53 protein-coding genes and 5 tRNA genes (2 of these 58 cut by a window edge) are annotated in these 56,118 nt (G+C 72.7%); 28 read left to right on the top strand and 30 right to left on the bottom strand.

Features of this window, described 5'->3' with window-relative positions; all coding sequences use genetic code 11:
* Together ACVKXF_RS08900 and ACVKXF_RS08895 are read right to left on the bottom strand one after the other, a co-directional pair.
* Positions 1-1,573, bottom strand: the 5' portion of a protein-coding gene (locus ACVKXF_RS08900; protein WP_456795507.1) for a carboxypeptidase regulatory-like domain-containing protein. It extends 500 nt beyond the left edge of the window; 1,573 of the gene's 2,073 nt are visible here — the first part of the coding sequence; the start codon lies at positions 1,571-1,573; its stop codon lies beyond the left edge, outside the window.
* A gap of 115 nt (positions 1,574-1,688) precedes the next feature.
* Positions 1,689-2,165, bottom strand: a complete 477-nt coding sequence (locus tag ACVKXF_RS08895) for an NUDIX domain-containing protein (protein WP_456795506.1) — start codon at positions 2,163-2,165, stop codon at positions 1,689-1,691.
* Between the two features lie 170 nt (positions 2,166-2,335).
* On the opposite strand from ACVKXF_RS08895, the gene ACVKXF_RS08890 reads away from it, so the two are divergent.
* Positions 2,336-3,232 carry a universal stress protein gene (locus ACVKXF_RS08890; RefSeq protein ID WP_456795505.1) on the top strand — a complete coding sequence of 299 codons (897 nt, stop codon included), beginning with the start codon at positions 2,336-2,338 and terminating at the stop codon, positions 3,230-3,232.
* On the opposite strand, the gene ACVKXF_RS08885 is transcribed toward ACVKXF_RS08890, so the two are convergent.
* The 3 genes from ACVKXF_RS08885 to ACVKXF_RS08875 form a co-directional block, all read right to left on the bottom strand.
* Positions 3,180-4,187: an SGNH/GDSL hydrolase family protein gene (locus ACVKXF_RS08885; RefSeq protein ID WP_148061756.1), complete on the bottom strand. Its 1,008-nt coding sequence runs from the start codon at positions 4,185-4,187 to the stop codon at positions 3,180-3,182. The genes ACVKXF_RS08890 and ACVKXF_RS08885 overlap by 53 nt on opposite strands.
* Before the next feature lie 71 nt (positions 4,188-4,258).
* Positions 4,259-4,615 (bottom strand): PRC-barrel domain-containing protein, encoded by a 357-nt coding sequence (locus ACVKXF_RS08880; RefSeq protein WP_123312652.1) that lies wholly within the window; start codon positions 4,613-4,615, stop codon positions 4,259-4,261.
* A 50-nt stretch (positions 4,616-4,665) separates the two neighbouring features.
* Positions 4,666-5,658, bottom strand: a complete 993-nt coding sequence (locus ACVKXF_RS08875) for a glycosyltransferase family 9 protein (protein WP_456795504.1) — start codon at positions 5,656-5,658, stop codon at positions 4,666-4,668.
* Positions 5,659-5,759: 101 nt separating this feature from the next.
* Between ACVKXF_RS08875 and ACVKXF_RS08870 the strand changes: the two genes are divergently transcribed.
* Genes ACVKXF_RS08870 through ACVKXF_RS08840 form a run of 7 tightly spaced genes read left to right on the top strand, consistent with a single transcriptional unit; the run spans position 5,760 to position 12,562 of the window.
* Entirely contained in the window at positions 5,760-6,326 is a 567-nt protein-coding gene (locus ACVKXF_RS08870; protein ID WP_456795503.1) for a D-glycero-alpha-D-manno-heptose-1,7-bisphosphate 7-phosphatase, read from the top strand.
* Positions 6,323-7,399 carry a glycosyltransferase family 9 protein gene (locus ACVKXF_RS08865; RefSeq protein WP_456795502.1) on the top strand — a complete coding sequence of 359 codons (1,077 nt, stop codon included), beginning with the start codon at positions 6,323-6,325 and terminating at the stop codon, positions 7,397-7,399. Before ACVKXF_RS08870 ends, ACVKXF_RS08865 begins: the two co-directional genes overlap by 4 nt.
* Positions 7,400-7,453: 54 nt before the next feature.
* Positions 7,454-8,455, top strand: a complete 1,002-nt coding sequence (locus ACVKXF_RS08860) for a glycosyltransferase (RefSeq protein WP_456795501.1) — start codon at positions 7,454-7,456, stop codon at positions 8,453-8,455.
* Positions 8,452-9,783 carry a glycosyltransferase gene (locus ACVKXF_RS08855; RefSeq protein ID WP_456795500.1) on the top strand — a complete coding sequence of 444 codons (1,332 nt, stop codon included), beginning with the start codon at positions 8,452-8,454 and terminating at the stop codon, positions 9,781-9,783. The genes ACVKXF_RS08860 and ACVKXF_RS08855 overlap by 4 nt, the downstream gene beginning before the upstream one ends.
* Positions 9,780-10,400 carry a D-sedoheptulose-7-phosphate isomerase gene (locus tag ACVKXF_RS08850; protein ID WP_123312657.1) on the top strand — a complete coding sequence of 207 codons (621 nt, stop codon included), beginning with the start codon at positions 9,780-9,782 and terminating at the stop codon, positions 10,398-10,400. The genes ACVKXF_RS08855 and ACVKXF_RS08850 overlap by 4 nt, the downstream gene beginning before the upstream one ends.
* A 53-nt stretch (positions 10,401-10,453) precedes the next feature.
* The gene (locus ACVKXF_RS08845; RefSeq protein WP_456795554.1) at positions 10,454-11,821 is read left to right on the top strand and encodes a PfkB family carbohydrate kinase; all 1,368 of its coding nucleotides are present in this window, start codon (positions 10,454-10,456) and stop codon (positions 11,819-11,821) included.
* Between the two features lie 36 nt (positions 11,822-11,857).
* Positions 11,858-12,562, top strand: a complete 705-nt coding sequence (locus ACVKXF_RS08840) for an SDR family oxidoreductase (RefSeq protein ID WP_456795499.1) — start codon at positions 11,858-11,860, stop codon at positions 12,560-12,562.
* Between the two features lie 254 nt (positions 12,563-12,816).
* On the opposite strand, the gene ACVKXF_RS08835 is transcribed toward ACVKXF_RS08840, so the two are convergent.
* Positions 12,817-13,914 carry a glycosyltransferase family 9 protein gene (locus ACVKXF_RS08835; RefSeq protein WP_456795498.1) on the bottom strand — a complete coding sequence of 366 codons (1,098 nt, stop codon included), beginning with the start codon at positions 13,912-13,914 and terminating at the stop codon, positions 12,817-12,819.
* Positions 13,915-14,058: 144 nt separating this feature from the next.
* On the opposite strand from ACVKXF_RS08835, the gene ACVKXF_RS08830 reads away from it, so the two are divergent.
* The 5 genes from ACVKXF_RS08830 (at position 14,059) to ACVKXF_RS08810 (ending at position 19,773) form a co-directional block, all read left to right on the top strand.
* Positions 14,059-15,474: an aldehyde dehydrogenase family protein gene (locus ACVKXF_RS08830; RefSeq protein WP_456795497.1), complete on the top strand. Its 1,416-nt coding sequence runs from the start codon at positions 14,059-14,061 to the stop codon at positions 15,472-15,474.
* Positions 15,471-17,042: a D-glycero-beta-D-manno-heptose 1-phosphate adenylyltransferase gene (gene rfaE2 / locus ACVKXF_RS08825; protein WP_456795496.1), complete on the top strand. Its 1,572-nt coding sequence runs from the start codon at positions 15,471-15,473 to the stop codon at positions 17,040-17,042. Before ACVKXF_RS08830 ends, rfaE2 begins: the two co-directional genes overlap by 4 nt.
* A 93-nt stretch (positions 17,043-17,135) precedes the next feature.
* Positions 17,136-17,894, top strand: a complete 759-nt coding sequence (locus ACVKXF_RS08820) for a DedA family protein (RefSeq protein ID WP_456795495.1) — start codon at positions 17,136-17,138, stop codon at positions 17,892-17,894.
* Entirely contained in the window at positions 17,891-19,114 is a 1,224-nt protein-coding gene (locus ACVKXF_RS08815) for a sensor histidine kinase (protein ID WP_456795494.1), read from the top strand. Before ACVKXF_RS08820 ends, ACVKXF_RS08815 begins: the two co-directional genes overlap by 4 nt.
* A complete protein-coding gene (locus ACVKXF_RS08810) occupies positions 19,111-19,773 on the top strand; it encodes a response regulator (RefSeq protein WP_456795493.1) in 663 nt (220 codons plus the stop codon). The genes ACVKXF_RS08815 and ACVKXF_RS08810 overlap by 4 nt, the downstream gene beginning before the upstream one ends.
* Positions 19,774-20,150: 377 nt before the next feature.
* Here ACVKXF_RS08810 and ACVKXF_RS08805 read toward each other — a convergent pair whose 3' ends face one another.
* From ACVKXF_RS08805 to ACVKXF_RS08770, 8 genes are all read right to left on the bottom strand, one after another.
* Positions 20,151-20,651 (bottom strand): Dps family protein, encoded by a 501-nt coding sequence (locus ACVKXF_RS08805; protein WP_456795492.1) that lies wholly within the window; start codon positions 20,649-20,651, stop codon positions 20,151-20,153.
* Positions 20,652-20,786: 135 nt separating this feature from the next.
* The gene (locus ACVKXF_RS08800; RefSeq protein ID WP_123312665.1) at positions 20,787-21,200 is read right to left on the bottom strand and encodes an SIP domain-containing protein; all 414 of its coding nucleotides are present in this window, start codon (positions 21,198-21,200) and stop codon (positions 20,787-20,789) included.
* A gap of 29 nt (positions 21,201-21,229) precedes the next feature.
* Positions 21,230-21,931: a TetR/AcrR family transcriptional regulator gene (locus tag ACVKXF_RS08795; protein WP_456795491.1), complete on the bottom strand. Its 702-nt coding sequence runs from the start codon at positions 21,929-21,931 to the stop codon at positions 21,230-21,232.
* Positions 21,928-23,985, bottom strand: a complete 2,058-nt coding sequence (locus ACVKXF_RS08790) for a CocE/NonD family hydrolase (RefSeq protein ID WP_456795490.1) — start codon at positions 23,983-23,985, stop codon at positions 21,928-21,930. The genes ACVKXF_RS08795 and ACVKXF_RS08790 overlap by 4 nt, the downstream gene beginning before the upstream one ends.
* On the bottom strand, positions 23,982-25,769 hold the full coding sequence (locus ACVKXF_RS08785; RefSeq protein ID WP_456795489.1) for a dipeptide ABC transporter ATP-binding protein: 1,788 nt from the start codon (positions 25,767-25,769) through the stop codon (positions 23,982-23,984). The genes ACVKXF_RS08790 and ACVKXF_RS08785 overlap by 4 nt, the downstream gene beginning before the upstream one ends.
* Positions 25,766-26,650 (bottom strand): ABC transporter permease, encoded by an 885-nt coding sequence (locus ACVKXF_RS08780; protein ID WP_123312668.1) that lies wholly within the window; start codon positions 26,648-26,650, stop codon positions 25,766-25,768. The genes ACVKXF_RS08785 and ACVKXF_RS08780 overlap by 4 nt, the downstream gene beginning before the upstream one ends.
* Entirely contained in the window at positions 26,647-27,675 is a 1,029-nt protein-coding gene (locus ACVKXF_RS08775) for an ABC transporter permease (protein WP_456795488.1), read from the bottom strand. The genes ACVKXF_RS08780 and ACVKXF_RS08775 overlap by 4 nt, the downstream gene beginning before the upstream one ends.
* Positions 27,672-29,273: an ABC transporter substrate-binding protein gene (locus tag ACVKXF_RS08770; RefSeq protein ID WP_123312670.1), complete on the bottom strand. Its 1,602-nt coding sequence runs from the start codon at positions 29,271-29,273 to the stop codon at positions 27,672-27,674. The genes ACVKXF_RS08775 and ACVKXF_RS08770 overlap by 4 nt, the downstream gene beginning before the upstream one ends.
* A 155-nt stretch (positions 29,274-29,428) precedes the next feature.
* Between ACVKXF_RS08770 and ACVKXF_RS08765 the strand changes: the two genes are divergently transcribed.
* From ACVKXF_RS08765 to ACVKXF_RS08755, 3 genes are read left to right on the top strand one after another with little or no spacing between them, the layout of a single operon-like run.
* Positions 29,429-30,022 carry a molybdopterin-dependent oxidoreductase gene (locus ACVKXF_RS08765; RefSeq protein ID WP_123312671.1) on the top strand — a complete coding sequence of 198 codons (594 nt, stop codon included), beginning with the start codon at positions 29,429-29,431 and terminating at the stop codon, positions 30,020-30,022.
* A complete protein-coding gene (locus tag ACVKXF_RS08760) occupies positions 30,019-30,810 on the top strand; it encodes a ferredoxin reductase (protein WP_456795487.1) in 792 nt (263 codons plus the stop codon). Before ACVKXF_RS08765 ends, ACVKXF_RS08760 begins: the two co-directional genes overlap by 4 nt.
* Entirely contained in the window at positions 30,810-31,079 is a 270-nt protein-coding gene (locus ACVKXF_RS08755) for a DUF6510 family protein (RefSeq protein ID WP_456795486.1), read from the top strand. Before ACVKXF_RS08760 ends, ACVKXF_RS08755 begins: the two co-directional genes overlap by 1 nt.
* Before the next feature lie 274 nt (positions 31,080-31,353).
* On the opposite strand, the gene ACVKXF_RS08750 is transcribed toward ACVKXF_RS08755, so the two are convergent.
* Positions 31,354-31,425 (bottom strand) — tRNA-Gly (locus ACVKXF_RS08750).
* A 153-nt stretch (positions 31,426-31,578) separates the two neighbouring features.
* Between ACVKXF_RS08750 and ACVKXF_RS08745 the strand changes: the two genes are divergently transcribed.
* Positions 31,579-31,785, top strand: coding sequence for a hypothetical protein (locus tag ACVKXF_RS08745; RefSeq protein WP_123312674.1), 207 nt, complete (start codon positions 31,579-31,581; stop codon positions 31,783-31,785).
* Here ACVKXF_RS08745 and ACVKXF_RS08740 read toward each other — a convergent pair.
* Positions 31,770-33,527, bottom strand: a complete 1,758-nt coding sequence (locus ACVKXF_RS08740) for a 2-isopropylmalate synthase (RefSeq protein WP_456795485.1) — start codon at positions 33,525-33,527, stop codon at positions 31,770-31,772. The genes ACVKXF_RS08745 and ACVKXF_RS08740 overlap by 16 nt on opposite strands.
* A gap of 87 nt (positions 33,528-33,614) precedes the next feature.
* Between ACVKXF_RS08740 and ACVKXF_RS08735 the strand changes: the two genes are divergently transcribed.
* Positions 33,615-34,283 (top strand): FadR/GntR family transcriptional regulator, encoded by a 669-nt coding sequence (locus ACVKXF_RS08735; RefSeq protein ID WP_456795484.1) that lies wholly within the window; start codon positions 33,615-33,617, stop codon positions 34,281-34,283.
* A gap of 39 nt (positions 34,284-34,322) precedes the next feature.
* On the opposite strand, the gene ACVKXF_RS08730 is transcribed toward ACVKXF_RS08735, so the two are convergent.
* From ACVKXF_RS08730 to ACVKXF_RS08720, 3 genes are all read right to left on the bottom strand, one after another.
* Entirely contained in the window at positions 34,323-35,702 is a 1,380-nt protein-coding gene (locus tag ACVKXF_RS08730; RefSeq protein ID WP_456795483.1) for a hypothetical protein, read from the bottom strand.
* A 36-nt stretch (positions 35,703-35,738) separates the two neighbouring features.
* A complete protein-coding gene (locus tag ACVKXF_RS08725) occupies positions 35,739-37,808 on the bottom strand; it encodes a GMC oxidoreductase (protein ID WP_456795482.1) in 2,070 nt (689 codons plus the stop codon).
* A gap of 73 nt (positions 37,809-37,881) precedes the next feature.
* Positions 37,882-38,754: an oxidoreductase gene (locus ACVKXF_RS08720; protein WP_456795481.1), complete on the bottom strand. Its 873-nt coding sequence runs from the start codon at positions 38,752-38,754 to the stop codon at positions 37,882-37,884.
* A 109-nt stretch (positions 38,755-38,863) separates the two neighbouring features.
* Here ACVKXF_RS08720 and ACVKXF_RS08715 point away from each other — a divergent pair, with 109 nt between their 5' ends.
* Both ACVKXF_RS08715 and ACVKXF_RS08710 read left to right on the top strand, forming a co-directional pair.
* A complete protein-coding gene (locus ACVKXF_RS08715) occupies positions 38,864-39,286 on the top strand; it encodes a winged helix-turn-helix transcriptional regulator (protein ID WP_340196116.1) in 423 nt (140 codons plus the stop codon).
* A 148-nt stretch (positions 39,287-39,434) separates the two neighbouring features.
* The gene (locus ACVKXF_RS08710) at positions 39,435-40,886 is read left to right on the top strand and encodes an MFS transporter (RefSeq protein WP_456795480.1); all 1,452 of its coding nucleotides are present in this window, start codon (positions 39,435-39,437) and stop codon (positions 40,884-40,886) included.
* Here ACVKXF_RS08710 and ACVKXF_RS08705 read toward each other — a convergent pair.
* From ACVKXF_RS08705 to ACVKXF_RS08695, 3 genes are all read right to left on the bottom strand, one after another.
* Complete coding sequence (locus ACVKXF_RS08705; protein WP_456795479.1) at positions 40,871-41,632, bottom strand: SDR family NAD(P)-dependent oxidoreductase; 762 nt, start codon at positions 41,630-41,632, stop codon at positions 40,871-40,873. The genes ACVKXF_RS08710 and ACVKXF_RS08705 overlap by 16 nt on opposite strands.
* A gap of 168 nt (positions 41,633-41,800) precedes the next feature.
* Positions 41,801-42,781 carry a hypothetical protein gene (locus ACVKXF_RS08700; protein WP_456795478.1) on the bottom strand — a complete coding sequence of 327 codons (981 nt, stop codon included), beginning with the start codon at positions 42,779-42,781 and terminating at the stop codon, positions 41,801-41,803.
* Complete coding sequence (locus ACVKXF_RS08695) at positions 42,778-43,656, bottom strand: SDR family NAD(P)-dependent oxidoreductase (RefSeq protein WP_456795477.1); 879 nt, start codon at positions 43,654-43,656, stop codon at positions 42,778-42,780. The genes ACVKXF_RS08700 and ACVKXF_RS08695 overlap by 4 nt, the downstream gene beginning before the upstream one ends.
* Before the next feature lie 51 nt (positions 43,657-43,707).
* Between ACVKXF_RS08695 and ACVKXF_RS08690 the strand changes: the two genes are divergently transcribed.
* Positions 43,708-44,334 (top strand): TetR/AcrR family transcriptional regulator, encoded by a 627-nt coding sequence (locus tag ACVKXF_RS08690; protein ID WP_456795476.1) that lies wholly within the window; start codon positions 43,708-43,710, stop codon positions 44,332-44,334.
* A 134-nt stretch (positions 44,335-44,468) separates the two neighbouring features.
* Here the strand turns inward: ACVKXF_RS08690 and ACVKXF_RS08685 are convergent, their stop codons facing one another.
* The 3 genes from ACVKXF_RS08685 to ACVKXF_RS08675 are packed head-to-tail and all read right to left on the bottom strand — an operon-like array spanning position 44,469 to position 46,355.
* Positions 44,469-44,675: a tautomerase family protein gene (locus ACVKXF_RS08685; RefSeq protein WP_456795475.1), complete on the bottom strand. Its 207-nt coding sequence runs from the start codon at positions 44,673-44,675 to the stop codon at positions 44,469-44,471.
* A 37-nt stretch (positions 44,676-44,712) separates the two neighbouring features.
* Positions 44,713-45,615 (bottom strand): SDR family oxidoreductase, encoded by a 903-nt coding sequence (locus ACVKXF_RS08680; protein WP_340196122.1) that lies wholly within the window; start codon positions 45,613-45,615, stop codon positions 44,713-44,715.
* The gene (locus ACVKXF_RS08675) at positions 45,615-46,355 is read right to left on the bottom strand and encodes an SDR family oxidoreductase (RefSeq protein WP_340196123.1); all 741 of its coding nucleotides are present in this window, start codon (positions 46,353-46,355) and stop codon (positions 45,615-45,617) included. Before ACVKXF_RS08675 ends, ACVKXF_RS08680 begins: the two co-directional genes overlap by 1 nt.
* Positions 46,356-46,452: 97 nt before the next feature.
* Between ACVKXF_RS08675 and ACVKXF_RS08670 the strand changes: the two genes are divergently transcribed.
* The gene (locus ACVKXF_RS08670; RefSeq protein ID WP_456795474.1) at positions 46,453-47,178 is read left to right on the top strand and encodes a TetR/AcrR family transcriptional regulator; all 726 of its coding nucleotides are present in this window, start codon (positions 46,453-46,455) and stop codon (positions 47,176-47,178) included.
* Positions 47,175-47,675 (top strand): VanZ family protein, encoded by a 501-nt coding sequence (locus ACVKXF_RS08665; protein WP_456795473.1) that lies wholly within the window; start codon positions 47,175-47,177, stop codon positions 47,673-47,675. The genes ACVKXF_RS08670 and ACVKXF_RS08665 overlap by 4 nt, the downstream gene beginning before the upstream one ends.
* A gap of 77 nt (positions 47,676-47,752) precedes the next feature.
* On the opposite strand, the gene ACVKXF_RS08660 is transcribed toward ACVKXF_RS08665, so the two are convergent.
* From ACVKXF_RS08660 to ACVKXF_RS08645, 4 genes are all read right to left on the bottom strand, one after another.
* The gene (locus ACVKXF_RS08660) at positions 47,753-48,289 is read right to left on the bottom strand and encodes a hypothetical protein (protein WP_456795472.1); all 537 of its coding nucleotides are present in this window, start codon (positions 48,287-48,289) and stop codon (positions 47,753-47,755) included.
* An 87-nt stretch (positions 48,290-48,376) separates the two neighbouring features.
* Positions 48,377-48,451 (bottom strand) — tRNA-Val (locus ACVKXF_RS08655).
* Between the two features lie 48 nt (positions 48,452-48,499).
* A tRNA-Cys gene (locus ACVKXF_RS08650) sits at positions 48,500-48,573 on the bottom strand.
* A gap of 82 nt (positions 48,574-48,655) precedes the next feature.
* Positions 48,656-48,727, bottom strand: a tRNA-Gly gene (locus ACVKXF_RS08645).
* A gap of 374 nt (positions 48,728-49,101) precedes the next feature.
* Between ACVKXF_RS08645 and ACVKXF_RS08640 the strand changes: the two genes are divergently transcribed.
* The 5 genes from ACVKXF_RS08640 to ACVKXF_RS08620 all read left to right on the top strand — a co-directional run bounded on the left by ACVKXF_RS08640 (position 49,102) and on the right by ACVKXF_RS08620 (position 55,482).
* A tRNA-Val gene (locus ACVKXF_RS08640) sits at positions 49,102-49,174 on the top strand.
* Positions 49,175-49,274: 100 nt separating this feature from the next.
* Positions 49,275-50,810 carry a DUF3375 family protein gene (locus ACVKXF_RS08635; protein ID WP_456795471.1) on the top strand — a complete coding sequence of 512 codons (1,536 nt, stop codon included), beginning with the start codon at positions 49,275-49,277 and terminating at the stop codon, positions 50,808-50,810.
* Complete coding sequence (locus tag ACVKXF_RS08630) at positions 50,807-51,586, top strand: DUF4194 domain-containing protein (protein ID WP_456795470.1); 780 nt, start codon at positions 50,807-50,809, stop codon at positions 51,584-51,586. Before ACVKXF_RS08635 ends, ACVKXF_RS08630 begins: the two co-directional genes overlap by 4 nt.
* Positions 51,583-54,948, top strand: coding sequence for an ATP-binding protein (locus ACVKXF_RS08625; protein ID WP_456795469.1), 3,366 nt, complete (start codon positions 51,583-51,585; stop codon positions 54,946-54,948). The genes ACVKXF_RS08630 and ACVKXF_RS08625 overlap by 4 nt, the downstream gene beginning before the upstream one ends.
* A gap of 234 nt (positions 54,949-55,182) precedes the next feature.
* Positions 55,183-55,482, top strand: coding sequence for a hypothetical protein (locus ACVKXF_RS08620; protein WP_123312681.1), 300 nt, complete (start codon positions 55,183-55,185; stop codon positions 55,480-55,482).
* 200 nt (positions 55,483-55,682) lie between these two features.
* Here ACVKXF_RS08620 and ACVKXF_RS08615 read toward each other — a convergent pair whose 3' ends face one another.
* Positions 55,683-56,118 carry the 3' portion of a peptide MFS transporter gene (locus ACVKXF_RS08615; RefSeq protein ID WP_222657601.1) on the bottom strand. Its footprint extends 1,028 nt past the window's final position, so only the last 436 of its 1,464 coding nucleotides appear in the window; the start codon falls outside the window, past its right edge; the stop codon is at positions 55,683-55,685.

Genomic DNA, 56,118 nt, shown 5'->3' with positions numbered 1-56,118 from the left:
TGCCGGGCTGGTCGGTCGTGACGACCTCGGGCTCGGCGGCCGACGTGAACGGCAGGTCCGACCGCACGCTGGTGCCGGCCAGCGCCTCGATGCCGGTGTTCGCGGTGTCGCCGGTCGCACCCGCAGCGGGGACCACCGTGCGGACCGTGTAGGTGCCGGTCACCGTGGCGAAGACGTAGCGGCCGTCGGCGTCGGTGGTGTCCGAGCCGACCACGGCACCGTTCTCGTCGAGGAGTTCCACGACGACGCCGGCTGGGACGGGTGTCCCGTCGAGCGACACGACACCGGTCACGGTGGCGATCACGGCGGGCGGGGCGACGATCGGCTCGGGCTCGGCCGGTGCGGCACCGGCATCACCCGTGGTGATCGACACGGGCGGTTCGCCGGCCACCGAGACCTCCACAGCGGTGTCCGCGGGCAGGTCGGATGCGGTGTACACGCCGTCGCTGTTCGTCGTGGTCTCGATCGGGTCGCCCCCGGGGACGTCGATGACGACGGGCACGTTCGCCGCGGGGTGGTCGTCCTCGTCGGTCACCGTCCCGATGACCGCGACGGTCTCCGGCGGCGACGTGAACGCGAAGTCGGCGGTCCGGTCGGTCCCGACTCGGTCGCCGCTGATCGCCAGGTTGACCCCGGTCACGGAGGATGAGCCGACAGCTCCGGACGGCGCGGTGACCTCGACGCTGTAGTTCGCGATCACCGGCAACTGCGGGAACACGTAGTTGCCGTCGGCGTCGGTCGTCGTCGTGTACACGGTGCCGCGCGGCGCGGTCACGGTGACGGTGGCGCCGGGGATCGCCGCGCCGTCGAGCGTCGCGGTGCCGCTGATCGCCGCCGTGCGGTTGGCGAACCAGGTCTGGTAGACGGGGAACCCGCTGCGCTGTTGGTACGTGATCGTCAGGCTGGTCAGCGAGACGGTCGGGGTGAACCAGGCGGAGGCACCCGCGGTGTCCGACGCGGCGGCGTTGCCGGTCAGGGTGCGGGTCGCTTCGTCCCAGATCGGCTCGTCCTGACCGGTCGTGCCGTCCGGGTCGGGCGTGCACGACCAGCCGCCCGGCGACGGTGCGGCCGAGCACGAGTTGTAGGACCCCTCGTAGCCGAGCTGCTCCGCGGTCGCCGCGCCCCCACCGGCCACCGTGGCCGAGATCGTGGCCTGGTCGGCGTCGATGTCGCCCAGGACGAACGACCAGCTCTGTGCGCCGGGCGTCGCGCCGTCGAACGTGTAGGTGGTGGTCGACGCGCCGGCCGTGGTGGGCGAGTCGGCGAACGGCCGCTGGTTCATGTACGTCTGCGCCCGACTCGTGCCGTAGACCGCGCCCGACGGTGTCCCTGCCGACTGCCAGGTCGACGCGCCGCTGATGACCGTCGACTGCCACGAGTTCGAGGTGAACGTCGTGGCGGGGAACCCGGGCAACGTCATCGTGCCGGTGTACGCCTTCGACGCGCCGCTCAGCGTGAACGTGCCCCAGTTGCCCGCCGGTTCCGCCGAGGCGCTCGTCGCGCCGCCGATCGCGAGTCCTGCTCCGAGTGCGAGGGCGGTGAGCCCCGCCGTGACCGCGCGCCAGCGCCGCATGTGTACTCCCCTGGTGGTCGCGTCGGCCCTCCCGACGCCCGGCCAGGTTATCCACGGCCCCGTGCGCGTGTTCGGCCCGTCACCACATCGAGATCACCCGGAACGGGCGATCCCCTCAGCCGGCAGCAGCGGGCCCGGCGAGCAGCACGAGCAGCGCGTCCAGCGCAGCGACCTGACCGGCGACGAGCAGTTCCCGTGCCTCGTCGACCGGCACCCACCGCCCGTCGTCCACCTCCGGCACGTCGACGAACCGCCCCGAGCCGCGCGGCAGCTCGAGCCGGACGGTGTTGCTCCGCACCGCGGCGACGTCGAACCCCGGCGCCGAGGCCGAGAACACCCGCACGCGTTTGCCGGACGCCTGCCGGAACTCGCCTAGGTCCGCGACCGCGTCGGCGGTCACCGGTGCGGGGACGCCGATCTCCTCGCCGAACTCGCGCAGCGCCGTCGCGAGCGGGTCCTCCCCTGGTTCGACGAGCCCCTTCGGGATCGACCAGGCTCGCGGTCGGCTCCGCCAGAACGGCCCGCCCATGTGCGCGACGAACACCTCCGGCCCGGTCGGACCGGTCCGGTGCAGCAACAGTCCGGCGCTCACCACCACGCCTGCGACACTACGCGGCCTCGGACGGGAGGCCCGGCGAGCGTCCGTCACGCCGGTCACCAGCGCGCACGGCCGGTTCCACGGCCCCCGACCGGAGTACCGTGTGGCGCACGGAGCGCCAGGTGACGCCCCCGGAGGACCTGCGACGAAGGAGGCCGATCGGGATGGACGAGCGATGGACGACGGTGACGTTGGCCGCCGACGCGGCGATGCCCCACGACGAGGCGCTCCGGTGGATCGCCGCGCGGGTCGGCACGGGCATCGAACGGCTGCGGATCATCGGCGCCGACCACGCGCTGGAGGGCCGGACCCCGGTCGCCGACCAGCTCGCCGAGGCCGCGCGGACCGCGCTGCCCGGTGTGGCGGTCGAGGTGCACCGGCACGCCGGCCCGTTCGCGGCCGCGCTCGTCGAGGAGTCGGACGGCGGCGACCTGCTCGTGATCGGGAGCTTCCGCCACCGGCGCGGGTCGACGGCCGGCGGGGACCCGGCGCGGGTCGCCGAGCGTGCGGCCGTCCCGACGGTTGTCGTACCGGAGGGTCCGCACCCGATCGACGGCGACGTCGTGCTGGCGGTCGAGGACCCGATCGACGAGCGGGCGGTGTCCATCGCCGTCGACGAGGCCGTCCGGCGGAACCGCCGGCTGACGCTGCTGCGTGCGTGGGAGATGCCCGTGCTCACCCGGACGGGACTCACCGACTTCGCCGAGGACCCGCTCCGGTGGCGGACGCGCAACGCCGAGCTGCTGCAGCAGGTGACGTCCGTCCTGACGGCGCGGTACCCGTCACTCCGCCTCCGCCCGTTGCTGGTCGAGGGGCATCCGGGCCACGCGATCGCCTCGCACACCCGCCGGGCGTCGCTGGTGGTGCTCGGCCGCGGCCACGTGCGGGCGTTGTCGGGCTCGCTGCTCCACGACGTGGTGCGCGAGACGGCCGCCCCCGTCTGCGTCGTGCCACCGGCGGCGCACCCCGACGCGCGGGTCGCGTCAGTGGACGCGGCCGACGGTGCGCTCAGCCGGCGAGGGCGCGGATCGCGGCGGCCATCCGCGCGGTCAGGTACGTGACGCCGCGCTCGTTCGGGTGCAGGGCGCCCGCCTTCAGGTCGATCTTCCGCAGGTCACCGGAGCCGGTCAGGGTGACCCCGGCGACGTAGCGCTTCGACGCCGCGCACGGTGAGTGGTCCTGGGTGCTCGCGAAGACGTCGACGAACCGCACCCCGGCGGCGTCGGCAGCCGACCGGGAGACCTCGTTGAGCTCGTCCTGGACCCCGTGCAGGTACTCGACGTCGGTGTCCGTGAACGGGTAGGTGTCCGAGGGGAACGAACCCGCCAGGGTGCCGAGGTCGAGCGCGGATCGGAAGCAGCCCTTCGCGGGGGTGTCCTCGGCGTCGGGGAAGATCGCCGGGTACCCGAGGAACACGACGACGGCGTTCGGGGCGGCCCGCTGCACCGCGCCCAGGGTGTCCGCGATGCCGAGTGCCACGCGCGACTGGATCTTCACGGCGAGCTGGTCGACGCCGTCCCGCACCAGGGTGCTCTCGCACGAGGGAGCGTCGCGGCCCGAGAACACCGGGCCGTCCGCGGAGATCGCCAGGCAGGACGCGGCCGTGCCGAACAGGTCGGCGTCGTTGCCGCCGATCGTCAGGGTCACCAGCCGGGTGCGGTCGGACAACGCCTCGATCTGGGGTGGGACCCCGTTGAACTGGTGGCCCGTGGTGACGTCGTCGCTCGTGGCGCCGGCGCAGGTGACGTCGGTCAGGGCGAGCCCGAACTGCGCCGCGAGCCGGTGCGGGTAGTCGCGCGCCGACTGCACGCAGGCGGTGGTGGGCAGCCCGGTGCGGTCCCGCAGGCCGTACCCGGCCGAGTAGGAGTCGCCGAGCGCGACGTACTCGCTCCCAGGCGGGATCGCGTCGAGCGACTCGGCGGGGTCGCCGGTGACGGGGTACGGCGCCGGCACCGGCCACATCGGCGCCGCCGACGCCGACGGCACGCCGACGGACCCGCCGAGGCCCGTTGCCACGAGACAGACGGCGCCGACCACCGCCAGGGCGGCGCGCAGTGGTCGGCGGACGATGCGGAGCAGGTGCGGCCTCAGCGGCGTCCGAGGCGGCGCTCGCCGCCGCTGCCCGTGCGGTACTCGATGCCGTAGTGCTGGTACAGCTCGGGCTCGGTCGCGGCGTCGAGCTCGCCGTCGGTCGCGATGGACGGCGCGTCCTTCACGAGCTTCTTCGGGAAGGCGACACGCAGGTGCTTCGGCGCGACGGTCGCCCCGACGAGCGGGACGAACACGAGCTTGTGGAAGCCGACGAGCCCGGTCGTGAGCGCACCGAACGTCGGTTCGGACGTGGCGGTGTCGTAGTAGATGCTCTCGAGCGTCCCGACCTTGTCCTCGGCCTCGTCGACGACCGGCAGGCCGATCCAGTCACGGATGTTGGCGGCTTCGAACACGAAGGACTCCTTCCGAGTGCCCGGTGGGTCCGGGTGGCTCTCGGTCGACGCTACCGGTCGGTCGCCTGTGCGGTCACCGCGAGGACGCCGAGTCGGTCCACCGCGGCGAGCACGTCGTCCGCCCCGACCGCGAGGATGGCGGGGTCGGGGTCCTCGGCGAAGACGTCGCCGCGCCGGACCGAGGCGTCCGTCAGGACGATGTGCGGGCCGGATGCCGGGGGTCCCCATGCCTCCGGCGGCGCCGGCCCGAAGAGCACCACGGACGGCACGCCGTAGGCGGTCGCGAGGTGCGCGGCGCCGGTGTCGACGGTCACGACGACGCGTGCCGCGGCGACCACCCCCGCGAAGTCCTGCAGCTCCAGCGAGCCGGCCAGCACCGCCCCCGGCGCCAGGCCGGCCGCGTCCGCGACGGCACGGGCCCGGACGACGTCGTCCGCGCCTCCCGTCAGGACCACGTCGGCACCGCGGTCCCGCAGCCCACGCACCACGTCGGCGAAGCGGTCCGTCGGCCAGTGCCGCGCCCCGTGGAAGGCGCCCACGTGCACGACGGCGGCGTCGGCGACGACGAGCGGGGCCGCCGGACGGGCGAGGGACACGTCGTCGGCGTCGGCGGGCACGCCGTGCCAGGTGAGCAGGTCCGCCCAGCGGTCGCGCTCGTGCACGTCGGACCGCCACTCCGGGCCCTCGTAGCCGTGGGTGGGGTCCGCGTGCCCGATGACCCGGCGGGGCTGGAGGGCGGCGATCAGGTCGGACGACTCCGGACCGGCGCCGTGCAGGTTCACCGCGATGTCGACCGTGCCCGCGGGGACGGCGATCGGGTGGTCGAGGCCGTGCTGCGCCAGGTGGACGTCCACCGCCGGGACGAGTTCGACGACCGGAGCCAACCACGCGGTCGTCGCGAGGGTGATCCGGTGGTCGGGGAAGGCCCGTCGCAGGGCACGGAGCGCGGGGACGGCGACCAGGAGGTCGCCGAGCTTGATGGCGCGGAGGACGACGAGCTCGGGGCGTCCGTCGGCGTCGGGGAGTGTCTCGAGGGCGGTCACGACCGCGACGGTATGCGATGTGTGCTGGTCGCGTCGGCAGCGAACGCGTTCCCCGGCTGTTCCTGGGGCGGCGCCCGGCGGCTCACCGGTACTCCGGGTGCATGTCCCTCGCACCGGACCGCGTGATCCGCGGCCTGCTCTTCGACCGCGACGACACCCTCGTCGTGGACGTCCCCTACAACGCCGACCCGCACCTGGTGGTCCCCGTCCCCGGCGCTCGTCGAGCCGTGGAGCGGGCCCGTGCGGCGGGACTGCTGCTCGGCGTGGTCACGAACCAGTCCGCGATCGCAAAGGGCCTCGCGACGCGTGCGGAGGTGGACGCGACGAACGACCGGGTCGACGAGCTCGTCGGACCGTTCGACGTCTGGTGCGTCTGCCCGCACGACGCCGCCGACGACTGCGCCTGCCGGAAGCCGCGCCCGGGCATGGTGCTCGACGCGGCCGAGCGACTCGGCGTCCCCCCGGAGGCGCTCGTGGTGGTCGGCGACATCGGCGCCGACGTGCTGGCGGCGCGGGCCGCCGGGGCGCAGGGCGTGCTCGTGCCGACGCCGCGCACGCGCGCCGAGGAGGTCGACGCCGCCGACACGGTCGTGCGGACCCTCGCCGAGGCCGTCGATCTCGTGATCGCGGCGGCCGAGCCCTCGCTCGTCGAGCGGGACCGGGCGTGAGCCGTCCCCGCGTCCTCGTGGCGCGCCTCGACTCGTTCGGCGACGTCCTGGTCGCCGGCCCCGCCGTCCGTGCCGTCGCCGCCGGGGCGTCGCACGTCACGATGCTGTGCGGGCCGCAGGGCGCGCCGGCGGCCGACCTGCTGCCCGGCGTCGACCGGGTCCGGGTGTGGGCCGCGCCGTGGGTCACCGAGACCGCGCGGTCGATCGACGACACCGTGCTCGACGAGTTCCGTCGGCTCGTCGCCGAGGAACGCCCCGACGAAGCGGTCGTCCTCACCTCGTTCCACCAGTCGCCGTTGCCGCTGGCGCTGCTCCTGCGTCTCGCCGGGGTCCACCGCGTGTCCGGGGCGTCGGTCGACCATCCCGGCGCACTGCTCGACGTGCGGCTCCGGCCCGGCGAGGACCTGCCCGAGGACCTCCCCGAGCCGGAGCGTGCGCTGCGGATCGCCGCTGCGGCCGGGTTCCGGCTGCCGCCGGAGGACGACGGGAGGCTCGTGGTCCGCCACGACGCCGTCGCACCACCGTCCGTGGCCGGGCTGGAGCGGTACGTGGTCGTCCACCCCGGTGCGAGCGTGCCGGCCCGGTCGTGGCCGGAATCGCACCACCGGGAGCTCGTCGCCGCCTACGCCGAGCGCGGGGTGCCCGTCGTCGTGACCGGCTCCCCCGGCGAACGCGACCTCACCGCCGCCGTCGCCGGCGACACCGCCGTCGACCTCGGCGGCCGGACCACGCCGGCCGAGCTCGCCGCCGTCCTGGCCGGCGCCGAGGTCGTCGTCGTCGGCAACACCGGCCCGGCGCACCTCGCCGCTGCGGTCGGCGTACCGATCGTCAGCCTGTTCTCGCCGGTCGTCCCCGCGGTCAAGTGGGCGCCGTACGCGCCGCTGGTCGAACTCCTCGGGGACCAGGCCGCACCGTGCCGTCTCAGCCGGGCGCGGGAGTGCCCCGTCGCGGGGCACCCGTGCCTGTCCACGGTGCGCATCGAGGACGTCCTCGCAGCCCACGGTCGGCTGCTCGACCGCGCTTCGCGGATGGAACCGAGAAGTCTGCGGAGCGCCCCAGAAGGCGCTGCGTAGCGTCCGCCACTGCTTCTCCTTCTCCTCCTGCCCGACCCACCCGAAAGGCTCCGCATGCGCATCCTCGTGTGGCACGTGCACGGTGGCTGGATGGACGCGTTCGTCCGCGGCCCGCACGAGTACCTGATCCCGACCACGCCGGCGCGCGACGCCTGGGGCCTCGGCCGCGGTGGCCGTGCTTGGCCGGCGTCCGCGATCGAGATCGACCCCGCCGACGTCGCCGACGCCGACGTGGACGTCGTCGTCCTGCAGCGCACCGAAGAACTCGACGCGGCCAAGCGCCTGCTCGGCGGTCGCGACGTGCCGATCGTCTTCGTCGAGCACAACGCCCCCCGGGTCGACGTGCCGAACAGCCTGCACCCGTTCCGCGACCGCGACGACCTGACCATCGCGCACGTCACGCACTGGAACGCGCTGATGTGGGACTGCGGGACCACGCGCACCACCGTCGTCGAGCACGGTGTCGTCGACCCCGGGCCGCTCTACACCGGCTCACTCGAACGCCTCGGCGTCGTCATCAACGAGCCCGTCCGCCGGAACCGCGTCGTCGGCACCGACCTGCTCCCGCGGTTCGCGGCCGTGGCGCCCGTCGACGTCTGGGGCATGGGCACCGAACGACTGCCGGAACTCGGCTTCGGCGACCGCGTGGTCGCGCAGGGCGACGTCCAGGCCGACCCGATGCACGCCGCACTCGCCGAACGGCGGGCCTACGTCCACCCGAACCGGTGGACCTCGCTCGGGCTGTCGCTCCTCGAGGCGATGCACCTGGCCATGCCCGTACTGGTGCTGGCCTCGACCGATGCGCCCCGCACGGTCCCGGGCGAGGCCGGTGCGATCGCGACCGACGTCGAGGAGCTGGTGCGCGCCTCCCGGATCCTCATCGAAGACCCCGACGAGGCACGCCGACGGGGCGCCGTGGCCCGCGAGGCCGTGCTCGCGCGACACGCGCTCGGCCGCTTCACCGCCGACTGGGACGAGCTGCTCGACGACGCCGTGACCCGTGGCACCGGACGCAACCGGGTGGCCGCGGCCGCCCTCGAGGGGAGCCCCCGATGAAGATCGCGATGGTGTCCGAGCACGCGAGTCCGCTCGCCGTGCTCGGCGGTGTCGACGCCGGTGGACAGAACGTCCACGTGGCCGAACTGTCCGGAGCGCTCGCCGACCGCGGGCACCAGGTGACCGTCTACACGCGGCGGGACGACGCGACGCAGCCCGTCCGCGTCCCGCTGCGTCCCGGCGTCGAGGTCGTGCACGTCGACGCCGGACCCGCGCGGCACGTGTCGAAGGACGAGCTGTTCCCGTTCATGGGGACGTTCGCGTCGGTGCTCGCCGCGGAGTGGTTCGTGGACCGGCCCGACGTCGTGCACGCCCACTTCTGGATGTCCGGGCACGCGGCGCTCGACGCCGTCGCACAGGTGCAGGCGCGGACCGGTGGCACCCGCATCCCCGTCGCGCAGACGTTCCACGCGCTCGGCGTCGTGAAGCGTCGACACCAGGGGTCGGCCGACACGAGTCCCGCGGAGCGCGAGTGGCTCGAACCGGCCGTCGGGCGGAGTGCCGACCAGGTGGTCGCGACGTGCTCCGACGAGGCCTTCGAACTCAAGGCACTCGGAGTCCCCCTGCAGCGCATCTCCGTCGTGCCGTGCGGCGTCGACGTGTCGCTGTTCCGTCCGGACGGGCCCGTCGAGGAGCGCGGCCGTGCACAGCGGGTCCTCACCGCGTCGCGCCTGGTGCGGCGCAAGGGCGTCGGTACGACGATCGCCGCGCTCGCCGCCCTGGTCGCCCAGGGTCGCGACGTCGAACTCGTCGTCGTCGGCGGTGCCGGCGTCGCCGGGGCCGACCTGGTGGACGACCCCGAGTACCAGCGGCTCGACGCCCTCGCCCGGACGCTCGGGGTCCGTGACCACGTGTCCTTCCGCGGCCAGCTGGGGCAGCACGAGATGCCGGCCGTCTACCGGAGTGCCGAGGTCGTGGTCTGCGCACCCTGGTACGAGCCCTTCGGCATCGTGCCCCTCGAGGCGATGGCCTGCGGACGACCCGTCGTCGCGTCGAGCGTCGGCGGGCTCATCGACACCGTCGTCGAGGACGGCACGGGGCTGCACGTCCCGCCGCGCGACGAGGCCGAGGTCGCTGCCGCCGTCGGCGCCCTGCTCGACGACCCCGACCGCCGCGAGGCGCTCGGCCGGGCCGGCCGCGCACGCGCCGAGTCCCGGTACACGTGGCAGAAGGTCGCCGCGGACAGCGAGCGCGTCTACGAGCGGCTCCTGGCCGGTGCGGTCGCCGTGGCCGCACCGACCGCACCCGCGGGCGCACCGCAGCGCACCGCCACCCACGCCGGACGGGTCACCCGTGCCGCACAGCCGACCGAGAGGACCGCCCGATGACCATCGACCAGCAGCCCGGGATCGACGAGCACACGACCGCGAGTGCACGCATCGTGCTCGACCACGTCGCGGCCTCGGTCCCCGTGATCGCGTCGCTCGTCGACCACCACGACCACATCGCCGCCTGGGCCGACGACATCGCCGGCCGGCTCGTCGCGGGCCGACGGCTGCTCGCCGCCGGCAACGGCGGATCCGCCGCCGAGGCGCAGCACCTGACCTCGGAGCTCACCGGTCGGTTCGACGGCGACCGCCCCGCCTACTCGGCGATCTCGCTGCACGCGGAGACCTCGGCGGTCACGGCCATCGGCAACGACTACGGGTTCGACCAGGTGTTCGCCCGCCAGGTGTCGGCGCACGCCCGGGTCGGCGACGTCGTCGTGCTGCTGTCGACCAGCGGCAAGAGCCCGAACCTGCTCCGCGCCGCCGAGGCCGCCCGCGCCGTCGGTGCACGCGCGATCGCACTGACCGGACCGCGACCGAACCCGCTGGCCGACGCGGTGGACGACGCGATCTGCATCGAGGGCCCGTCCGCCAACGTGCAGGAGGCGCAGCTCGTCCTCGTGCACGCCCTGTGCCGGGCGATGGAGCCCGCACTGCACCGTGGAGGACGACGATGACGACACAGCCGCAGCCGCAGTCGTCGGCACCCCACCGCACCGCCGGTCGTCGCCTGCGGATCGCCGTCGTGGGCGACACGCTGCTCGACGTCGACGTGGCCGGTACGAGCGAACGGCTCAGCCCGGACGCGCCCGTACCCGTCGTCGACGTCACCACCGACGACCGCCGAGCGGGTGGTGCCGGACTCGTCGCCACGATGCTCGCGCGCGACGGGCACGACGTCACCCTGGTCACCGTCCTGAGCGAGGACGCCCGCGCGCAGGAGATCCGCGACCTGCTCCCCGACGTCACCGTCGTCGCCGGCCCGTCCGGCGCACCGACACCGGTGAAGACCCGGGTGCGCGTCGTCGACCACGCCCTGGTCCGGATCGACGAGGGCTGCGCGACCCCGCCCGTCCCCGAGGCGACCGACGCCATGACCGCCGCCCTCGACGACGTCGACGCGGTCGTCGTCGCCGACTACGGCCGCGGGGTCGCCGCCGTCCCGGCCCTCCGGGACGCCCTCGCACGGGTCGCCGAGCGCACGCCCGTGGTGTGGGACCCGCACCCGAAGGGCGCCGCACCGGTCGCCGGGATCACCGTGGCCACCCCGAACGCCGCCGAGGCACGACGCTTCACCGAGGTCGAGGGGCACGGTGTGCCCTTCGCCACGGTCGCTGCAGCCCGGCTCGTCGAGCAGTGGCAGGTCGGCGCGGTCGCGGTGACGATGGGCGACCGCGGGGCACTCCTCGCCGATGCCGAGGGCGACAGCCGCTTCGTCCCGGCGCCCTACGTCAGCGCCGGCGACCCCTGCGGTGCCGGCGACCGACTCGCCGCCGGGGTCGCCGTCGCGCTGGCCGGTGGCGCGGACGTCCCCGATGCCGTCTCCGCCGGTGTGGTCGCCGCGTCCGATTACCTCGCGGAGGGCGGCGTCGCGGCGCTCTTCGCCGACGTCGGCGCGGCTCCGCTCCCGGTGCCCGGCGCCGACCGCGACGCCCTGCGCACCGTGCACGACGTCCGCAGTGCCGGCGGCACCGTCGTCGCGACGGGCGGCTGCTTCGACCTGCTGCACGCCGGCCACGCGCGCACGCTGTCCGCGGCTCGGGCGCTCGGCGACTGCCTGGTCGTGTGCCTCAACTCGGACAGTTCCGTCCGGGCGCTCAAGGGACCCGACCGGCCGATCATGACGCAGGACGACCGGGTCGAACTGCTGCTCGCCCTGGACTGCGTCGACGCCGTCGTCGTGTTCGACGAGCACACCCCCGACGAAGCCCTGCGCCGCTTCCGGCCGGACGTCTGGGCGAAGGGCGGCGACTACACCGCGAGCGAACTGCCCGAGGCCGAGACGCTCGCCGAGTGGGGCGGACGCGTCGTCACCGTCCCGTTCCACCCCGGCCGCTCGACGACCCGGCTCGCCGCGGCCCTCGAACACGTCGGCTGAGGCCGACACGATCCACGCCCCTACGGAAGGAAGTCCATGCCCGTCCCCACCACCCCCATCGGCCGCGTCCTCGTCACCGGCGGTGCCTCCGGTCTCGGCGCGGCGGTCGTCGCCGCGGTCACCGAGGCCGGCGGCACCCCGATCGTCCTCGACCTGCGCGTCGACGCGGTGCCCGAGGGCGTCGACGCCGTGGCCGTCGACGTGTCGGACACCGACGCGGTCGAGCAGGCGGTCCGTCAGGCCGCCGAGCGCCACGACGGACTCGACGCCGTCGTCACCGCCGCGGGGATCGACACGCCGGCACCGATCGACGCGATCTCGTCGGGCAACTGGGAGAAGATCGTCGCCGTCAACCTGATCGGCACCGCCTCGGTGGTCCGGGCAGCTCTCCCCGCGCTCGAGGCGACCCACGGTCGGGTCGTGACGATCTCGTCGTCGCTGGCCCTGCGCGGCGTCGGCGACGGCACCGCGTACTCGGCGTCGAAGTTCGGCGTCCGCGGGTTCTCGCAGGCCCTGGCGGCCGAGACCGCCGGCCGCATCGGCGTCACGAACGTGATCCCGGCCGGCATGCGGACGAACTTCTTCGCCGACCGCACCGAGCAGTACAAGCCCGGGCCGGACGCGCAGCTCATCGAGCCGGAGTACGTCGCGAACTCGATCATCTTCGCGTTGTCGCAGCCGGCCGGCTGCGAGATCCGCGAGCTGTCGATCATGCCCGCGACGGAGCCCAGCTGGCCGTAGGGCCGGTGGCCCCGTCCACCTCGCGAAAGCGACAGATCCCTGCGGAACGTTCGCGGGGATCTGTCGCTTTCGCGGACGCCGGACGGGAGGCGCGGTGCCGGTGGTGCGCCGGGCCTCCCGTCCGTCCGTCCCGTGACGTTGCCTGCACGGTGCGGCTTGCGTCGTCCGGTGCCGGGTTGACGGCGTGGTGCGCGCTTGCAGCGCCGCACGGTGCGGCCAACCGCGCACGGGGTGGCGACGTGCGCACGGTGCGATCAGACGGTGCGGAGCAGGTCGGCCACGTCGTCGAGGACCAGCTGTGGGTCGACCTCGTCGACGTAGGACGGGTCGTGCGCGCAGCGCTCGGCCGTCCACCCCACCTGCGTGACGTCGACCCCGCAGACCGGGCAGCGGGTCACGTACGACAGGTGCACGCGGTGGCGCCCGCGGTCGAACGGTCCGGCGTTGACGACGTTGCCGAACCAGAACACGCCGACGGTGGGCGTCCCGACGGCGACCGCCAGGTGCCGCGGCCCCGAGTCGTCGCCGACCATGACGTCGGCGGCGGCGAGCACGGCCGGCAGCCCGCCGAGCGGCACGGTACCGGTCAGGTCGTGCACCCGGTCGGTGAGGTGGGCGGGCAGCGCGTCGACGATGGCCGTCGCCGCCGGCACGTCGGAGGCGTCGCCGACGAGCACGACGTCGTCGCCGGCCTCGAGACGGGCGCAGGCGACGGCGGCGAACCGGTCCGGGCTCCAGCGCCGACGCGGATCGGTCGCGCCGGGGTGGATCGCGACGAGTCGCGCGCCGCCCCCGGTGACGCCCAACCGCTCACGGACCGCTGCCCGCTCGTGGTCGGCGACGCGCACCCGGGGGTCGAGCGTCACGGGCACCGCCCCGGCGAGGGACACGACCTCGAGGGCACGGAGCACCTCGTGCTGGTAGTAGACGTAGCGGACCCAGCGCTCGAGGACCTCGGCGTCCTCGGTCGCGGTGCCGACGGTGTGCCGGGCGCCGAGCCGGAGCAGGAACGGGTTCGAGTTGCGGCCGCCACCGTGCAGCTGCACCGCGAGGTCGAACCGGCCGTGCAGGCGCGCGACGAAGTCCTCGGCGTCGGGCGCCCCGTCGCCGGAGTCGCGGACGCCCGGCGCGATCGGTAGTTCCTCGAAGGCGTGGACGGCGTCGGTCCGCCCACGGAGGACCGTTGCAGCGGCGGGTGTGCCGAGCAGGGTGATGCGCGCGTCCGGGTAGGCCGCCGCGAGTGCCTCGAGCGCGGGCACGGCGAACATCAGGTCGCCGAGACCCCCACCGCGGAGCACCGCGATCTCCGTCACGCCGTCGAACCGTTCTCCGCCCACACCGATCTGCTGCACGACTCCCGTCTACCGGTCGGACGCCGGTGGCACGTCCAGCACCGGGCTGCGGACGGCCGTCGATGGACACGAAGCGCGATGCCGAGACCGCACACAGAGGAGTCCGAGCAGCGTCTGACTCCCGCCCGTCTCCGGAAGGACACCATGACGATCGCACCCGCTGCTGCCGACGCCACCACGGACCTGGTGGTGACCGACCCCGTCGACGGGACGGTCGCGTCGACCGTGCCCCGTGCCTCCGAGCCGGAGGTCCGCGACGCCGTCGCCCGTGCCCGGGCCGCGGGCGGCCCGTGGGCGCGCACCGCCCCGGCCGAGCGCGGCGCGCTCCTGCGCGCGGCGGCCGAGCACGTGCGTGCGCACGCGCACGAGCTCGCCGACCTGAACACCCGCGAGACCGGCAAGGTGCCGGGTGATGCACTCGGCGGGGTCGAGGCGGGCGTCGGCACCCTGGTGCAGTACGCCGAACTCGGACCGGTGCACCGCGGCGAGGCCCTGCGCGGCCAGTTCGGTGCCGCCGACTGGGCGGTCCCGCACCCCCGTGGCGTAGTGCTCGCCCTGACGCCGTGGAACGACCCCGTCGCCGTGGCGTGCGGCATCCTCGGCGCAGCGATCGTGACGGGCAACACCGTGGTGCACAAGGGCAGCGAGCGCTCCCCCGCGACCATCGCCCGCCTGAACGCCCTGCTCGCCGAGGTCCTGCCCGACGGCGTGCTCGTCGGCGTCGACGGGGACGGCTCCACGGGCGAGCTGCTGCTCGCCCAGGACGGCATCGACGTGTACGCGCACGTCGGGTCCACCGCGACCGGAGACCGACTGTCCGAGGTCGCCGTCGCGACCCGTGCCCATGTGGTCCGCGAGAACGGCGGGAACGACGCGGTCGTCGTCGACGCCGACGTCGACCCGGAGTGGGCCGCCGCCCAGGTGGCGCTCGGCGCGTTCGCGAACACCGGTCAGATCTGCACCAGCGTCGAGCGCGTGTACGTGCACCGCGACGTCGCCGAGCCCTTCGTCGCCGCGCTGGTGGCCGAGGCGGAGCGTCGCACGGCCGCACCCGCGGACACCTACGGTCCGCTCGTCGACGAGCGGCTCCGCAGCACCGTGCAGTCCCACGTCGACGACGCCGTGCAGCGCGGCGCGACGGCTCGGACCGGTGGGGTCACCCCGGACGGTGTCGGGACGTTCTACCCGGCGACCGTGCTCACCGGCTGCACCGACGAGATGCTCGTGATGACCGAGGAGACCTTCGGCCCGATCGCGCCGGTCCGCGTCGTCGACGACTTCGACGAGGGAGTCCGGCTCGCCGCCACCGACCGCTACGGCCTCGCCGCGACCGTCCTGACGAACGACACCGGCCACGCCCTGCGCGCCGCAGCCGAGCTGCCGGTCGGCACCGTGAAGGTCAACGCGGTGTTCGGCGGCGCACCGGGCGGCAGCGCCCAGCCGCGCGGCGCGTCCGGAGCGGGCTTCGGGTACGGCCCGCACCTGCTCGACGAGCTGACCACCACCACGGTCGTGCACCTCGAACCCGCACCCGCACGCACCACCGGCGGCACGAAGTGAGCGTCGACGTCCGGCTCGTCCGCGACCTGGTCGCCACGATCGACGACCGCGAACCGCTCGTCGTCGTGATCGGCGACTGCATCCTCGACCGGTGGACCGTGGGCGAGGCCGAGCGGGTCTCGCGCGAGGCACCGGCGCCCGTCGTCCGGGTCACCGAGACCATCGCGGTGCCCGGTGGCGCCGCGAACACCGCGGTGAACGCCCGCGCCCTCGGTGCCCGTGTCCGGATGGTGGGACTCATCGGCGACGACGAGGCCGGCGACGTCCTGCGCGAACGGCTCGAGACCGCCGGTGTCGACACCTCGTTCCTGGTCGAGATCACCGGGGCGCGCACCACCACGAAGTCCCGCGTGGTCGGCGGCGACCGGGTCGTGGTCCGGGTCGACGACCTGGCCGGCACCCCGTCCGCCGAGCACAACGAACGGTTGGCGCGCGCCGTCGCCCGCGCGATCCGGTGCGCCGACGCCGCGGTCGTCTGCGACTACGGGCTCGGTGTCCGGGCCGAGGACGTCGTGCCGGTGCTGGACCGTGACCGCCCCGGCGCGATCGTCGTCGATGCGCACGACCTCCCCCGCTGGGCGTCGTTGCGACCCGACCTCGTCACGCCCAACGCCGGCGAGGCCGCAGCGCTGCTCGGCCGTGACCTCGGGACCGGTGCCGATCGGGTGGCCGCGGTCATGGACGCCCGGGCCGACGTCCTCGCCCGCACCGGTGCCCGCGCAGCCGTCGTCACGCTCGACCGCGACGGTACCGTGCTGCTCGAGCGCGACTCGGACGAGGGCTACCGCACCCGTGCGGTCCCGGCGTCGGAACAGCAGGCCTCCGGAGCCGGCGACACGTTCTGCGCCGCCGCGTCGGTGGCACTCGCCGTCGACGCGTCCGTCCGCGACGCGGTGTCGGTGGCGCAGGCCGCCGCCGACGTCGTCGTCCGTGAAGCCGGCACGTCGGTGTGCAGCGCCGCCGCCCTGCTCGCCTCGGTGACCGCCCCGGCAGCCACCGTCGTCGACCACGACGAGCTCGCGGTCGCGGTCGAACGAGCGCGCCAGGACGGGCGCCGGGTGGTGTTCACGAACGGCTGCTTCGACGTCGTGCACCGTGGGCACACGACGTACCTGCGCCAGGCGCGTGACCTCGGCGACCTGCTCGTCGTGGCGCTGAACGACGACGACTCGGTGCGACGGCTGAAGGGCCCGGAGCGACCGATCAACCCGGCCGAGGACCGTGCCGGGGTGCTCGCCGCCCTCGCCTGCGTCGACCTGGTCACGGTGTTCGCGACGGACACCCCGATCCCGCTCATCGAACGGCTGCGACCCGAGGTCTACGTCAAGGGCGGGGACTACTCGCCGGAGATGCTCCGCGAGACCGCGGTCGTCCGCGGGTACGGCGGCGAGGTCGTCATGGTCGACTACGTCCCCGAGCACTCCACGACGGCCGTGGTCCGGCGCATCCGCGAAGCCGCGGCGGCGTCGGCCGGGTCCGCGGTGCCGGCCGCCGCGACCACCGCGACCGCGCCCGCAGCCGCGACCGACCCCGAGGGGACCACCGACGGAAAGGTCATACCGCGGTAGGGGGTCGTCGAGACCCCGGCGGGATGGCAGCGCTCGCGGCGCTCCGTAGCGTCGAACCCCTCGACGAGGTCCGTCGGTGGAGGGAGCGTCGCCGTGTTCGACCAGATCACCCCGTTCGTCGTCGAGTTGGCCGCGAGTCCGCTCGTCTACGTCGTGCTCGTCGCCCTGTGCTTCGTCGACGGCTTCTTCCCGCCGGTCCCGAGCGAGTCGGCCCTGGTCGCCGTCGCCGCCATCGCCGCCACGTCCGGCAAGCCCGTCCTGGCCGGGGTCCTGGTGGCCGCCGCGGTGGGGGCGATCGCGGGTGACTCGGTGGCGTACTGGATCGGCCGCCGGATCGGACTCGCCCGCCTGGCGCAGTCCCGACGGCCGAGGATCGCTGCGGCGTTCGCCTTCGCCGAGCGGCAGATGCAGCGCCGGTCCGCGAGCCTGATCCTGGTCGGCCGCTACATCCCGGTCGGCCGTGTCGCGGTGAACACGACCGCCGGGGCGACCCGGCTGCCCTACCGTCGCTTCCCCGCCATCAGTGCGATCGCCGGGACGGCGTGGTCTGCGACCTCGGTCGGGATCGCCCTGGCCGCGTCGCAGGTGCTGCACGAGCCGCTCGTCGCCGCCCTCGTGTCGATGGTGGTCGCGGGCGGCCTCGGCATCGCGGTCGACCGGGTCATCGGTAGCATCAGCCGCAGGCGCGACGCCCATGCCGCCCGAGCGGCCGCCGCGACCGTCCCCACGACCGGCGTGCCCACGGCCGGGGCGCCCGCGACCGACGTCCCCACCGCGAGCATCACACCCGTCGCGCACGCCCCGTCCGCCACACCCCGCATCGTCCCCACCGGAGAGATCGTCCGACCGTGACCACCGCCCTGCTCCGCCCGCGACCGACCTGGCTGCCGCTGGCGACCCGGATCGCACTCGTGGTCTCGGTGGTGTCCCTGTTCAGCGTCGCCGCCCCGGTGACCTCGGTCCACTACGCCGTCGCCGTCCCACTCTCCCTGCTCGTGTCGGCGGTGCTCGCGGTCAGCATCGGCATCGCCCCGTTCGTCCCCCGCACCGCCGCCGCGGTCCACCTGGTCGGACTCGTCGCGCTCGGCCTGCTCACTGCCCCGGTCGAGACGAGCCCGTGGCCGATCCCGGTCACCGGCATCATCGGCCTGAGCGTCCTGCTCGTCGTGCTCGGGGTCCGCTCGACCTGGCGGCTGACCGCGATCGTGTGGGCCGTCGCCGCCGTGCTCCCCCTGCTGCTCGTCGCCGTGACGCCGGGCCGCTGGGATCAGCCCGCCGTGTGGGCGACGAGCTTCGTCGTGTCGGCCGGCGACACGCTCCTGGTCGCCGCGGCCGCCGTCGTCATCGGGCAGCGCCGCAGCATCCGCCAGGAGCTCGTCGCCGCCCGCCGCGACGCCGAGCTCGAGCAAGCCCGGCGCCGCACCGTCGAGGAGCGCTCCCGGATTGCCCGCGAGCTGCACGACGTCGTCGCGCACAGCATGTCCGTCGTGCACATGCAGGCGGAGTCGGCCCCGTACCGGGTGGCCGACCTGCCGCAGGAGGCCCGCGCCGAGTTCGCCGCGATCGCCGAGACCTCGCGCACGGCGCTGCGCGAGATGCGCCAGCTGCTCGGCACCCTGCGCGGGGACACCGCCGCCGAGCGCGCGCCGCAGCCGGACCTCACCGACCTGCCCGCGCTCGTGCAGGCCACGCGCGCCGCCGGCATCCCGGTGGAGCTCGACATCGACATCGACGTCGCCGACGACGTCGACCGGCTCGCACAGCTCACGGTCTACCGGGTCGTGCAGGAGGCGCTCGGCAACGTCGCCCGGCACGCGCCCGGCGCGTCGACCGTCGTGACGGTCAGGAGGCTCGACACGCGTCTCCGGGTCGAGGTCGCCAACACCGCTCCACCAGCGGGCACCGTGCCGGCCGCACCACCCGACGACGGTGGCTTCGGCCTCGCCGGGATGCGCGAGCGGGTGTCCGCGCTCGACGGCACGATCGACCACGGCCCCGTGGCGGACGGCGGCTTCACGGTCGTGGTGACCCTGCCCGTCCTCGTGCCGGCAGCCGACGGGGGAAGCCGATGACGCGGGTGATGGTGGTGGACGACCAGCAGATGTTCCGCATGGGACTGCGGGCGATCCTCCAGGCCCAGGACGACGTGGAGGTCGTGGGCGAGGCCGCGAACGGTGCCGAAGCGGTGGTCGCGGCGATCCGGCTGCAGCCGGACGTGATCCTGATGGACGTCCGGATGCCGGAACTCGACGGGATCGAGGCGACCCGACGGATCACGGCGGCGCCGACGGACCGACCGGTCCGCGTGGTCATGCTGACGACGTTCGACGTCGACGACTACGTGTTCGACGCCCTGCGGGCCGGGGCGAGCGGCTTCCTGCTCAAGGACGCGAGCGCCGACGAGCTCGTCGCGGCGGTGCGCACGGTGGCCGCGGGCGAGGCGCTGCTCGCTCCGCGCGTGACCCGGCACCTGGTCGAGGCGTTCGTCGCCGGACCGGTCACCGCCGCTCCGCGCACCGAGGTGCTCGACGTCCTGACCGACCGGGAGCGCGACGTGTTCCTGCTCATGGCGCGCGGGCGGTCGAACGGCGAGATCGCGGGCGACCTGTTCATCGCGGAGCAGACCGTCAAGACCCACGTGGGGCGGGTGCTGGCGAAGTTGCAGTTGCGCGACCGGGTGCACGCCGTGGTGCTGGCGTACGAGGCCGGCCTGGTCCGCCCGCTGGGCTGACGCGCCGCTCACGTCCCCCGAGGTTCCGAAATCTGCACATCTCCCGCGCCGAAACGTCGGTCCGTGGAACCTCGGCGTCGCGCCAGCGGCGTGGCGCGCGATCTCGTCGGTGTCGCACGGCCGGGCACGAGTGCAGGTCACGCGCGGGTACTTGCGCGCGCAACCAGCGACATCGCCGATGTCGTACGACATCGAGTACGTCGCAACTGCGCGCCCGCAACGGTTGCACACGCGGAGCGGCGACAAGGTCGTTGTCGAACGACATCGAGAGTGTCGCACTGGGTCCACGCGGGTCGCGGTGGGCAGACGGGGCCGCAGACGGACGGGAGGCCCGGTGCCAGCTGGCACCGGGCCTCCCGTCCGTGGGTGGTCGCGACTCAGGCGGCGAGGTGCGCCTGCAGGAACCAACGTTCCTTCGTCAGACCGCGCTCGATCTCGATGACGACGTCCTGGCTGTTGAGGTCGACCTCGTCGAGGCCCTCGACGGCGCGACGGACCTGGAGCAGGGCCGCGTCGATCTGGGCGATGACCTCGGTGATGGTGACGTCGGAGTTCTGGAAGCCCTGCGACAGCGGCGGCAGCGTCGTGTTGGCGGCGACGGTCGCGATGCGCGAGTCGACCGGCAGGCCGAGGGCGACGATGCGCTCCGCGGCGGTGTCGGCGTAGGCCTGGGCGTGCTCGACGATGTCGTCGAGGAGCTCGTGCACGCCGACGAAGTTGCGGCCGCGGACGTGCCAGTGCGCCTGCTTGCCGTTGACGACGAGTGCCTCGAGGTCGATCACGACGGGGGCGAGGAACTGTGCCACTCCGGCGGCGAGCTCCGGCGTCGTCGAGAACGGGGACGTGGTGGTCGTGGTGCTGGTGGTGGTCGTGGTCATGTCTGAACCTCCTGCGTCGTGGTCACACCGGATCGCTGGGCCTGTCCTGACCAGTTCGGTGCTGCCGATGGTCACAACCATGCCCCCTTCCCTTGTATGCCGCAAGGAAGTAGAGGCTGCCCTTACCGGCGGCGGTCAGCCGACGAGGGTGTCGAAACCGGCGTCGCTGAGCTCGATCTGCACGACGGACCGCGCGCGCTCGACCCAGGGGCTGTCGGTGCACCCGATCCAGACGCTCGTGCGCGGTTCGCAGTCGGCGACGCACCACTCGGCGGCCCACCCGGTCAGGGCGTGCGCGAGTGCCTCACCGTGGTCGGCGAAGACGAGCGGTGACACGGCGGACGCGCGGGCACTGCGGACCAGCCACGTGACGGTCACGCGGGGCGGAGCGGGAAGGATGCGGACCTGCTCGTCGAGGGCGACCTCGACGAAGACCTGGCCGTACGCGTTCTCCGGCAGGTCCTCGAGCTGGCGGCGGATCTCCGACAGGTCCTCGACGCCGCCGGCGATGAGGATGCGTTCGGTGGGCTGTCGCCGGGTCCGTGCCATGCTGCAACGGTAAGGGAAGCCTTACCTCATCACAAGGGCTGCTGGCCGGTTCCGGCGATGTCCACAGCCGGCACGCCGAGTTCGTGCGCCAGGAACGTCCACATCCACGACAGCGCGACGGTGTTCGTGAGCCCCGGGACGCCCTGGGCGATCTGGGTCGCGACGCCGTCGCTGTACGCCGCGAGCTTCAGGGCGACGGTGTCCGGGTCGACGGGCTCGGCGCCACCCCGGAACACCCCGGCATCGGCGCCGCGGCGGATCACCCGGACCAGGCAGGCCTCCCAGACGCGGATCCGTTCGGCGTACTCGGCGGCCACCTCGGGCCGGCGGACGACCGCGGTCCAGTAGTCGGACCAGATCCGCCAGTGCTGCCGGACCTGCTCGGTGTCGCCGAACAACGGGGTGACGAGCATCCGCAGCGCCTCGACGGGGTCGGGTTCGGCGTCGACGGCGATGACGATCGCACCGTAGAAACGCTCGGTCTCGAGCACGACGACCTCGTTGAGGATCTCAGCCACGCTGCCGAAGTGGTAGGTCACGGTACCGACGGACACCCCGGCTTCGGCGGCGATGTCCCGCAGGCCCGTCGCCCCGACGCCGTTGCGGACGATGACGGCGCGGGCGGCCTCGACGATCATCGCGCGCCGGACGGCGGGACGCTGCCGGACCCGCGGTGGCGCGCCGGCCGTCTCCGCTGCCGCGCCCGCCGCCTCCGCTGCCGCGCCGGTCATGCCGAGGTCCGCGGGACGTCGTCGACGAACGTCTGCTCGGTGACCAGGACCTCGTCCACGTCGGGGCCGCCGTCACGAGCCCAGGCACGGACGGTGTTCACGACGTGGAAGGCGTCGGCGTCGGCGGTCACCTCGGACGACGTCTCGAGCCGTGCCGTCCACTCCGGCTTCGCCAGGCCGATCGACCAACGCGACGCAGCCACGGCCGAGTTCGGGTCGTCCGACCGGATGCGGTACGTCTCGCGGGCGTCCTCGCTGAACACGAGTCCGTCCGGGTACACCCGTCCGCCGCCGTAGCCGGGGTCGACGTCGAGGGTCCACTCCCCCGACTCGACGTCGTGCGTGACCGTGCGTTGCGGCAGCCGCTCGGTCGGTGCAACGCGTTCGATCGCCAGCGGCGTCGACCGCTCCGGCTCGTCGAACCGCACGTCGTCGTCGGTGTCGCGCGTCCAGACCGGCAGGCACACCTCGGACGTCGTCGGGTCGACCGTGAGGGTGGCCTCGGTGCCGTGCGGCCAGACCCAGGGCCAGTACGACGACGAGACCGCGATCCGCAGGCGGTGCCCGGCGGCGAACCGGTGACCGGTCGCGACCAGCTGCACCGGCAGCGACGCGGTCTCTCCCGGGACGAGCGGGTCGTTGCGGTCCATCCCGTCCCGCTTCGCCGCGTTGAGCACTCCGCGGGTGACGAGCGTCGAGGAGCCGTCCGGCGCGACGTCGCACAACCGCACCGTCAGGGTGGCGCGGGGCTCGTCGCTCGTGACCGACAGCGTGACGACGACGTTGCCGAGCAGGTCGAACGCCTTGCCGACGGGCAGGTCGAAGCAGACGGATCGGCCGTCCTCGGCACGCTGGTCGGGTGGCAGGTCGGTCGCGTTGCCGAACGGGAAGAACCGGCCGGCGTCGGCACCGGTGTGCTGTGGCGAGCGGACGACGACCGGGCCGTCCCCACCGCCGCGCAGTGTCGCGAGGGGCAGCACGCGCCGGTGGGTCGCTGCGGAGGGCCACGCCTCGGCGCCGACCCACCGACCCCGTCGGGACGCGTAGTACGTCGCCGGTGCTTCGCCGTCGTTGATCCAGGCCCGCAGTGCGGGGTCCTGCTCGACCCCGGTGTCCTCGTCCCGCAGCCAGCGGTCCCACCAGCGCAGCGTCTCCTGCAGGAACCCGATCGACGGGCCGGGTGCGAGACCGCGGTCCGGGTACTGGTGCGACCACGGCCCCACGATGCCCTTGACCGGGGACTGCACGTTCGACACCAGTCGGAGCACGGCGTCGCGGTACGGGTCCGCCCAGCCGCCGACGGCCAGGACGGCTGCGCCGATGTTCCCGTACTCCTCGGCGGCACTCCCGTGCCGCCAGTAGTCGTCGCGCTCCTGGTGGGACAACCACACCGGCGTCATCGGCCGGTTCGCCTCGAGGCGCTCGCGCCACCGGTCGACCCAGCCGCTGCCGACGACCTCGGGCCGCGGTGGTCGCGAGTTGAACGCGAACATCGTCGCGCCCCACGCGGCCATGTCGATGCCGAGCACCGCGCCGCCGACGTAGTGCACGTCGTTGTCGTACCGGTCGTCGGTCGAGCACACCGTGACTATCGCCTTGAGTGCCGCTGGTGCCCGCGCTGCCAACTGCAGGGCGTTGAACCCGCCCCACGAGATGCCGAACATGCCGACGGCGCCCGTCGACCACTCCTGCGCGGCGAGCCAGGCGATCACGGCCTCGCCGTCACGGAGCTCCTGCTCGCTGTACTCGTCGTCGAAGAACCCGTCCGACGAACCGCTGCCCCGGATGTCGACCCGGACCGACGCGTACCCGTGCTGGGCGTACCAGGGGTGCCGCTCGGAGTCGCGGGGCGCGGTCCAGTCGTCGAGCCGGTACGGCAGGTACTCGAGCAGGACGGGCACCGGACCGTCGGGCGACGCCGGCGACCAGATCCGGGTGTGCAGCCGGACGCCGTCGGGCATCGGGATCCACTCGTCGCGGACGGTCACGCCCTCGGGCAGCGAACCCGCGTCGCCGATGGCGGTGAAGGTGGCGGGAGTGGCCCCGTCGGTCATGCGTCCTCCCAGTTGCGGGTGCGGTGTCCGTCGCCGTGGTCGGTCCAGCCCTCGGCGTGCTTCCAGCGCGGCACACCGTCGCCGACGTCGGGCAGCACGGTGCTGCCCGGTTCGAGCGTCGCGGCGAGCAGCGTCGACGTGTACGGGTGGTTCGGGCCGGTGAAGACCCGCTCGGTCGGTCCGATCTCGACGATCCGGCCGCCGGTCATCACCGCGACCCGGTCGGCGACGCCCCGGACGACGGCCAGGTCGTGGCTGATGAACAGGCAGCTCAGTCCACGCTCGCGCTGCAGGTCGGCGAGGAGCGCGAGGATCCCGGCCTGCACCTGCACGTCGAGCGCGGTGGTGATCTCGTCGGCGATCACGAGCGAGGGCCCGGCGGCGAGGGCGCGCGCGATCCCGACGCGCTGCCGCTGCCCACCGGACAGCTGGGCCGGCAGCCGGTCGGCGAACTCCGGTCCGAGGCCGACCTGGGTGAGCAGCTCGCCGACGCGCTGTCGTGAGGAGGCGCCCGTGAACAGCTTGAGCGGACGCCCGATGGCCGCCCCCACGGTGCGCCGCGGGTTGAGCGAGGTGTCGGCGTTCTGGAACACGAGCTGCACCGCGCGCCGCAGTGCCGCCGTTCGTCCGGCGATCGGCTCGCGCAGATCCCCACTCGTGGTGCCGTCGTCGTAGGTGAAGGTGCCGGACTCGGCGGGCACCAGCCCGGCCAGCGCTGTCGCGAGCGTCGACTTGCCGCTGCCGGACTCGCCGACGACGGCGAGCGTCTCGCGCTCGGCGATCGTGAACGAGACGCCGTCGACGGCGGCCGGCAGGCCGCGGCCGTAGCGGATCACCAGGTCGTCCGCGGTCACCACGCGACGGGCGGAGCGGTCGGGAGGCACGGTGCCGGTGGCCGTGGAGCCGACCGTCTCCGGGGCGGTCGCGTCCTCGGGCACGCGCCCCGTTCCTCCCGGTCGCCGCCCGTCCGGCACCGCGGCCAGCAGGGCACGCGTGTACTCGTGCTGCGGGGCGGCGAAGAGCGCCGCCGTGGCGGCGTGCTCGACGATCTCGCCGTCGCGCATGACGGCGATCTCGTCGGCCATCGCGGACACGACCCCGAGGTCGTGGCTGACGAGCAGGACCGCCATGCCGAGCTGCCGGCCGAGGTCCGCGATCAGGTCGAGGACGGCTGCCTGGGTGACGACGTCGAGCGCCGTCGTGGGTTCGTCGAGGACGAGCACCCGGGGGCGGGCGGCGACGGCCATCGCGATGGCGATGCGCTGCTGCTGCCCGCCGGAGAGCTGGTGCGGGTAGCGGCGGACGATCGTCTCCGGGTCGGGCAGCCGGACCAACCGGACGAGTTCGAGGACCCGTTCCGGGCCGTCGGGCTCACGGTGGGCGCGGAGGGCCTCGCGGATCTGCTCGCCGACGCGCATCGACGGGGTGAGGGCCTGGCCCGCGTTCTGCGCCACCACGGACGCGACGCCACCCCGGAGCTCGCGCCGACCGGACGGCGACAGCGCGAAGACGTCGTCACCGCCGACGCGGACCGAGCCGCCGACGATCGTCGAGCCGGCACGGAGGTGTGCCAGCAGCGTCCGGGCGACCGTGGACTTGCCGCTGCCGGACTCCCCGACCAGGCCGAGGGTGCGGCCGGCGGTGATCGCGAAGGACACGCCCCGGACCACGGGGACCAGGCGCTTGCCGGCCGCGTAGGAGATCGCGAGGTCGTCGACGCGGACGATCGGGCCCGGGGCGGTCGCCGTCGTGGCCGACGCGGCGCTGGTGTCGGTGGCGGTCATGCGCTCACTCCCTGCTTGGCGCGGTCGACGCCGAGCGACTTGCTCAGGCCGTCGGCGGCGAGGTTGAGCCCGATCACGAGGGTCGCCAGGGCGACGATCGGCGCGAGCGTCCCGAGCGGTACGACGGTCAGGGCGGTGCGGTTCTCCTGCACCATCAGGCCCCAGTCCGGGGTCGGCGGGTTCGCGCCGAACCCGAGGAAGGACAGCGACGCGACGAGCAGGACGATCCACGAGGCCCGCATGGCGTACTCGACGAGCACCACGTCGAGGACGTTCGGCAGGATCTCGCGGAACACGATCGACAGCGCGCGTTCACCACGGGCCCGGGCGGCCGTCACGTAGTCCTGCGTGATGACGGTGCGGGCGGCACCGCGCACGACGCGGGTCACGGCGGGCGCGTAGACGACGGTGACGGCGAGGACGATGACCCAGAGCCCGGCGTCGAAGACCGTGACGACGACGAGCAGGGCGAGGATCGACGGCACGCTGAGCAGGGCGTCGACGACGCGCATGACGGCCTCGTCGAACCAGTTGTCCGCGTACGCCGTGATGCAGCCGAGCACGGTGCCGACGGCGACCGCGATGGTCGTGGCCAGGAACGTGACGAGCAGGGCGTACCGGCCGCCGTTGAGCGTCCGCGACAGCACGTCACGGCCGTACTGGTCGGTGCCGAGCCAGTGCGTCCAGGTCGGCCCGGCGAGCACGTCGCCGGCGTTCGTGGCCACCGGGTCGTGCCCGGCGATGACCGGGGCGAGGACCGCGAGCACGACGTGCAGGGCGATGAGGCCGAGACCGATGCTCAGCGCTGTCGAGCCGCGCAGGGGCGCGAGTGCGCCGGCGAGGACGGCGCGTCCGGGGCGGCGAGGGGCGATGGCGGTCATGCGGCGGCCTTCCTGGTGCTGCGCGTCGGACGGGTGCGCGTGCGGGGTCGCCGCTGGCGGGTCCGCAGCTTCGGGTCGAGCGCGAGCGCGACGAGGTCGGCGGCGAGGTTGCAGACGACGTAGATGACGGCGCTGAGGAGCGCGATCGCCTCGATCGTCGGCAGGTCGCGGTTGAAGACCGACTCGAGCATGAGCTTGCCCATGCCCGGGTAGTTGAAGACGTTCTCGACGACGACGACCCCGCCGAGCAACCAGGCGACGTTGAGCGCGACGACGTTCAGCGTCGGCAGCAGCGCGCTCGGCACCGCGTGCTTCCAGACCACGCGGCGCATCGTCAGGCCCTTGAGCTCCGCGGTGGTGACGAACTCGGATGCCATCACGTCGATGGTCGAGGACCGTGCGGTGCGGACGATGTACGCGGCCATCGCCAGGGTGAGCACGATGATCGGCAACCAGATCGTCGGCAGCAGCTCCCCGACGGTGGCATCGCTCCCCCGCAGCACGACGGCAGGGAAGACCGGCAGGCCGATGGCGAAGAGGAGCACGAGCACGGTCGCGACCATGAACTCGGGAACGCTCATCACGACGAGGCTGACGATCGAGATGACCTTGTCGGACGGGCGACCGCGACGGACCCCGGCGAGGACGCCGAGCGTGAGGGACACGGTGACACCGACGAGCATGGCGGGCACGGCGATGAGCATGCTGTTGCGGAAGGCCGTGAACAGCGTCGGCGCGACGGCCTCGCCACTGACGAGCGAGGTGCCGAAGTCACCGTGCACCGCACCACCGAGCCACTGCAGGTAGCGGAGCCACACGTTCTGGTCGAGGCCGAGGGTCTCGCGCAGCTGCTTGACGGCGTCCGGGGTGGCGTTCTGCCCGAGCAGCTGCTGCGCGACGTCGCCGGGCAGGGCCTGCACGGCCAGGAACACGAAGAGCGAGGCGAGCACCACCGTCAGCACGGCGATGCCGGCCCGGCGGAGGACGGGGACGAGGACGTCCGACGGCGTGTTCGTGGTCGTCATCGGCGCAGTCCGATCCGGAGGTAGTCGAACTCGAAGCCGTACTCCGAGTAGTTCACGACGTCGCGGGAGAGCCCCACGAGCCGGTCGCCGAACATCGGCGTCATGTCGGCTCCGTCCTCGACGACGAGCCGTTGGGCGTCCTGGTAGAGGCTGAGGCGCTTGGCGTCGTCCATCTCGGCGCGGGCGTCGTCGAGCAGCCCGTCGAAGGTCTCGTTCGACCACGCGCTCTCGTTGTACGACGACCCGGTGCGGAAGATCTGGTTGAGCAGCTGGTCGATCGGCCGACCGGTGAACCAGTAGCTCACCATGAGCGGCTTCTGCATCCAGATCTGCGTGTAGTACGAGTCCGAGCTCGCGTTGCGGACCGTCAGGCGGATGCCCGCGTCGGCGACGGCGTCGCGGTAGGCGACCGCCATCGGCGTGAACACCGACTCGTAGCTGGACGTGTAGATCGACGTCCGGAACCCCTCGTGGCCGGCCTGCTTGAGCAGCGCCTTCGCCTTGTCCGGGTCGTACTCGCGGTGGTCGTCGACGAACGCGGCGAGCTGCGGCGGCACCGGGTTGTCCCACCCGGGCGACCCGGTGCCCTGCAGGGCGGTGTCGACGATCTGCTGCGGGTCGTAGGCGAGCTTCATCGCCTGACGCACCCGCGGGTCGCTGAACTCGTCGCTCGTGGCGAGCATCGGGATCGTGTACCACTGGGCGTTCTTCGACCGGGCGACGGTGGCGCGATCGGAGGCCGAGACCACCCGCGCGGTCGCGAAGTCCAGGTTCGTCTGCGAGATCAGGTCGATCTGCCCGGCGAGCAGCGCGTTCACCCGGGCCGTGGTGTCCTGGATCGAGTAGAAGTCGATGCCGTCCAGCGCGGGGCGGCCGGCGAAGTGGTCGTCGAACGCCTCGACGCTGCCGGCACCGGCGGGCGTGAACGACGAGAGCCTGAAGGGCCCGGTGCCGATCCCGGTCCGGCCGATGTCGGTGATCGCGGCCGCCGGCACGATGTAGCACTGGTAGGCGGTCAGCAGCGACGGGAACTCGGCGTTCGGCTTGGTCAGCGAGAACCGCAGCGTGTACGGGTCGGTCGCGCGCATCGAGTCGGCGTCCATCACCTCGCCGAGGACACCGGCCTGCGGGCTGCCGGTCTTCTCGTCGAGGATGTGCCGGATGCTCGCGATCGCGTCGTCCGCGGTGAAGCGCGAGCCGTCGTGGAAGGTCACGCCGCGACGGAGCGAGAACGTCCACTCGGTGCCGTCGGCGTTCGCGGACCACTCCTCGGCGAGGTCGGGCACGGTGGTGCCCTGTTCGTCGAGCTTGACGAGCCGGTTGTACAGCGCGCCGAGGTACTCGTAGGCCGACAGCGAGCTGGCGGAGTCGAGCGTCTCGGCGGCCGAGGCGGCCGGGCGCGCGATGCGCAGACGACCGCCGCGTCGGGCCACACCGGTGGCCGCCGCTTCGGGGATCGTGGGGGTGCCGGCGTTCGCTCCGGAGCTGCACCCGGTGAGCGTGAGCAGGCCGAGGCCGGCGAGACCGGCGGCACCGGTGAGGAGCGCTCGACGGCTCGGGCCGCGGGCGTTCCGGGGTTCGGGGACGATGGGCTGCATTCGGGGTGACCCCTCCTGTAATCGTTCCGGTGAACGATAGAGGGAGACCGGCGATCCCCCAAGTCCTGGCCCTCGTCGGACCGAGTGTTTACGAAGTCGTTACACGGACGCCCCTGGTGCGGTGCATGATCGGAGCATCCCGTCCGAGGAGGATCATGGCGACGTTCACCAGGGGGTTCGGTGGCCGCCGGGCCGACCGCGACGACACCCGCATCCCGCCCGGCCAGACCCTGGTGCGCGACTGGCCGGTGCTGTCGGCCGGAGCCACACCCGAGATCGAGCCCGAGTCGTGGACCTTCTCGATCCGCACCGAGAACGGGCTGCACACCTGGACGTGGGACGAGGTGCACGCGCTCGGTGTCGAGGACGTCACCGTCGACATCCACTGCGTCACCCACTGGACCAAGCTCGACATGCCCTGGCGCGGCGTCCCCCTCGACCGCCTGTTCGAGGACGTCGAGACCTCGCTGGACTTCTGCATGGTGCACAGCACCGGCGGGTACACGACCAACGTCCCGCTCGACGAGCTGCTGGACGGCAAGGCGTGGATCGCGTTCGAGGCCGACGGCGAACCGCTCGAACCCGAACACGGCGGACCGGCCCGCCTGCTGGTGCCGCATCTGTACTTCTGGAAGAGCGCGAAGTGGGTGAGCGGGATCGTCATGCAGGCGGACGACGAGCCGGGCTTCTGGGAGAACGCGGGGTACAACCTGCACGGCGACCCGTGGAAGGAAGAGCGGTACTGGTGACGGTTCCCGACACCGACCTGGAGGCCCGGCCCGGCCCCGCCGTCCGCCCTGCGGTGCGCAGGCGGCCGGCCTGGCACCCCGCGACGGTTGCGTCGGTCGAGCGTGAGACCCCGAACGCACGTCGGGTCGTCCTCGACGTGCCGACGTGGCCGGGGAACGACCCCGGCCAGCACCTGGATCTCAGACTCACGGCCGAGGACGGCTACCAGGCCTCCCGGTCCTACTCGATCGCCTCGGCCGGCGACGGCACCGACGTCGTCCTCGCCGTCGACCGCGTCGAGGGCGGCGAGGTGTCCCCGTTCCTGGTCGACGCGGTCGAGGTGGGCGACGCGCTCGAGGTGCACGGTCCCCTCGGCGGGTGGTTCGTGTGGCGTCCCGGCGGGTCCACCCGACCGGTGCAGCTGATCGCCGGCGGATCGGGCATCGTGCCGCTCGTCGCCATGGTCACCGCGCACGCCGAGGCCGGGGACCCCGCCCCGTTCCGCTTGCTCGTCGCCGTCCGGACTCCCGACGACGTCTTCTTCCGTGCGGAACTCGACCGGGCCGTCGGCTCCGACGCCCCGCTCGAGGTCACCACCGTGTACAGCCGGACCGCTCCCCCCGGGTCCGACGTGCCCGCGGGGCGACTGACCCGCGACGCCCTCGCCGCCGCGGTCTTCCCGCCGGACGTCGGAGCCCTCGTCTACGTGTGCGGGTCGACGCCCTTCGTCGAGCAGGTGCTCCGCTGGCTCGCCGAGCTCGGGCACGACACCACCGACCTCCGTGCCGAACGCTTCGGGGGCAGCTGATGACGGTCGTCGACGGCAACGCGCTCGCGGGCGTCCTGTCCGAGGTGCTCGGTCCGGAGCCGACCGTGACGGTGCTCTGCTGTGCGGGCTGCGGCTCGCTCGGCTCGGTCGCGCGCACCGCGGTCCACCGCACGGCGATGGGCTCCGTCGCCCGCTGTCGCGACTGCGACACCGTGCTCGTGACGGTCGTGGATGCCGGGGCGACCCGGTGGGTCGGGCTGCCGGGCACCCGGGCCGCGGCGGCCTCTTCACCCGAGGGACTCGGCTAGAGCAACCCACAGTGGCGTGTCCTGCGGAGTTCTTGCGGCTTTCCGCACGACCCGAACTGGGGCCCAATCCGTCGACGGCGATGCTCCGGATCACTCTTCGGGACATCGCTGGGCCACCCACCCGGCGTCTCCACTCGGGGCAGCGTGGCCTCTGCGTCCGGTGGGCGCGGGTACCCGAAGCCTGCGCCCCCGGAAGCACCGCGTGCGGTGCCCGGAGACGACGAAACCCCCGGTGCTGCTCCGTCGAGCAACCCCGGGGGTCGTGTCCTGTCCGAGCGGATGACGAGATTCGAACTCGCGACCCTCACCTTGGCAAGGTGATGCGCTACCACTGCGCCACATCCGCATTCGCACGCCGTGTCGGCCGTGCGGAGTCGACTGTACCCGATCCCGGGCACCGGGACGTGTTCTTCGCCAGATCCGGGCGTGTCCGGTCGTCACGAGGCGCCGTTCTGGGCGGCGATGGCGGTCATCAGGCGGGGAGGAGTTCGATCGGTGCATGAGCTACGTGCACGACAACCCGGGCGGGACCGAGGCCCACGGCGTCGACCTGATCGACGGCGACGCCCCCGCCATCCGCATCCTGGTGCACGGCGACCTGCCGACCACGATCGAGCACGAGGGGCGGACCTGGCTCGCCACCGGGGGCGCGCACGACGACGGGGACGACCAGGCTCCGCCGATCGCGATCTACCGGCCGGTCTGAGCCGAACGGATCGCTCGCGCGGCCTGGAGCACCGCTTCCACGCTCGCGGTGAGCACCGACCGGTCTCGACCCGCTGCCCAGTGCACCCCGGTCCCGTCGCGGTACTCGAGCAGGGTCAGTGCCGCACTGGCGCTGCCCGTCGTCCGTGAGGTCTGGTGCAGCGAGACGATGTCGACCACGATGTCGCACGCAGCGAGCAGGTCGACGACCGCCTCGACCGGGCCGACATCGACGGCGGTCCCGTGGTGTTCGGTTCCGTCGACCCGCAGGGTGAGCTCGGTGTGGGTGTCGGCGCCGTGCGCCGTCTCGATCGCCACCAGCTCGATGTCCGCCGTGCCGTCGGGCGTCCGCTCGTAGCTCCGCTCGAACAGCTCGAGGAGCTCCGGGCCGTCGACCTCGGCCCCCGTTCCGTCGACGTGGCGCTGGACACGTCGTGCGAAGTCGATCTGCAGCCGCCGCGGGAGCTCGATGCCCGATGCCGTCTCGAGCAGGTGTGCGATCCCGCCCTTGCCGGACTGCGAGTTCACCCGGATGACCGCGTCGTAGTCCCTGCCGAGGTCCGCCGGGTCGATCGGCAGGTACGGCACGCGCCACGCCGTCTCCGACTCGGGGCGGCCCTCGGCGGCAGCGCGGGCCCGGTGTTCGGCGAACCCCTTCCGGATGGCGTCCTGGTGCGTGCCGCTGAACGCGGTGTGCACCAGATCGCCGACGTAGGGGTGTCGCGGGTGCAGCTCGATGCGGGTGGCGTGTTCGACCGTCCGTCGGACGTCGTCGATGTCGGAGAAGTCGATCATCGGGTCGATGCCCTGCGCGTGCAGGTTGAGCGCGAGGGTGGCGATGTCCACGTTGCCGGTCCGTTCGCCGTTGCCGAAGATGCAGCCCTCGACGCGTTGCGCCCCCGCGAGCACCGCGAGCTCGGCGCACGCGATGCCGGTCCCCCGGTCGTTGTGCGGGTGCACCGACAGGATCACCCCGTCGCGCCGGGCCAGGTTGCGGTGCATCCACTCGATCTGGTCGGCGTACACGTTCGGCGTCGCGATCTCGACCGTCGCCGGCAGGTTGATGACCACCGGACGCTCTGGTCTGGCGTCCCAGAGTTCGGTCATGGCGTCGCAGACCTCCAGGACGAAGTCCGGCTCGGTCAGGTTGAAGACCTCCGGTGAGAACTCGAACCGGACGTTCGGCAGGTGCCCCGCGAACTCGAGCACGTCGCGGCCGCCGGCGAGGATCATCTCGCGCAGCTCGTCCCGGTCCTTGCCGAGCACGACATCCCGCCACATCGGGGCCGTCGCGGTGTACATGTGGACGACGACGTCGTTGGTGATGCCGCGGATCGACTCCACCGTCCGCTCGATCAGGTCACGCCTGGCCGGGGTGAACACGACGATCGTGACGTCCTCCGGCGCGAGGTCGGTCTCGGCGAGCAGCCGGACGAACGCGTGGTCGGTCTCGGACGCCGACGGGTAGCCGACCTCGATCTCCTTGTAGCCCATCCGCACCATGAGTTCGAAGAAGCGCCGTTTGCGCTCGGGGTCCATCGGCTCCGCGAGTGCCTGGTTGCCGTCGCGCAGGTCGACGGGCACCCAGAGCGGCGCGGTGGTGAGCGACCGCGTCGGCCAGGTGCGGTCGGTGAGCGGGACGGCGACCCGCTCGGAGACGTCACGGTACCGGTGCGACGGCATCGGGGACGAACGCTGTCGGTTCCACGGCTGGGTCGCGACGGTGGGAGTGGTGGTGGTCATGGGGCTCCTCGTGCTGCTGTCGTGACGACCGTAGCACCACTCCTCAGACAAGTGGAGGTGTTCCGTACGATGCGGCAGGATGGGCACATGACACCGGTCCGCCGCGAACCACTCGCCGAACAGGCGGCCGACGTTCTGCTCGCCCGCATCCGTGACGGCGAGTGGGTCCTCGGAGCGAAGCTCCCCGGCGAGACGACGCTGGCACCGCAGCTCGGCGTCGGTCGCTCGACGGTGCGCGAAGCCATCCGGCACCTCGCCGGCCGGGGCGTGCTGGCCTCGCGGCAGGGTGCCGGGGTGTTCGTCACCGCACTCGACGTCCAGGACGGTCTCGACGACGTGCTCCGCCACGCGGACATCACCGCCGTGGTCGAGGCTCGCATCGCGATCGAGGTCGAGGCGTCGTCCCTGGCCGCGGAACGGCGGACCCCGGCCGAACTCCGCGCGATGCGGCGCGCGGTCGACCACCGCCAGGAACGACGCGCCTCGATCGAGCAGCACGTCGACGCGGACACGGCGCTGCACCGCGCGATCGTGGTCGCCGCGCACAGCCCGCTGCTCACCGAGCTCTTCGACGGCTTCACGCCGCGCAGCCGTCAAGCGATGATCGAGCTGCTCCGCATCGACGGTGCGTACGGCAGCGAGGCCGACCGCGACGTGCACGACGACATCGTCGACGCCATCGCCGACCGGGATCCCGCCGCTGCGGCAGCTCGGACGCGGGCGCACCTGCGCAGCCTGACGGCCCGGCTCGGGTGAACGTCTGCCGGGCCGTCCAGCCCGGCACACCCGATCGGTTCAGTGTCCGCGCACGTCACCCGTCAGGATCGCGTGCTCGGCACCGGCCGACAGTTCGTCGTGCAGCGCGTCCGCGAAGAACTCCCCCGCCCCGAGGCTGATCAGGTGGGTGAGCGCGCCACCCACGTCCGCCAGGCCGGGGTTCCACTCGTCGTGCAGGGACGCACGGACGTGTCCGGACTCGTGCACGATGACGGCGCCGATGTGGTCGTGGCTGTCGCCGACCTCGAGCACGGCGTCGTACACGACGGGCTCGGTGTCCTCGCCGAGGGGCTCCAGGTGCACCTCACCGATGCCGGGCCACTCGGTGCGGAACACGGGCAGGTCCGGTGCGTGCAGGTGCGGGGCGCGTTCGTCGGTGACGGACTCGATCTCGCCGGACGTCAGGTACTCGTCGACGACCTCGTGGATGCGGTCGTGCAGTCCGGGCTCGTACTGCCACCACCGCTTGTGCACGGCGCGGAGCCAGTCCTGCGTCGCGGCGTCGGCCGAGGCCGAGGTCCCTACCAGCTGCGGCGCCGTGCCCGGCGAGCCGACGACCTCGAGCTGCTCGTCGTGCGTCTCGACGGTGATGGAGCCCGTGGTCTCGTCGGGGTGCACGCCGTGCACGTCCTCGGGGGCGGCTGCCCAGATGCTCGCCGGCAGCTTCGGCGGCAGGTCGAACGCCACCGCGATCGCCGGGCGCGCCAACGCCTCGTCCAGCGCGTCGCCGAGGTGCACCTCGTCCGATCGGGAACCCATGACGACGCCGCCGGCCGGGGGCACGGCGGCCAACCGCTCCAGGTCCTCGTGGTCCGCGTTCATCGATGCGAGCACGGTCGTGTCCGCCCACTGGACGAACTCGCCGGCCGCACGGTCCTGGTCACCGAACGGCACGTTCCAGACCGAGGGGTCCGCCAGCACCCACGATGCCGAGCGACCGGCGGGACCACGCCGCACGGCGTCGACCAGGGCGGGGACGAGCCCGGGCAGCCCGCGGTAGGCCGGACGCACGGTGACCCGGTCCAGCGCGAGCAGGTCCGGCTTGCCGAGCATCTCGGCTGCGTGCGTCTGCAGCGACAGGAAGGTCTCGCCGGTGGCGTCGGGGACGACGATCGCGGCGGCGAAGTCCCCGTCGACGTCGGACACCTGGTAGCCGAGCACCAGCGCCTCGACCGACTCCGGCGACCGGCTCGTGTAGGCGGTGACCTCGGCGACCGACACCGCCTCTGCCTCGTCGTCGGTGATCGGCACCCGGACGTCGATCACCCACCGGTCGACGTCCTGCCCGGGGTAGGCGTCGCCGTCCTCGTCGGAGATCGTGATGTGCACGAGCCGCAGGGAACCGTCCCAGGCATCGTGGACGTGCTGGGCGATGGCGGCTTCAGGGTCGTCGGTCACGGACGCCACCGTATCGGTGGGGGCGCGGTCGTGTGGTCACGGACGGTCCGCGACCATTGCGTCGACCGTCCGCATCGCGGTCGCCAGGATGGTCAGGACCGGGTTGACGCCGCCGTTCGTGACGTGCACCGAGCCGTCGGCGACGCGCAGGTTGTCGTGCCCCCACACCCGGCCGGACGGATCGACCACCGACGTCGCCGGGTCCGCCCCCATCCGGAGCGTGCCGGCCTGGTGCTGTCCGCCGCTCGTGCCGTGGACCGGGCCGTGCAGCTCGGCGACGCGGGTGGCGCCGGCGGCTCGCAGCCAGTCGCCGCTGCGAGCGCTGGTGTGGTCGCGTGCGCGGACGTCCTCGGGGTGGACGCCACCGCTGAACGACGCCACCGGGATGCCGTACCGGTCCGTCACGGCCGGGTCCACCCGGACGCGGGCGTCGGCCGTGGTGACCTCCTGGATCGGCCCCATGATCCGCATGCTGCGCCGCGCCAGGTCCCGCATCGCGTGCTTGCCGTCGAGCCCGGAGCGTGGGACGAGCCCCGTGCCGACGAGGTACTGGTAGGTGTTCGACGGCGTCGCGATGAACTCGTTCGCCAGGATCCCGCCACCGATCTGCCCGGGCACGCCGTGCCGGTAGTCGGTGGTGGCGATCGACGGTCCCGGTCCGAGACCGTCGTCCACCACGTCGTCGAAGACCCCCATCGCGCCGCCGTAGACGTGACCCTGCAGGTGCCGACCGACCTGGTCCGCGCCGTTGCCGATGCCGTCGGGTTCCTGGTCGCTCCGGCTGTTCAGCAGGAGTCGTGCCGACTCCACCGCCCCGGCCGCGACCACGACCTCGGCCGCGTCCACGTCGGTCCGCCAGTCGTGGCCGTCGACCGTGCCGACGATCGTGACGCCGACCACACGACCCGCGCCGTCCGTCCGCAGCCGGGCGACGCGGGCCTCGAGCACGATCGACGCGTTCCCGGTGGCGAACGCGCGGGTCAGCATGGTGTTCTGGCTGCCGTTCTTGGCGTCGACCGGGCACGCGAAGCCGACGCACATGCCGCACTGCTCGCAGGCCCGGCGGCCCAGGTACGGCGTCGAGTTGATCAGGAGCGGGACGTGCACCGTCCAGATGCCCAGGGTGTCCGCGGCGGCGGCGAGCCGGTCCCGCGCTGCCCCGGACGGCAGCGGTGGCATCGGTCGCGCGCGCGAGCGCTCCCCGGACCACGGACCGTCGACGTCGCCCCCGCTGACCCCGACCTCCCACTCGGCGCGCTCGTACCAGGGCTCGAGTTCGTCGTAGCCGAACGGCCAGTCGGCCAGGCTGCTGCCGTCCGGCACCCCGTACGTCGACGCCATCGTGAAGTCCCGCGGTCCGAACCGCCATGCCTGTGCGCCGTAGACCCGGGTGCCGCCCCCGGCCGTGGCCGCGTTGTTGTGCCACCCCGGCGACGACGGCCGGAGCACCAGCAGCTCCCGCCCGTCCGCCACCGTGCGCGGGTTCCCGACGTCCGGCGGCCCGGACAGCGGTGCGACGCCCCAGCTCGACCGCGGGTTCCGGATGTGGTCTCGGCTGAGGTCCGCGCTGCCGGGCCACCCACCGGCCTCGATGACGAGCACGCGCCGCCCGGACTCGGCGAGCCCGCACGCGGCGACGCCCCCGCCGGCGCCCGACCCGACGACGACCGCGTCGTACCGGTCGGCCAGCTGCGACGGGTGCACGACCGAGGGGACGGCGGTCGGTACCGGTACCGGCACGCTCCAGCCGTCCGGCGGACCGGGCTGCCACCCCACCATCTCCCAGGACCGCTCCCCCGCGTTCCCGCCGTTGCCTGCGTCGGCGTAGTAGCCCGCGGCGACGAGCTCGGCGAACCAGGTCCAGTCCGGATCCTGCTCGTCGACGCCGTCGGCGCGGTCGTGGTCGTCCGCGTGCTCGAGGACGACCCGGAGGCGGTCCAGCCAGTCCGGCCGGTCGACCAGGATCCCGGCCAGGAAGTCGAGCGCGCCGGCCTCGGACGCCGACGGGTACTCGTCCGCCGGCACCACCCGGTCGACCAGGGCGCGGAGCCGTTCGTCGTGCGTGCGGAGGAACTCCTGGGCCGCCGTGGCCGCGTGGTCCGTCATCGGTCCTGCCTCCCGGGCGGCGCCGATGCCGCCCACGAGCACCGTAACGGACACAGCGGGGTACGGGTCGGGCTCAGCCGCCGATGCCCTCGAGGTCGAGCAGGTCGTCGTCGCTCAGCACGACGGTGGCACCCTCGATGTTCTCGCTCAGGTGCGCCCGCGACGACGTGCCCGGGATCAGCAGGATGTTCGGGGACCGGCGCAGCAGCCATGCCAGGGCGACGGACATCGGCGTCGACCCGATTCGTGCCGCCACGGTCGAGAGCACCTCGGACTGCAGCGGAGAGAAGCCACCGAGCGGGAAGAACGGCACGTAGGCGACTCCCTCGGCGGCGAGACGGTCGATGAGCGGATCGTCCTGCCGGTTGGCGAGGTTGTACATGTTCTGCACGGACACGATCGGAGCGATCCCACGCGCTTCGTCCACCTGGTCCGGCGTGGCGTTGCTCACGCCGAGGTGCCGGATGATGCCCTGCTGCTGCAGGTCGACCAGCGTCTCGAACGCCGGGGCGATCGGGCCCGCGACCGGACCGTCCGCGTCGCCCAGCCGCAGGTTGACGAGGTCCAGCACGTCGACGCCGAGCGTCTCGAGGTTGTCGTCAACCTGCGCACGCAGTTGGTCGGGTTCCCGAGCAGTCGGCCAACCGCCTCGGGCGTCCCGCCGCGCGCCGACCTTGGTCGCGATGACGAGGCCGTCGTCGTACGGGTGCAGCGCCTCGTGCAGCAGCTCGTTGACGACACGGGGGCCGTACGTCTCGGCGGTGTCGATGTGCGTGATGCCGCCGGCGACGGCGTCCCGGAGCACGGCGACGGCCTCGTCGTGGTCCTTCGGCGGCCCGACGACCCATGGACCGGTGAGCTGCATCGCGCCGTAGCCGAAGCGTGACACCAGCCGGTCGCCGAGGGTCCAGGTGCCGCCCGGCAGGCGCGGGGTGGTGGTGGTCATCGGATCTCCTTCGAGGACTTGTGGAGCGGTTGCTCGTGTTCCACTCTTGACGAACTGCTTCCCGTTCGGAAGGAGTTACCCAGAAGTGCGTTGCTACCCGTGGAGCCCTGTGCCGACCACGACCGCCGCCGAGCAACGAGCTGACGCCAAGGCGCAGTACAACGCCTACCTGGCAGCCTGCCCGAGCCAGCAGCTGCTCGCACGGGTCTCCGGCAAGTGGGTGACGCTCGTGCTGTCGGCACTCGGGAGCGGCCCGGAGTGCGACGGCGACCCGAGGCCGATGCGGTACTCCGAACTCGGTCGCGTCCTGGCGGGCGTGAGTCCGAAGATGCTGTCGCAGACGCTGAAGTCGCTCGAACGCGACGGCCTCGTCGTCCGCACGGCGACGGCGACGGTGCCCGTGACGGTGACGTACGAACTCACGGATCTGGGGCTCTCGCTGCACGGCACCGTGCGGCAGCTCAAGCGCTGGTCGGAAGCCCACCGCGACGAGGTGGCCGCGCACCAGGCGTCCTTCGACAGCGTCCGCTGACCGAGGCGCCCTCGACCCGGCGCGCTTGCACCGCACGTCCCGCGGGACGTATGGTCCTCGCAGAGGGCAAAACGCCTCGCTCCTGAACGGACGAGGCAAGCACACGCGGTCTCGGACGAGTCGCCACTTCTTCATCGAAGGAGTGCCCGTGTCCACCCGTTCCCCCGCCCGGCTCCGCGACGCCGGGATCGCCCTCACCGGCCTGTCCGCGGTCTTCCTGTTCGAGATGCTCGACAACTCGGTGCTGAACGTCGCCCTCCCCACCATCGGCCGCGAACTCCACGCGTCGACGACCGGCCTGCAGTGGGTCACCGGTGCCTACTCGGTCGTCTTCGGCGCCCTCATGCTCCTGTTCGGCGCGGTCGCCGACCGGTTCGGCCGACGTCGGGTGATGCTCGTCGGTCTGGTGCTGCTCGCGCTCTCCGCCCTGGCGACCACCCTCGTCACCACGACCGGCGAACTCGTCGCGGTCCGCGCGCTCATGGGGCTCGCCGCGGCCATGACGACGCCCGGGTCGATGGCCCTGGCCTTCCGGCTCTTCGACACCGAGGCCCTGCGCGTCCGCGCCTTGACGGTCATCTCCACCGCCGGCCTCGTCGGGCTCGCGGTCGGACCGACGGCGGGCGGCTTCGCCCTCGCGGTGGCGCCGTGGCAGGCCCTGCTCCTCGTGAACGTCCCGATCGCGGCGCTCGCGTTCATCGGCATCCGGACCGGCGTCCCCGCTGACCGACCGGAGGACCTGCACCCCGACCGGATCGACGTGATCGGCGCGCTGTTCGGCACCACGGCCCTGGTCGGTGCACTCGGGACGCCCACCCTCTTCGCGGAGGCGGGCAGCGCCTCCTGGCCGGGGTGGACCGGGGTCGTCGTGACGGTCGCGGCGGTGGCGGCCTTCGTGCAGCGGGAGCGCACCGCGGCACAGCCGCTGCTCGACCTGCGCCTGCTCGCCCGTCCGCTCGTCGCGAGCGGTCTGGCGTACAAGGCGGCCTCCGGACTCGCGGTCTCCGGGCTGTCGTACCTGGTGACGCTGCAGCTGCAGTTCGCCTGGGGCTGGTCGCCGGCGCTGGCCGCGGCGGCGACGCTGCCGCAGGTTGTGGTGCTCCTGGCCTCCGGACGGTTCGTCGGCCCCTTCGTGCAGCGGGTGGGCCTCGGTCGCGCGGCCTGGCTGAGCGCCGGTGCCGTCGTGGCCGGACTCGCGCTCTTCACCGTCGGCGGGCGTGCCGGGTACGGCTGGGTCGCCGCGGCACTCGTCCTGGTCGCCGCGGGCATGCGGGTCGTCGGGGTCGTCGCGGGCAACAACGTGCTCCAGGGCCTGCCGTCGAACCGGACGTCGGTCGGGGCGGCGCTCGTCGACACCTCGAGCGAGCTCGCGACCGCGGTGGGCATCACGGCGACCGGGACGGTCCTGGCGCTGCTCGTGCCCGGCAGCATCGCCTCGACGTCGTGGACGGCGGCCCGGCTGGCCGCCTTCGAGGGCGGCATCACCGTCGCGGGTGCCGTCCTGACGGTCGTCGCCGCCCTGCTGGTCGGCTTCGGCATGGCACGCGCGACGACCCGCGCGGGCACGCCGGTGGCCGAACCGGCTCAGACCGCGCTGTAGCCGCCGTCCGCGACGAGGACCGACCCGGTGATGAACGACGCCGCGTCGCTCGCCAGGAACACGACGCTCGGGGCGATCTCCTCGGGCAGGGCGAACCGTTGCTGCGGCGCGTCCTCGATCCAGTACCGCCGGAACTCCGGGGAGTCCACCGGGGCCATCTCGGTCTTCACGTACCCCGGGGCGACGGCGTTCACGCGGATCCCGTACTGCGCCCACTCGACCGCGAGCGACTTCGTCAGGTGGTGCACGGCGGCCTTCGACGCGTTGTACGCCGGCTGCCACTGCGGCCGGTTCACGATGAGGCCCGACATGCTGCCGATGTTCACGATCGAGCCCGACCCGGCGTCGCGCATGTGCGCGCCGACGGCGGTCGACGTCTTCCAGAGCGCACGGACGTTCAGGTCGAACACGTCGTCCCACTCACTGTCGGGGACGTCGAACGCGTCCCGGTGGTGGCACGTGCCGGCGTTGTTCACGAGCACGTCGATCCGACCGAGGGCGGTCATCGCCTCCTCGGTCATGCGCGTCACCTGCGCGCCGTCGGTGATGTCCGCCGTGATGGTGACGAAGTCGTGGGCGGCGTCCGCGGCTTCGGCGGCGACCCGGGCGTTGCGTTCGGCCGACCGCCCGACGATCGCGACGCGGGCACCGGCCTCGGCGAGGCCGAACGCGAACGCCCGTCCGAGCCCCTGGTTGCCGCCGGTGACGAGGGCGGTCCTGCCGGACAGGTCGAAGGGTGAGGTCATGGTGTGGGCGCCTTCCTGAGGGGGCCGACGCCGTGCACCGCGTCGACGAGGTACCGCCCTGCGTACACGCCCCCGGCCGGGAGGCGCGGCGTGCGTCCGCCCCGCACCGCGCCCACGGCTGTGCTCACGACCACCGCCGCCCGCTCTCCCGGTCACGGCCCTCCGCGTTCATCCGCCGCCTTCTCGATTCCCTCTGCGATCCACGAACGCTCGGACGGCTCGCCCCGGTGGGGCAACGACCACGACGCTGGTCACGACGAGCACGGCGACGATTCCCACCGCTCCGATCGTCAGCAGGTCCGGGCGGAGGACCGACTGGCCCCGCAGGGCCTGCCACAGCGCGATCGAGGTGGCCGCGGCGTACGCCGCCCCTGCGACGACCACGACGCGCACGCGCGACCGCTCCCGCATCGTCGCCGGCAGGACGAGCGCGAGGAGGGGCAGCACCTGCAGGGCGTGCATCCCGATGAAGTGGGACACGCGGAGGTCACCGTGGAGGCTGTTCCAGCCGAGCAGGGGGATCCCGCCGGAAGGGTCGTCGCCCCCGACGGAGTGCGAGCCGTACGTCCCCGAGCCCGGATCGGCCAGCTGCGCCGCAGTGGGGATGACCATGAGGAACCCCACGGAGAGGCCGGCCAGGGCGACGACGAGCCCGATCCGGAGCGCCCAGGCCGACGCCCGGTCGTCCAGGTTCGAGAAGACCGCGACTGCGGCGCCGACGAGCAGCGTGGCGCAGTACATCAGGGTGACCCCACCGGCCATGAGCTGGTAGAACAACTGGTTCGTCGGGGTCGACACGTTGAAGTGGCTCCCCACGCCTCGCACGACCTGGATCGAGATCACGACGATCTCGAGCAGCGATGCGGCCGCGCCGACGGTCCCGGCCCACCAGCCGATCCGTCGCAGGACGGGCCGCTGCACCAGGGAGAGCATCCACGCCAGCGTCACGGCGTAGAGCGCGAGCGACACGGAGAACTTGAGCGGCTTCGCCCAGATCGGGTCGGCTGCGAGCGTGCGCGGATCGACCAACAACCCGACGACGCACACCACCGCCCAGACGCCCATCAGCGCAGCGAACGCCACGAGCGGCCGGTGCCATCCCCGGGTACTGAGCAGGAGGGCACGGGTCGCGTCGAGGACGACGCTCACGAGCGGGCGTCCACCGCAGTCAGCTCCTCGGAGATCGACCACAGCCGAGCAGCGATCTCCGGGTCCTGTGCCGGCTTCGACCGGCCGATGACTTCGGCTCCACCGCGCATGTGCATCATGCGCCGCGGTCCGACGAAGGTCCCACCGGGCAGGTCGGCGCTCGCGGCCATGAGCGACGGCAGCGCACCGTCCTCTGGCTCCTGCCCGAGGACCGGGACGAGACGGTCCCACAGGTTGGGGCGCTGCCCGGCCGGTCGCTCGTAGATCGCCGTCTTCACCAGGCCCGGGTGGGCTGCCAGCGCGCGCACCCGGGACCCCGACGCCAGCAGGCGCCGGTCGAGTTCGGACGTGAACAGCAGGTTGGCGAGCTTGGAGTCGGCGTACGCACGGCCGGCGTTGTAGGTGCGCCGGTACCAGTCGAGGTCGGTGAGGTCGAGTCGGGCCATACGTTCCGCCTGGGAGGCGACGGTGACGACGCGGTCGGTGACGTGCGGCAGGAGCAGCGTCGCCAGCAGGAAGTGTCCGAGGTGGTTCGTCCCGAACTGGAGTTCGTGCCCCTCCGCCGTCCGCTCCAGGTCCTTCGACTCGACGCCGGCGTTGTTCACCAGGATCGCGATCGGCTCGTCGATGCCGTCGGCGAACGCCTCGACCGTGTCGAGCCGGGCGAGGTCGAGACGGCGCACACGGTGGGTCCCCGGAATGCCGGGGAGGGCGGAGACGACCGCCCGGCCCTTCTCCTCGTTGCGGACCGCGAGGATGATCCGCGCTCCCGATCCCGCCAGTGCGACGGCCGTCGCACGGCCGATGCCGCTCGTGCCGCCGGTGATGATCACGGTCTCGTCGGTCGGAGCTCGACCGGTCCTGATGTCGTCCATGCCGCCAATGTAGACACTGCCTACTTTGTTGTCAACGTCTACACTGGCGTCATGAGTGCGCAAGCTCGTCCGTACCACCACGGCTCACTGCGGCAGGAGCTCGTGCGGGAGGGCCGTGCGCTCCTGGTCGAGGAGGGGCAGCAGGCGGTGACCGTGCGGGAGCTCGCGCGCCGCGTCGGCGTCAGTCACGGCGCACCCCTACGACACTTCCGCGACCGGGAGGCCGTCCTCGACGCGATCGCCGCGGACGGCTTCGACGAACTCCGTGGCCACCTGGAGGCCGCGCGCGGCCCCGGGGACCTCGGGCCCCGTCTCACCGAGTACGTCCGAGCGCACGTCCGCTTCGCCCAGGAGAACGGCCCTCTCGTCCAACTGATGTTCACGTCGACCGACGACGGCCCGGAACCCGAGCGCGACCACGGGTCGTGGTCCTCGGCGGAACGGTTCTTCGCCCTGGGTGCGGAACTGCTCGGCGAGCGCGACCCGGCATCGATGGGTCCGGTCCCGTTCCTGCTCGCAGCGACCACCGAGGGCATCAGCGCACTGGCGGCGGCCGGGCGGATCCCGCCGGAGCGTGTGGAGGAGGTCGTCGTCGCGGCGGTGCGGATGCTCCTCCCACAGATCGAGCAGCAGCTCGGCCGGCCCTCCGACGTCTCGACGAGCCAGTCCGGCCCCTGATCGACGCGTGGCGGCCGCGGTCAGCGAGTCGCCGGGATTCAGTCCGGACGTCGTGACGAGCGCGGTGTCGGAGTCGTCGTCGCCGAGAAGGCGGCGGGGAACCGTGTTGCCGGCCCCCCGCCGCGCGCGGACGGTCAGACGCGGCCGAGCATCGCTTCGTTGAGGATGGTGCTGCCGAGCATCCAGCCACCGTCGGCGACCTCGTCGAGGATGACGAGCGTCGTGGGTCGGGCTCGCTCGCCGTAGACGTCGACGATGGCATCGGTGACGGCGTCCTGCAGCTTCTTCTTGGACTCGGGGGTCAGGGTGTCAGCAGGGACCTTGATGTTGGCGAAGGGCATGGTGTTCCTCTCAGTGGGGGTCCGGACGTTCCGGGGGTCAGGGTGCGGCGTTCGGGGACAGGAGGTCCTCGATGCCGACGCGGCGGTAGAACTCGGCTCGGATGCGGTCCGCGACGGCCGAGACGACCTCGCTGCCGTCGTGCGAGGGATCGATGTGGACGCGGTACGGACGACCACCGCCGGGCAGGTCCACGACCCGTACGATCTCGTCGGCAACGTCCTGCACGTCGGCGCCCGTCGGCACGGTCTCGGCGAGGCGGCCGGTCAGGTCCCGCCGGAGCGCTCCGTACTCCTCGTCGTGTGCAGCGACGCGGTCGGCGTCCGCCGGCACCGCGGCGTTGGTGAAGTGGTTCGTGCCCGAGGTGAAGGCGCCCGGGACCACGATGGTGGTGTCGATGCCGAAGCGGACGAGTTCTGCGGCATAGCTCTCGGCCAGGGCGTCCAACCCGGCCTTCGCCGCGAAGTACGGCGCCAGGAACGGCGGGTGCCCGCCGCGGGTCGACGAACTGCCCACCCAGACGACCAGTCCGGACCGGCGGTCACGCATGTGGGGCAGGACGGCACGGGCGACGCGCTGGGCGCCGACGACGTTGACGTCGTACAGCGCCGCGAACTGCTCCGGCGTGAACGCCTCGGCCGGGCCGTAGGCCATGTGTCCGGCGTTCTGCACGAGGACGTCGATGCGCCCGTGTGCACGGACGACGGTATCGACCGCGTCCTCGACGGACTGCAGCGACTGGACGTCGAGCTCGACGGCGCCGAGCTGCAGCGCCTCACGGTCAGCGAGGTCCTCGAGCGCCCGGCGAGCGGTCGCGTTCCGACCGTCAACGGCACGCATCCCCGCGACGACGACGTTGCCTGCCCGTGCGAGCGACTCCGCCGTCAGACGACCGAAGCCGCTCGAGGCTCCGGTGACGAGGACGACCCGCGGCGTGGGCATCAGACCATCCCCCCGTTGGCGCGGATGGTCTGCCCGTTCACCCAGTGTCCGTCCGGTCCGACCAGGAACGCCACGACGCCGGCGATGTCCTCCGGGGCGCCGAGGCGCTCGAGGGGCGGTACCTTCGCCAGCGTGTCGATCTGCTCTTCCGTCTTCCCGTCGAGGAACAGCTCGGTCGCCGTCGGCCCCGGAGCGACCACGTTCGCCGTGACGTCACGGCCACGGAGCTCCTTCGCCAGGATCAGCGTCATGCCCTCTGCCGCGCTCTTGCTCGCGACGTAGGCGCCGTAGGTGGGGAACTGCGTCCCGACCACCGAGGTCGACATGCCGACGAACGCGCCACCGGAGCGGAGGCGACGAGCCGCCTGCTGCGCGACGACGAAGGTGCCGCGGATGTTCGTCCGGTGCAGCGCGTCGAGGACCTCCAGGTCCTGGTCGGCGATCGTCGACAGTGCGAGGCGCCCGGCGGAGTGCACGACGACGTCGACGCCACCGTGGTCGGCCTCGACCTGGTCGAACATGGCGGCCACGGCGTGCTCGTCGGCGACGTCTGCCTGCACGGCGACCGCGCGTCCGCCGGCTGCTGTGATCTCCTCGACGGTGGCCGCGGCAGCTGCCGTCCCGCTCGCGTGGTTCACGAACACGGTGAAGCCGTCCGCTGCCAGACGGGAGGAGACCGCGCGGCCGATCCCGCGCGAGCCGCCCGTGACGATGGCAACGCGTGCAGAAGTGTGAGCCATGGGGTGTCCTTTCATTGATACGCGCTCGTCGTTTCGGCGCTACGCCAGAACGTAGCATGACTACGATCGGCGCTACAAGCTGCGCTACGATCACGGCATGGCTCGTTCTGACGAAACACTTCGCAACGCGCTGCTCAGCGCGGCGGAGGAGCAGCTGGTCGCGTCTCCGGACGGGGACATCGCCACCCGAGCGGTCTGCGAAGCAGTCGGTGTGACACAGCCCGTCCTCTACCGGATCTTCGGCGACAAGCGTGGTCTCCTGGACGCCCTCGCCGAGACGGGTCTGCAGCGGTACACGCAGCGGAAGGCCGAACTCGAGGCGTCGGATGACCCGTCGGTGGACCTGCGCCGCGGCTGGGACGACCACCTCGCCTTCGCCCGCGAACACGCCGCGCTCTACCGGCTGATGTTCGCTCCGCGACCGTGGGCGAACAGCGCTGCCCGCGACGGACTGACCGTCCTGCTCGAGAGGACACTGACGCGCTGTGCCGCCGCCGGCCTGCTCCGCGTCGACGTACCCGTCGCGGCGACGATGTTGCTCGCTGCCAACGTCGGACTCGCCCTCGACCGGATGAGCACACCCGCGCGGCACGAATCCGGCATCGCCGCCGACGCACTCCGCGACGCAGTCCTGAGCGCGGTCCTGGTGGTGCCGCCCGGCCCGGGTCACGACGACCTCGACGCAGCACCCCTCCGGCAGCTCCGCGCGCGGCTCGACGCCGGCGGCTCGAGCGCGCTGCTGCCCGAGGAAGCCGCACTCATGCGAGTGTGGCTCGACCGACTCGATCCGCGGAACGATCGCGGCCACGGAGGATCCCGATGATCTCCACCTTCCTCGTCGAGCACGCGCCCCTGGTCCGCGTCGCCTTCTGGGTCGGCGTCACCGTCGCCGCGGGCCTGGCCTGGGCGCTCCACCGCCTGCGGCTCCGTGGTGTGATGCTCGGCCTGTCCGGGTTGTCGTTCATCGCGGTGCTCGTGCTCACGCTGCTGCCCGACGGCGCTCGGCCTGACGGCGTCGCGTGCACCGTGCAGTTCTCCGTGCCGTTCCAGGGCCTCGACACGCTCGCCAACGTCGCGATGCTGCTGCCGCTCGCACTCTTCCTCGGCACGGCGACGAACCGACCGCTCTCCGTCCTCGCCGGCGCGGTCGCCCTCTCCGCTGTCATCGAGGTCGTCCAGGCGCTCGCCCCGGTGCTCGGCCGGCGCTGCGACACGAACGACTGGTTCATGAACAGCGTCGGAGCGGTGCTGGGGGGGGCGATGGCGCTCGCCATCTGCGCGATCGACCGACGGCGACGGGCTGCCTCCGTCTCCGCTTGAGTCGTCGCCGGCGTCGGCCGCCTCGGCGCCGACGCGGGCGTCGGCTTCGACGCGATACCGCCCGGCGGTCCACCGCGTCAGGTCGCTCGGTGCGGTTCGGTTGCCTCACGACGGTCGAGCTCGGCGAGCATCGCGGCGGTGTTCCGCAGCACCTTCGGTGTCTGCACGAGGGTGACGACCAGGATCACGAGGAACATCGCCGCCGCGAACCAGAAGACCGGACGCCCGGTGACGGCGAGGGACACCTCGAGCGCCATCAGCACCACGAACACGACGGGCCCGAACCACCGCTGCCGGCGGTACTGCTGCTGGTAGTGCGTGAGCGCCTGGCGCCACTGCGCCGGGTCCGCATCAGCGGGCAGTTCGCCGCGCCGCACCGCTCGACCGAGTGCACGATCACGCGCGGCCGGGCCGACACTGCGACGTTGCCGACCGATCCAGAGCCCGAAGAGCACGCCGAACACCGCGCCCGTGACCACACTCGCGGCGACTCGGATCCCGACGGGGACGTCGGCGGGCATGGTGACGAACGTCGACAGGTACCAGAACCCGCCGAACGCGACCGCGAGGACGATCATCACGGCCCACAGCGGCCACCCACGCATCGAATCCACCTCGCCATCGTGCCAGCAGGACGCGGCGATCGCCCGGAATACAAGAAGCCCCCGGCCGGACCTGGTGGTCTGCCGGGGGCTTTCTCGTGGTGGGCGATACTGGGATCGAACCAGTGACCTCTTCCGTGTCAGGGAAGCGCGCTACCGCTGCGCCAATCGCCCAGATTCCCTGTCTGAACCGGGGTTCGTACAGGATCTGGAGGGTGTTGCTGGAGGTGGGGACGGGATTCGAACCCGCGTGGACGGCTTTGCAGGCCGCTGCCTAGCCTCTCGGCCACCCCACCATCGAGGTTCACGTCTCCGTGAGTACCCGAACGGTGGGATACCCTCTGGTGAGTCGCAGGGCTTCGAGAAGCCCCACACTCGAGCGGATGACGAGATTCGAACTCGCGACCCTCACCTTGGCAAGGTGATGCGCTACCACTGCGCCACATCCGCACTTGTCTTTCCGCTGTCGCGGCGACGACGTAAACTCTATACGAACCCGGGCGCTTCCACCAAAATCCTTCCCGTTCACCGGGCGTGTCCCCCGAGTTCATGCGGATCCGGCCGGTTCGAGCCCCCTCGCACGGCGCAGTCTTTGCCATGTGGTGCGCGGTTGTGTGCTCCGTGCCTGCTCTCAGCCCCGCACCATGCGGTCAAGCTCGCACCGAGGCGCCAAGGCCGCACCGTGCGAACGCGCCCCAACGCCGCACGGTGCGCCGCTGCACGGTGCGCCGCTGCACACGCACAGCGCGCCACACCCGGGCAGCGCGTCGTGTTCGGAGCACCGCGAGACATCCGCTACTATCGACTCGCACGAACAGTGCAGGGGGCGATTGGCGCAGTTGGTAGCGCGCTTCGTTCACACCGAAGAGGTCATCAGTTCGAGTCTGGTATCGCCCACCCTTGAGACAGAGCCCGACGCAGCAGCGTCGGGCTCTTGTCATCTCACCGGCCCGCAGCACGCGGGACGCACCATCAGCACGATCGGACGAAGGGGCGCATGACCGACGTCGACCTCGAGTTCGCCCGGGTCCGAGCGGTCCTCGACCGTCCGACCCTGCGGCTCATGTCCCGCCCGACGAGCGCGACGGTCCTCGCCGTGTTCCGCACGGTCTTCGACCGCGACGTCCAGTACGTCCCCGCCGACCGCATGCACCTGCAGGTCGAGGAGCACGTCGCCCGCCTGCAGGCCTCGGGCGCGCGCGTACCCGCGAGCGACCAGCACGAGCAGAGCGAGCAGGACCCCCGACCGAACGGCCGCGCCCTCTGCCGTGAGTGGGTGGCGGCCCAGTGGCTCGTGCGCTCCAACTCCCCCGACGGCGACGAGCAGTACTCCCTGACGAGCCACGCGCTCGAGGCCCTGAGCCTCGTCGACGCACTGTCCGCCGACCGTGCCCTGATCAGCGAGAGCCGCCTGGCGATGATCGTGGACGCCGTGCACCGCTGGGCCGCCCGCGCCGAGCCCGACCCCGACGTGCAGATCCGCCGCATCGACGCCCAGATCGCCGAGCTGCAGGCCGAGCGCGAACGCCTCGAGCACGGGGACGACGTCGTCACCGTCGAGGACGACCGGATGCGGGACGGCTACACGAACATCTCCGACCTGATCCGGCAGCTCCCGAGCGACTTCAAGCGCGTGGAAGAGGCCGTCGCGACGATGCACCGCTCGATCGTCGAGGACTTCCGGCAAGAGGTCCGTCCGATCGGCGAGATCCTCGACGACTACCTCGCACGCACCGACAACCTGATGCAGGCCACACCGGAGGGCCGCGCGTTCGAGGGCGCCTTCGAGCTCCTGCGCGACGACGCGCTGTTGCTCCGCCTGCGGGACGACATCGCGACGATCCTGTCCCACCCCTTCGCCGAGGGCCTCGGCGCCGGTGAGCGTCGCGCGTTCCGCAACACGGTGACGATCCTCCGCCAGGGCATCGAGGACGTCCTCGCCCAGCGCCGCCAGCTCACGGCCACGCTCCGCGACCAGATCGTCGCCCACGACGTGGTCCGCGACCGCGAGCTCGACGCCGTCATCCGTTCGATCAACCGCGGGCTCGCCACCCTGATGGACCAGGGCGGTGCGCGCGACCGCATCCCGCTCCCGCTGCTGCCGGCATCGGCCGAGGTCGGCACCCTGCGCGAACGCTTCTACGACCCGGACGCCGAGTCGGTGCCGCCGCCCATCGAGGAACCCGACGACGACGTCTTCGAGGACCTCGACGTCGAGATGCTCCGCAAGCACGGCGGCCCGCTCCTGACGGAGCTGCGCGCCGCACTCCGGTTCGCCGAGGCCGACTCGAGCGTCGACGCGTTCCACGGGCTGCCGCCCGAGCAGCGTCGACCGGTCGAGTTGTTCGGCCTCGCCCACCTGCTGACGGGGCGCGACGACTTCGAGTCCGCCGCGCACCTCGCCGAACACCGCACGGTGCGCCCGGACGGCAGCCCGGTGACCTTCCACATGCCCACCGCGGCGCTCGCTGCGGAGCGCACGCCGGCCGGCGAACCCCACGACGACACACAGAACGCACAGGAGGCACGGTGAGCGACACGACGCCGGCACCGGTCGACGAGACGGTCCCCTACGACGACCCCGCAACAGTCCTGCAGGAGGACGAACGCGACGAGTCCAGCTTCGCCCTCTTCGAGGGCGACGAGGGTCGGCTCGACGAGCACCAGCGCCGCGCCCTGGTGGCGCTGCTCCGCCACTCGTACGTCAGCTCCCGCACCCACCCCGACGAGTGGCGCGCGGTGCTCGACGGCGAGTACCAACTGCGGTCGCGCCTGAACGACCTGTTCCTCGAGCTGCACGTCGACCGCGACCGCGAGGTCGCCTGGAAGCGCCAGGCCCGCTCGGAGAGCCAGCGCCGTCCGTTCCCCACGCTGCTGCGCGACCTGCCGTACACCCGCGAGGAGACGATCGTCCTCGTCTACCTGCGGATGCGGCTGCGAGCCGATGCCCGGCCGGGGCCGGACCAGGTCGTCGTCGACCGCTCCGAGATCCTCGGGCACGTCGCCGGGTTCCGACCGGCCACCGCGACCGACCGCACCCGTGACGAGGGCCGTGTGGCGAAGGCCGTCGAGCGCCTCGTCACGGCGCGGATCCTGATCCGCACGTCCGACCCGGACCGCTTCCGGGTGGCGAGCGTCGTCGAGGTGCTGCTCCCCCTGGAGCGCCTGCTGGAACTGGACACCTGGTTGCGGACCACCACCGCGCAGGAAGTGGCGACCGCCCCGGGCGGCGAGCCGACCGACGGAGCCGACCCGGGCCTCCCGACTGACGACACCGACACCGACGACGAAGGCGAGACGGAAGCGTGACCGACACGTTCGAGATCCCGGCGCTCTTCGACACGGTCGCGCAGTGGCGCGCCGAGTCGATGCAGGTCGTCAACTGGGGCGGGTTCCACGGTCACCGCCAGGTCGAGCTGTCCGGCACCGCGACGCTCATCTCCGGCGCGTCCGGCACCGGCAAGTCCACGCTCATGGACGCGTACCTGGCCGTGATGATGCCGTCCGACGTGCCGTTCAACGGCGCCTCGAACGACGCCACGACCGGGCGTGCCCGCAGCGCCGACCAGCGCAACCTGCTCACGTACCTGCGCGGCAAGGTCGACACCCGCCGCGACCCCGAGTCCGGCGCCCTGCGCGACGTGAACCTGCGCGGCGACGACCAGACCACCTGGGGTGCGGCCGCGGTCACGTTCCGGAACGACGACGAGCGCCGCTTCACGGTGTTGCGGGCGTACATCGTGCCGAAGCGCGCGCGGGGCGTCGGCGACATCCAGATGACCATGGCCACGGTCGACGACACCTTCGACCTGCGTCGTCTCGAGGAGTTCGTGCCGACGCGGTTCCACCACCTCGAACTGACCGGTCGTGTTCCCGGCCTCGTCATCCGCGACACCTACCAGGAGCTCGCGTACACGCTGCAGACCCGGCTCGGCATCGGCGACTCCGGTGGCGGCAACCGGGCGATGCGCCTGCTCGCGCGCATCCAGGCCGGGCAGCACCTGCCGACAGTCGACGCGCTGTACAAGTCGCTCGTGCTCGAGACCCCCGGCACCTACGAGGCGGCCGACCGTGCCCTCGCGCACTTCTCCGCGCTCGACGAGGCGTACGAGGCGATGGACACCGAGGAGCGCAAGGTCCGCATCCTCTCCCCCATCACCGACCTGCACGACGAGATCGAACGCTCGAAGGCCGCGGCCGAGGCGCTGGACGGCATCGCCACCGGTGCCGAGGTCTCCCCGTTCGCGCACTGGACGGCCTCGCGGAAGCGCGATCTGCTCGACGCCGAGGTCTCGCGGAACGCACGGGAGCGCACGGCATCGCGCGCCGAGGTCGCCGCTGCCGAGGCCCGGCACGCCGCCGTGGAGATCGAGCTGCGCGACGCCGAGGCGCGGCTGCGCGACCAGGGCGGCAACGCGCTCGCCCAGCTCGAGGACCGCATCGACCGCCGCACGCGCGAACGCGACGCCGTCGTCCGCACCCGGGCGACGTTCGACGAGCGCACAGCGGTGCTCGGCACGTCCGTCGCGACCGAGGCCGACTTCACTGCCGCGCAGCGCAGCTCGCACGAGTTCCTCGGTTCCTACGCTGCTTCGCGCTCGTCGTTGGACGACCGCCGTGACGCCCTGACGCGCGAGGAGTACCCACTCCTCGACCGGGAGCGCTCACTGCGGCAGGAGCGGCAGTCGCTCGAACACCGCCAGGGCGCGATGCCGCTGCCGATGCACGAGGCCCGGCTCGCGATGGCCCGGGCGGCCAGCATCGACCCCGCAGACCTGCCCTTCGTCGCGGAACTGCTCGACGTGCGGCCCGGCGAGGAGCGCTGGCGCACGGCGATCGAGTCCGTGCTGGCTCCCGTCGCCCGCACCCTGCTGGTCGACCAGGACCGGCTGGGCGCGTTCAGCGAGGCGATCGACGCACTCCGCCTGCCGGTCCGCGTGCAGTTCGAGGGTGTGCCGACCGGTCCGCACCTGGACCTCGACGGCGACCCCGCGATGGTGTCCGGCAAGCTCGCGATCAAGCACTCGCCGTTCAGCACCTGGGTGCGCGAGCGGATCGAGTCCGAGCGCACCGACGCCCGCTGCGTGACCGACGCCTCCGAGCTCGGCGGCGGTGGCCGGCGCGTCACCGAGTCCGGCCAGCTCCGCGACGGTCGTCGTGGTGCGCACGGCGACCGGCGCCAGGCCAACGTCATCGGCTTCACGAACGAGGCCCGCGTCGCCGCCGTCGAGCAGGAGCTCGCGTCGATCGCGCAGGACCTCGCCACGCTCGAGGCCCGTCGCACCGACGTCGCACAGGACCTCACCGCGCTCGACGTCCTGCGCGCCGCCCACCAGCACGTCGTCGACGTGACCTGGGACGCCATCGACGTCGAGGGGGTCGAGACCTCGTTGGCCCGACTCGACGAGGAACGCCAGGCGCTGCTCGCCGCCGACGACGGCCTGCGGACGCTGCGCGCCTCGGTCGCCCGCCTGCGGAAGTCGCTCGACGAGACCGCCGACCGACGCTCCGCAGCACGGCTCTCCGTGCAGCGGCTCGAGGAGCGCCACGCGGTGCTCGTCGACGGTCAGGACGCCGCAGCCGAGATCCTGTCGCGTTTCGACGACACCCCCGAGTCGTTGCCCGACGACGAGCAGTCGCGACTGCTCGCCGAGACGTTCGCCGAGGTCGGCGCCCCGGACGGCGTGGACGGCTTCGACGACGCCACACGACGGCTCCGACGCCGGCTGGAGGAACGGCTGTCGCAGGCGCTCGATGGTGCCGCAGCGGCCTCGACGTCGCTGACGCTCACGTTCCAGCGGTACCAGGACGCCTGGCCGGACCCGAACCTCGGCACCGGCGTCGCGTCCTACCCGGACTACCACGCCATCCTCGACCAGATCGTCGCGACCGGACTGCACGCACGCCGCACCGAGTGGCGTCGGCGGCTGTCGCAGTGGAGCGGCGAGGACCTCGTCCCGCTCGCCGGCGCGTTCGACCGTGCCGTCGTCGAGATCGAGGAGCGTCTCGAGCCGGTCAACGAGATCCTGCGGGACCTGCCGTTCGGCGCGAACCGCGACCGCCTGAAGATCCAGATCCGCCGGGTGACGCGCGAGGACGTCACCGCGTTCCGCCGCGAGCTCCGCGCCCTGTCCGCCTCGGTCGACTCCGAGCTGACCGACGACGTGCTCGAGACCCGGTTCCGCCGGCTCCGGCGCTTCATGGCCGTCATCCGCCCCGACCCCGACGCCGCCCGTGGTCGCACCACGCAGCGCGACGCCGTGCTCGACGTCCGACGGCACATGGAGATCACGGCCGTGCGCTACGACACGTCGGGCGTCGACCTCGGCGTCTACTCGTCGCTCGGCGACAAGTCCGGTGGTGAGACGCAGGAGCTCGTGGCGTTCATCGTCGGTGCGGCGCTCCGGTACCAGCTCGGCGACGAGACCCGTCCCCGTCCCCGGTTCGCCCCGGTGTTCCTCGACGAGGCGTTCATCAAGGCGGACTCGGAGTTCGCCGGCCGAGCGGTCACCGCGTGGCTCCGGCTCGGGTTCCAGCTGGTGGTGAGTGCGCCCCTCGACAAGGTCACGGCGCTCGAACCGTCGATGGAACGGCTGCTCTCGATGCGCAAGCACCCCGAGACCGGCCACTCGTCCATCACCGAGATCGCCCGCATCCCCGCCGACGCCTGACCTGGGGCGCGGGTGTCGTCCCCGAGGTTCCAAAATCTCGGAACCTCGGGCGCCCCAACGGGCATCCGTGGAACCCGGACGGAACGCGCGCGGCATGTCGTGGAACCTCGGCGATGCCCCGGCGGCATGTCGTAGAACCTCGGCGGCGCCCTCGGCGGTACCCCGTCCGCAGGTCGTCGAGCCTCGGCCAGCAGAACGGAGGTGGCTGATCGGCGCGCACGCTACGGTGATGGCGTGTTCGGACGACGCTCCCCCAAGCCCCGCCCCGACGACGCCCCCGGCCTCGGCATCGGCGCGCTCGTGCAGGTCATCGACTCCGCGCAGGGCGGCGAGCGGTGGGCCGACGAGCCGATCGGCGTCATCGTGGCTCCCGGCGGCAACCAGATCGTCGGGTACCCCGGTGTCGGCGAACCGTTGTCGTGGACGGTCGCGTTCGAGGAGCCCGTGTACACGAAGGACGGCCGCGGCCCCTTCGAGCGCGCGACCGTCCTGAGTCGTCAGTTGGTGCCGATCACGACCGGCAGCGGCGAGTAGCCCAGCGGGCTCAGTACTCCTCGGAGCCGCTCTTCATCATGGCGGCGACCGCCATGCAGCAGCCCACACCACCGAGGACGCCGATGCCGATGATGATGCCGGCGATGAGTTCGAGCATGGGGTGACTCCTTGGTTGCTTCGGCCGTGTGGCTTCCCTCAGGTTAGCGGATGCGCGACGGATCAGCGGAAGCCGCGACGGATCAGCGGATACCGCGCATGAGCTTCAGGACCGGCTTCGCCAGGACGAGCAGGACCACACCGACCGCCACGGCGACGAGACCGAGGATCGTGAAGTAGGGGGCCTCGTCCGCCGGGTCGTAGTAGCGCGACAGCACCCCGGTGACGGCGGTGCCGAGCGACACCGACAGGAAGAAGAGCGCGACCATCTGCGTCTGGAACTTCGGCGGCGCGAGCTTCGTGGCGACGGACTGCCCGACGGGTGACAGCAGCAGCTCGGCCAGCGTGAAGACCAGCAGGATCGCGACCAGGGCGAGCAGGGGCGTGCCGTTCTGACCCGAGTTGACGAACGGCAGGAACAGCAGGAACGCGACACCCATGATCCCGGTGCCGAGGGCGAACTTCGTCGGCGTGGACGGCTGGCGGTCGCCGAGCTTGGTCCAGAGTGCCGCGAAGACC

Source organism: Curtobacterium sp. PvP017, from assembly GCF_054060195.1.
Note: the sequence above shows the minus strand (reverse complement) of the source record. Positions and strands in the feature narration are given on the sequence as shown.

Bases quoted from the DNA above. Each gene is read 5' to 3' on its own strand.
- ACVKXF_RS08785 (WP_456795489.1), bottom strand. From the start codon at position 25,769: ATGACCGCCACCGACACCAGCGCCGCGTCGGCCACGACGGCGACCGCC.
- ACVKXF_RS08695 (WP_456795477.1), bottom strand. From the start codon at position 43,656: ATGGACGACATCAGGACCGGTCGAGCTCCGACCGACGAGACCGTGATC.
- ACVKXF_RS08670 (WP_456795474.1), top strand. From the start codon at position 46,453: ATGGCTCGTTCTGACGAAACACTTCGCAACGCGCTGCTCAGCGCGGCG.
- ACVKXF_RS08840 (WP_456795499.1), top strand. From the start codon at position 11,858: ATGCCCGTCCCCACCACCCCCATCGGCCGCGTCCTCGTCACCGGCGGT.
- ACVKXF_RS08780 (WP_123312668.1), bottom strand. From the start codon at position 26,650: ATGACCGCCATCGCCCCTCGCCGCCCCGGACGCGCCGTCCTCGCCGGC.
- ACVKXF_RS08685 (WP_456795475.1), bottom strand. From the start codon at position 44,675: ATGCCCTTCGCCAACATCAAGGTCCCTGCTGACACCCTGACCCCCGAG.
- ACVKXF_RS08745 (WP_123312674.1), top strand. From the start codon at position 31,579: ATGAGCTACGTGCACGACAACCCGGGCGGGACCGAGGCCCACGGCGTC.
- ACVKXF_RS08765 (WP_123312671.1), top strand. From the start codon at position 29,429: ATGGCGACGTTCACCAGGGGGTTCGGTGGCCGCCGGGCCGACCGCGAC.
- ACVKXF_RS08720 (WP_456795481.1), bottom strand. From the start codon at position 38,754: ATGACCACCACCACCCCGCGCCTGCCGGGCGGCACCTGGACCCTCGGC.
- ACVKXF_RS08795 (WP_456795491.1), bottom strand. From the start codon at position 21,931: ATGACCGGCGCGGCAGCGGAGGCGGCGGGCGCGGCAGCGGAGACGGCC.
- ACVKXF_RS08675 (WP_340196123.1), bottom strand. From the start codon at position 46,355: ATGGCTCACACTTCTGCACGCGTTGCCATCGTCACGGGCGGCTCGCGC.
- ACVKXF_RS08855 (WP_456795500.1), top strand. From the start codon at position 8,452: ATGAAGATCGCGATGGTGTCCGAGCACGCGAGTCCGCTCGCCGTGCTC.
- ACVKXF_RS08890 (WP_456795505.1), top strand. From the start codon at position 2,336: ATGGACGAGCGATGGACGACGGTGACGTTGGCCGCCGACGCGGCGATG.
- ACVKXF_RS08775 (WP_456795488.1), bottom strand. From the start codon at position 27,675: ATGACGACCACGAACACGCCGTCGGACGTCCTCGTCCCCGTCCTCCGC.
- ACVKXF_RS08810 (WP_456795493.1), top strand. From the start codon at position 19,111: ATGACGCGGGTGATGGTGGTGGACGACCAGCAGATGTTCCGCATGGGA.
- ACVKXF_RS08830 (WP_456795497.1), top strand. From the start codon at position 14,059: ATGACGATCGCACCCGCTGCTGCCGACGCCACCACGGACCTGGTGGTG.
- ACVKXF_RS08770 (WP_123312670.1), bottom strand. From the start codon at position 29,273: ATGCAGCCCATCGTCCCCGAACCCCGGAACGCCCGCGGCCCGAGCCGT.
- ACVKXF_RS08680 (WP_340196122.1), bottom strand. From the start codon at position 45,615: ATGCCCACGCCGCGGGTCGTCCTCGTCACCGGAGCCTCGAGCGGCTTC.
- ACVKXF_RS08805 (WP_456795492.1), bottom strand. From the start codon at position 20,651: ATGACCACGACCACCACCAGCACCACGACCACCACGTCCCCGTTCTCG.
- ACVKXF_RS08800 (WP_123312665.1), bottom strand. From the start codon at position 21,200: ATGGCACGGACCCGGCGACAGCCCACCGAACGCATCCTCATCGCCGGC.
- ACVKXF_RS08740 (WP_456795485.1), bottom strand. From the start codon at position 33,527: ATGACCACCACCACTCCCACCGTCGCGACCCAGCCGTGGAACCGACAG.
- ACVKXF_RS08860 (WP_456795501.1), top strand. From the start codon at position 7,454: ATGCGCATCCTCGTGTGGCACGTGCACGGTGGCTGGATGGACGCGTTC.
- ACVKXF_RS08725 (WP_456795482.1), bottom strand. From the start codon at position 37,808: ATGACGGACCACGCGGCCACGGCGGCCCAGGAGTTCCTCCGCACGCAC.
- ACVKXF_RS08690 (WP_456795476.1), top strand. From the start codon at position 43,708: ATGAGTGCGCAAGCTCGTCCGTACCACCACGGCTCACTGCGGCAGGAG.
- ACVKXF_RS08735 (WP_456795484.1), top strand. From the start codon at position 33,615: ATGACACCGGTCCGCCGCGAACCACTCGCCGAACAGGCGGCCGACGTT.
- ACVKXF_RS08705 (WP_456795479.1), bottom strand. From the start codon at position 41,632: ATGACCTCACCCTTCGACCTGTCCGGCAGGACCGCCCTCGTCACCGGC.
- ACVKXF_RS08755 (WP_456795486.1), top strand. From the start codon at position 30,810: ATGACGGTCGTCGACGGCAACGCGCTCGCGGGCGTCCTGTCCGAGGTG.
- ACVKXF_RS08850 (WP_123312657.1), top strand. From the start codon at position 9,780: ATGACCATCGACCAGCAGCCCGGGATCGACGAGCACACGACCGCGAGT.
- ACVKXF_RS08870 (WP_456795503.1), top strand. From the start codon at position 5,760: ATGTCCCTCGCACCGGACCGCGTGATCCGCGGCCTGCTCTTCGACCGC.
- ACVKXF_RS08790 (WP_456795490.1), bottom strand. From the start codon at position 23,985: ATGACCGACGGGGCCACTCCCGCCACCTTCACCGCCATCGGCGACGCG.
- ACVKXF_RS08665 (WP_456795473.1), top strand. From the start codon at position 47,175: ATGATCTCCACCTTCCTCGTCGAGCACGCGCCCCTGGTCCGCGTCGCC.
- ACVKXF_RS08635 (WP_456795471.1), top strand. From the start codon at position 49,275: ATGACCGACGTCGACCTCGAGTTCGCCCGGGTCCGAGCGGTCCTCGAC.